Here is a 57,251-nt window from a genome sequence, read left to right as displayed (position 1 = left end):
TTTTATTAAAAATTTCTGATACTCAAGCCGTGGCAGCCTTTTCTATAGTTTTATATATTGATAGTTTTATTATAATGCTTATTATTGCTATGGGTGATGCAATGCAGCCTGTGCTTAGTTACAACTATGCTAAAAAAGATTTTTCAAGAATCAAAGCTATTGTAAAAGTGGTATTTTTTGCAGGGGGATTTTTATCTTTATTCTCTATAGTGCTTATATTGATATTTGGAGAAAATTTAATCACGCTTTTTACAAAAGAAAACAATCAAGAATTTAAAACTTTTGCTTATACAGCTTTGATGCTTTTTGCTTTTAATTATTTTTTTGCATGGTTTAATGTTCTAAGTGGTTCTTTTTTGACAGCTTTTAATAAGGCAAGCTTTTCTTTGGTTTTAAGTTTGGCGCAAAATTTATTTATACCTTTGTTTTTTCTTTTGCTTTTATCTTATTTTATAGGTTTAAATGGAGTATGGCTAAGTCCATTTTTTGCTGAATTTTGTGTTTTGATTTTAGCTTGTATTTTTCTTAAAAGAATTTTTAAAGATCTATCTTTATAGGAGATAGATCTTTTTTAAATTTTATCAAAGGAGCTTTTTTTATAATTTTTTAGAATTTATATCCTATACCAGTTAGGATAATTTGATAGGTTTCATCATAAAATCCTATATCGCTATTTCTTTTTTCTATGCCATAATTTGCAAAACCATAAAGTCCGTTATAACCCAAAAATTGATTTTTAACAACTTTTAGATTAAGCTTAACTATATTACCATCTTGTTTTTTGTGGAAGATAGGATCAGTTCCTGCTGCTTCATATTTACTAAGATTTAAATTTGGAGTGAAGATGTAATCATTAGCAAAAGCCAAATTTGTCCCTATGCTAAAACCATATCTTGAATAGCTTTGAGCTTTTCCGTCTGCATCATTGTAATCATAATTTAACCCTAGGTTTAATAAGCTATAATTATAGTTTAATTCAAATTCGTGATAATACCCCTCCCTTTTTAAAGAGCTTTGTGCGATAGTGTCTTTATCATATTTGTTTTTGCTAAATAAATATGAAGTGGTAAATTTCCCAAAATCACTTTCATAAAGTTGAGAGATTTTAAAACCATATCTATCAACATCAGTTTCTTCTCTATTTCCTGTTGCATAAGGATTTGCATAAGCTTTTTCTCTTAAAGAGGAAATCACAGAAAAAGAAGTGCTAAAACGCTCTAAATAAGCTCTTTCGTAGCCTAAAGCTATACCGCTGATATCTCTTCCATTGTAGTTTTTAATAAAAATTCTATCATTATCTATAAGATTACCATAGTAAAGTTCTACACCGATAAAAGGAATGAAAGAGGAGTTTGAATTATCAGCATTGTAACTGCTTAGATAATCGCTGTTTGCCAAGGTTGAAATATTACTTTTAATATCCCTTGCACCCACACCTATGCTTAAATTTCCACTAAAACCTTCTTGAAATTCTACAGCCGTAGCTGATTGGGTTAAAATGGAGGCTAAAACACAGGAAAATAAATATTTTTTCAAATGTTCTCCTTGAAATGTTTGTTGTTTGTAATTAAATTACATTTATAATTGTAACTAATATTACTTTAAATATTTATAAAAAAATTAAGTTTTATAATTTAAGTTTTTTTAGATAGAATTTTTAGAATTAATTTATACTTATAAGGAAATTTAGTGCAGCAAGAGTATTATGACTTGGATTTAGAACGAGCTATTTTAAGCAGTTGTATCATGAGTGAAGAAGCTTATGCTAGTATAGCAGGTGATATTAGCCCAAAAGATTTTAGTCTTAAAGCTCACCAAGATATTTTTAAAGCGGTTGTAGCTTGTAGTAATAACAAAGAGCCCATTTCTGTAAGTTTTTTAAGAAAACATAAAAAAATAGATGAGCAAATTTTAGCAGAAATTCTTGCCACTCCTTCTATGATAGATTTGCCTGCTTATGTAAATGAACTTCACGAAAAGTCCGTAAAAAGACAACTCTTGAGTTTTGCACATCTTTTGCCAACTCGTATCAATGAAGATCGTGCTGTAAGTGAAATCGCAGATGAAATTGGTAAAGAAATTTTTAGCATTACAAATCGTGTGAATTCTAGAGATATTAAAGATGTTGATATGGTAATATCAGAACTTTTTGAAGAATTTAAAAAGCAAAAAACTTTAGAAAATAAAGGTATTATAGGGCTTGATACAGGTTTTGAAGGTCTAAATAAAATGACAAAAGGTTTTAAAGGGGGTGAACTTATAATAATCGCTGCGCGCCCAGGTATGGGAAAGACAACTCTTTGTTTAAATTTCATTGACAAGATTTTAAGACAAAAAAAAGGCGTGGCTTTGTTTTCTCTTGAAATGCCTGCAACTCAAATCATGCAAAGAATGCTATCTTCCAAAACTTCCATTCCTTTGCAAAAAATTTTAACTGCAGATTTAAATGATGATGAATGGGAGCGTTTAGGAGATGCTTGTAATGATTATAGTCAAAAGAAATTATATATTTACGATAGTGGTTATGCAACTATTGCTGATGTAAGGGCTATTTTAAGGCGTTTAAAATCTCAAGATGAAAGTATAGGACTTTGTGTGATTGACTATATAGGGCTTATGATGAGTAATTCAAATTTTAATGATAGACATTTGCAAGTTAGTGAAATTTCAAGAGGACTTAAGCTTTTGGCTAGGGAGCTTGATATGCCTATTATCGCACTTTCACAACTTAATCGTGGCTTAGAGCAAAGGGCAAATAAGCGTCCTTTGATGAGTGATTTGCGAGAAAGTGGAGCTATAGAGCAAGATGCGGATGCTATTTTGTTTGTATATCGCGATGAGGTTTATAGAGAACAAGAAGAAAAAGAAAGAGAGAATAAAGCTAAAGCTGAAGGCAAAGCTTATCAAAGGCTTTTTATACCAAATCCTATGCAAGAAAATGCTGAAATTATTGTTGGAAAAAATAGAAATGGACCTGTTGGAACTATAGAAGTTGTATTTTTAAAAGAAAAATCTTGTTTTGTAGATAAACCTATAGGCTATGAAACTACTGAATTTACAGGCTAGCTTTAATAAAATAAGTTTTTAATATTTTAAAGTTATTTTTTACGACACAACCTGTCGCAAGGGTGTTTTATACTTTCTTTGTTATTTTAAAACAAGGAGAGAAAATGTTAAAACAAATCGCATTTGGTAGTATAGCTCTTACAGCTACAGGATATGGCATAAAAAAATTATACGAAAAATTATCCAAGCCAGAAAGAAAATTTGATACACATGCTATTGTTCCAAGCTGTAAGGATGTAATCAACACCGAAGAATATAAACTCAAAAGAGAGCTTGAAGTCGAACAAAAGAAAAATCAAATTCAAGAATTTCTTTGTGAATGCATGGAGTGTTATAGCGGCTTTTCAAAATATTTTAATTCTAAGGAATTTTTAGAATTTGAGCAAAATTTTACCTCTAAAAATAATCACAAAACAGAATTTCTTTTGTCGTCTTATAAAGATCAAATGATAAAAGTGATCGACTATGCTAAAAAATTTAAATGCTTGAGTGCTTTTTTGGAAACACAAAGCGAAAAAAATGACTTAGCGGTTGTAAAAATGATAAGTGAAAGTATGGAGAGAAAAATACAGAGATTTTATCTGCAAACAAAATTTCAAACTTTTCCTCAGTATATTTTTCCTTCTGTGTGGAGTTCTCCTATGTGGGATAAACAATGGGAATAATACTTAGAATTTTAAGCCTTATAGCTGGCTTTGTTACCATAGTGTTGATGTGTGGTTTGTATTTTATAGCGTTTATGGTTTTTGTTGGCATAGCGATACTTATTTTTCTTTCTATGCAACCTTATCCTTATAATATAATATTTTGTGCTATATATTTAATCACAATTTTAGCGCTAGTGCTATGGCGTAAAACTTAAAAATTTCACTTCCCCCTTGACTGGGGGGGGGATTTGATAAAATACAAAGTTAAAAATTTTAAAAACAAGGAGAAAATATGGCCTACAGATATGATAAAGATTTAGAATTCTTAAAAGAATTAAGCAGTCCAGAACTCGATGAGCTTGTAAAAATTTTAACCCATGATAAAGACGGGAAAGTTCGTTTTACTGAAGAGTTAACCAATAATGATCTTTATAAAAAACATTATCCAGATCATAAAGAATATATCGAACTCATTTTAGAAGAATTTCAAAAATTTGGAGGAAATAGTATTCTTAATATATTTCGAGGTGGTGGAGTTTTATAATGAAATTCTACGCGATGTTGTAAAAAAATTTGATGTAAAATTTGATGAAAATGAAAGTACAAACTCCATAGAAACATCACTTTTATGCAAATTAATAGAAGAAGAGTTAAAAAATTCTCAAGATGAAAATACATTAAGAGAACTTGTAAATATTTTCGAACTTGGCATTTCTAATATTAATAAACAAACAGTTGTAATGGGATTGCAATCTCTCATTAAAATAGGTGGATTTAAAAGCTATCAAATTGCAGTAATAGTTGCAAATCAAGTTATGAAAGTTTTACTAGGAAGAGGTTTATCTCTTGCGGCAAATGCAACACTTACAAGAGCTTTAAGTCTTTTTTCTGGTCCGGTAGGTTGGACAATTATGACCACATGGACTGCATTGGATTTAGCTAGCCCAGCCTATAGGGTTTACTATACCAGCAGTACTTCAAATTATAATTTTAAGACTAAAACACAATACAAAAAACTAAACACAAGGAAATGCATTAATGGAAAATATTTGCCAATTTATCATAGAAAATATTGATAAAAATTCATTAAATACAAAAAAAATAAAACTTGTTTTCAATATGCAAGAGCAAGAAATTACAACAATTTCGAAGATATTTAAGGTATCTTCGGAACACATTATTGCTTTTTATGATACCTCAACATCCTTTAATTATTTTAGCAAAACTACCGGAATATGTTTTACTGGCAAAGAAGTTATCTTTAAAAGAAAAGAAGATGAAGTTTTAATGAAAATCAACTATGAAGATTTCAAAGAGGCAAATAAATCCTTACCTGAAAAAACAACAACTCTTCAAGACATCAAATTTCCCATATCTTTTCATAATCTTGGAACATCTTATCTTTCATTTGATGATTTCAAAAAGAAAAACTACATAGAAGAAAATGATGAGCTTATAATAAATTTTTTACACATCTTAACTTCAAAAAATAACATAGAAAGTTTTAAAAATGAAAGTATGTTTCCACAAGCCTTAGAAAAAACAAACGAAAGTATTAAAGAAAACTATATAAAAGTTATCATTAAAATAATATTAGATCAATACGGTTTTTTAGATGAAAAAAGATCAATCAAAATTTTTGCTCTAATGAATAAAATTAATGTTGCTTCAGAAACAAGGTATAAAATACAAGATTTTTTACATAATAAACATTCTAGTTTTGAAGATTTGCTAAACATCATAAAACAAGAATCTAGATTTATGCAATTCAAATATATTTTAATTTCACTAATAAAAGACTTAATTGATATAGATTTTGAAGATAATAAAATTTATAATTTTTTGTATGAAAACAAAGACATTTTTAAAATCAAAGACCTTAAAGAAATCTATTGGATAAAAGAAATCATTAAAAAAGAATATCAAATAATATTAGACGATAATAAAGAAATTCAGCAAATTTTTAACTTTATATCCGAAACAGCTACAAAAAATAATATATCGTTAAACGGTTTATATCTTTCAGGAATGACAATTGGCATGTCTGTATCAATTATGGAGTTACTAGGATTTGGGGAATTAATAAAATTACCACTAATTGATTCTTCAAAAAAATATCACAATAAAAACAAACAACAATTACGTCTTTTTATTATTCAAGAAATTCTCAAAGAAAATCAAAAAACAATTACCCAAATTATTGATATCATCAATAATTTAATTGAGCAATGTAATACAAATACACAAAATTTACAAGAATTAATAAAATTATTAAAATTGGCTTCAAAAAATAATGAAACTTTTAAAGAAAGGGAAAAACTTTTATATTGCCCAGAAACGCTTTCATTGATAACAATAAATAATCATCTAAAAGAAGATGATATTCAATTTATAGAACAATACTATACCTATAATCAAAATACTCATGAGTATGAGCGCAATGACAATCTTTCTTCGTCAGATTTAGAAAAACTTTCAAATTTTTTTAAATTAAAAAATCTATAAGGATAATTTTATGGATAAAATACAAGAAAACACCAAAATAGAAAAGGCTATATTAGCCGAAAAACAACAAATCTTTTTAATACAAAATAAATTATCCGAAATTGAAAAAAATATCAAAGAACAATGTTTAACCATAGAACAGATTCAAAATAGTATCACAGAAAAAAATCAAAATTTGAGCAATATAGAATATAAGGAAAATCAATCAATCGATTCATTGGAAAATTTTTTTAACACTTATAGCAATTGGGAAACATATTGTCAAGAAATTGAAAAATATTTAAACTTAAAAAAAATAAACTCAAATGAAGATTCTTTAAAATTTTTGATCACTTATTCAAATTTATCAGATGTTAAAAAAAGAATTGAAGATGAATTTACCCATAGAAATGCAGAGTGCGATAAGTATGATTATTTAATAGCAATAACATGTGGAGCAATAGCTGGCATTATGGACATTTTTTTAGTTGGAAATCCTAAAGATAGCTATCTAGGAAAAAAGGTAGATAAGACGGTAGAAAAAATGACTCAAAAATTTGCACAATTATGTGGTTGGGATAAGCAAAAAGCATTAGACAAAAACAAAGATTTAACTAAAAGTGCTATAGCGTTTTTGGAAAACAAATTTAAAATTAATTATGATCAAACTACTACAAACGGAAGAAATGGAACAAATGGAAAAGTAGATAATTTAAGTATGAAAAATCATCATTTAAAAAGCATAGGTCACTCTCCAGATATTTTCGGGTTATTTGTATCTATAGTAAATCAATTTACCAATACTTCAACTTTTGTTAGCAACGGAAAAATCATAACCATAGATACAAATACTTTTGAATTACAAGGGGGAAATTTTATTGCTAAAATATTTTGTGGATTTTTTAATTGGTTTGGACATTTAGCATCTGATTGGTGTGGATCTAGTGGAGGAAAGGAAAGAGGTGCAGGCATTCCTATGCCTTTTTATAATTTATTTTTACTTTGTGATTTTGGAAATTTTGGACAACATAGACAAACACTAGCACAAATTGCAACCCAAGTTTTTGAACAAGGATATGATCTTAGGCATGGAGTTACTATGTCTATTCCTGTTATGATTAATGAAATGCTAATTCGTTTTATGTATATAATAAAAGCTAAATTTTACCACAAAAAAGAATGGAAAGAATGTATACCAAAAGATGACATACCTGAATTAAATAAAATGCTTTTAATAGGATCTGGTACTTTTTTATTAATTGATACTGGTGGTGCATGGATAAAAAGTAAAAATCCTATAACAAATCCGGTAGTTTTCCTTTCTGAAATCAATTTAATTAATGTTATAAGATTTAGCACTTTAATTCTTAAAGAAATTTATATATTATATAATAATGGAAAAATAGATAATAAAAAATTAGAAAAATATCTAGATGACACTTGTAAAATTTTATTAATTGAAGCTCATAATAAATCTAAGCCTTTTAAAGAAATCCTAAAATAAGGCAAAGCATGAACCACCTTTTAATCCTTTATAATCCCTACTATCAAGAAGATGTCATCAAGCAACATTTAAGTATTTTACAAGAAAAATCCCAAGTTGCCTTTGGCAAAATCAAATCAAAACTCAACGATCAAGAAAAGCAAAATTTCTTAGAAGAAATTTACCAAAGTACAAATGAAGAAAATTTCTTGCAACTTTTTTTAAGCGATTATGCTAATTTATTTGTCGCTAAGGTGGTAAAAATTTCTAAAAATGTCGATGAAAGTTTGATTCCTAGTTATTATAAAGAAAAAAATTTAGAAGTGGAAGACTTTTTTATCATCAGTGATTTAAGAGAATTAGTCAGGGAAGATTTTAGTCTTTTAAGAGATAAATTTTTAGCCAATTTCATCACCCCAAACGATCACACCTATGCCATTTATGGCAATAATTACACCTATCCTTTGCCTGTGAGATTAAAAGAAGAGTGTTTTTATTTTTTAGGAGATGAAAAGCATTATCTAAGCGTGTATAAAAGCAAAGAATACCTAGCCATGCAAGAAAATTTCATACGCTTTGTTTTTGGCAAAAGGATTTTTTATCTCTTGCACCCTGATAGCATAAGCAATATCATTCATGCAGAATTAGAGCTTTTACAAAGCGAAAACGATCTTTTAAATGATTTTACAAGCATTGTAGTCAAATACTCCAAAACCTTAGAATATGAAATTTACGCTTTTGCCAAAAAAGTTCTTTTAAAAGCTTGTATGAAAGATCTTAGCCTTTATGATTTAACTTATAATGTCCAAGGCAAATCTTTTATACTTAAAGATTTTTTTACCCAAAAACCCAATCTTGGAAGTATTAAATTTCTACTCAGACATGAAAATATCCAATATCATTTAGGAAAAAGTTTAACTCAATTTATCAATTATCCTTTTTCAAAAAGTCTTACTATCATTCAAGAAATCCGTAATGAAGCCGTTCATGCAAAAGCCCCAAGTTTAAATGAAGTCAAAAAACTTAGAAATGAAATTTTAGGCATAGAAGGCGTAAGTTTGTTAAAAAGAATTTTAACCCACAAGGAAATTTCATGAAAGAATACGACAAATTAAGCATACGCTTGGTGCAGATTTTATCAAAATTTAACAATGGGGAAAGTCTAAGCGCCCAAGAGCTTGCACAAGAGTTTAATGTCGATACAAGAACCATACAAAGGGATCTTAACGAAAGACTTACTTTTATGCCTATTAAAAAAGAAAATGGAAGATATGTTTTAGAAAGCTTTGCTTTGGAAAAATTAAGCTTTAAAGATATACAGAATTTCGCCACCTTAAGTGGCATTGCTGAGCTTTATCCAAAACTCGATCAAGGCTTTATAGTTGATCTTTTAAGCCATAGGGTAAATAAAGTTTTGATGGTAAAAAATGAAGGTTTTCAAAAGGTGGATTATGAGCTTTTTAAAGATCTTAGTGTGGCTATACTCAAACACAATGTATTAAATTTTTTCTATAAGGAAAAAGAACGCCAAATCAAACCTTACAAACTCGTAAATTACAAGGGAATTTGGTATCTTTTAGGGGATGAAAACGATAAATTAAAACATTTTAATTTAGATAAAATTTCAAAACTTCACACTAAAAATGAAAATTTTATCCCCGATGAAAAACTTGAGGAACAAATCCAAAATGATCCTAATATCTGGCTTGGAGAAAGCAAAGAAGTGATTTTAAAGCTTGATAAAAATGCTAAGGAATATTTTTTTAGAAAAGAAATACTAAGCAATTGTCAAATCATTGATGAAGATGAAACAAGCTATACTTTAAGCACTCAAGTTTCCTATGAAGATGAAATTTTACATTTGGTTAAACAGTGGATCCCCTATATAAAAATTCTAGCTCCTATAGAACTGAAAACACGGCTGGAGAATATTTTAAAAAGTTATTTAAACAATCTATCTAAATAAAATTTATTTTAAATCCATAACTGGTTGCGAAGGGGAGATTTGAACTCCCGACCTTCGGGTTATGAGCCCGACGAGCTAACCACTGCTCTACTTCGCGGCATATAAGATCTTTGAAATATAAAATAAGAAGTGGATGGGGTAAAGGGATTCGAACCCCTGAATGACAGGACCAAAACCTGTTGCCTTACCGCTTGGCGATACCCCAATAAATATTTTTTAAAAGTGTGATTATAATGAATTTTAATTTATTTGTCAAGCAATTTAAGTTATAATTTTAAAAATTTTGAGGAAATAAAAATGAAATTTGTTAGCGTAGAACAAGCGATTAAGGATTTACAAGCAGGAAAAATGCTTGTTATGGTAGATGCAGAAGATAGAGAAAATGAAGGCGATTTAATCTTTCCTGCGCAATTTAGCACTCAAGAAAAAGTAAATTTCATGATAAAAGAAGCTCGTGGTGTGGTTTGTGTAGCCTTAGATGAAACTTTGGCAAAAAAATTTGAACTTCCTTTAATGGTGCCTAAAAATACTTCAAACCACGAAACTGCTTTTACTATAACCGTAGATGCAAAAGATGCTACAACGGGAGTTAGCGCCTATGAAAGAAATATGACTATACAAATTTTTGCCGATGATAATGCTAAAGCGAGTGATTTTGTAAGACCAGGACATATCAATCCTTTAATCGCAAAAAAAGGTGGGGTTTTAGAACGCACAGGTCATACAGAAGGCACGGTTGATCTTTGTAAATTAGCAGGATTAAAAGGTGCTTGTGTGATTTGTGAAATTGTAAAAGATAATGGAGATATGGCAAGAAGAGAAGATCTAGAAATTTTTTGCCAAAAACATGATTTAAATATGATAGCCGTAAGCGATCTTATAGAATATCGCCTAAAACATGAAAGCCTTATTAAGCTTGAAGAAAAAAGTCAAAGTGTTTTAGCAGGCTTTAAAGCAGAAAAATTTATCTTTAGTGATCATAATCAAACCCAACACATAGCTTTTTGCTTTAAAGATATCAAAAAATGTGAAAATGTTAAATTTCATATCAGTGGTAGTGATTTTGAGCTTTTAACTTCAGATAAATTTTCAAAACTTTTAGAGCAAATCAAATTTCTTAGTGAAAATGGTGGCGTTATAGTTTTCATGCAAGGAGAAAAATCCAGTACTACTCAATACAAAAACTATGGTATAGGAGCACAGATTTTAAGATATTTTGGTATAGAAGAAATTAAACTTTTATCTCAAAGTTGTGATAAAGACTATATAGGCTTAGAAGGTTTTGGTTTAAATCTTAAAGCTTGTAATTTTAACTAAAAAGGAAAAAAATGACTTTAAAAGAACAAATTTTAAACGATATCAAAGAGGCAATGAAACAAAAAGATGATTTTAAAAGAGATAGTTTAAGAACTCTAAATGCAGCTTTTAAGCAAATAGAAGTGGATGAAAGAATAGAGTTGGATAATGAAAGAATTTATAAAATCATTGCAAGTGAAATCAAAAAACGCAAAGACGCAATCGAACTTTATCTTAAGGCAAATCGTGAAGATTTAGCACAAAAAGAACAAAATGAAATAAGTCTTTTTGAAATTTATCTGCCTAAACAACTAAGTGATGAGGAGTTAACTTTAGCCTTAAAACAACTTATAGAAGAATTGGGCGTAAGTTCACTAAAAGAACAAGGTTTGGTAATGAAAGAAGCTAAAATAAAATTAGGTGCGAGTGTTGATGGCAAAAGACTTAATTTAGCACTTAAAGAGCTTTTACAATAATTTTTTGGAGTGTTATTATGAAAGAGTTAAGCGGTTCGGCAATGATTTGCGAGGCTTTAAAAGAAGAAAATGTTAAAATTGTTTTTGGTTATCCTGGAGGCGCTGCGCTTAATATTTATGATGAAATTTACAATCAAAAGTATTTTAAACATATTTTAGTGCGTCATGAACAAGCGGCTTTGCATGCTGCTGATGCTTACGCAAGAATGAGCGGAGAAGTGGGTGTAGCTATAGTTACAAGCGGACCAGGTTTTACAAATACTATTACAGGTCTAGCTACGGCTTATAGCGATTCTATCCCTTTGGTGTTGATTTCAGGGCAGGTGGCAAATTCTCTTATTGGTACAGATGCTTTTCAAGAAATTGATGCAGTAGGCATTTCAAGACCTTGTGTAAAGCATAATTATTTAGTTACTTGTATAGAAGAGTTTCCACGCATTTTAAAAGAGGCTTTTTATATAGCAAGAAGTGGTAGACCTGGGCCTGTGCATATAGATGTGCCAAAAGACGTAAGTGCAACTTTGGGACTTTGGGAATACTCTAAAGAAATTTCCATGAAGACTTATAAGCCCGTTTATAAGGGTAACTCAAAGCAAATTAAAAAATTTGCAGAGCTTTTAAAAGAAGCAAAAAGACCTTTGTTTTACTTAGGTGGAGGTTGCATCAGTTCTAATGCAAGCGAGCAAATCAGAGAGCTTATAAAATTTACAAAAATTCCAGCAGTTGAAACTTTGATGGCGCTTGGAACTTTAAGAAGTGATGATGTTTTTAATCTTAAAATGGCAGGCATGCATGGAAGCTATGCTGCTAATATGGCTTTAAGTGAGTGTGATTTGCTTGTGAGTGTAGGAGCGAGATTTGATGATAGGATTACAGGAAAAACAAGTGAATTTGCTAAACATGCGACTATAGTTCATGTTGATATTGATCCTAGTTCTATTTCAAAGATTATCAATGCGCATTATCCTATAGTAGGAGATATTAAAGAAGTTCTTAAAGAGCTTTTAGAAGAGCTTAAAAAGGAAAATTTCAACACAACTTTTAAAGAATGGCACGAAACTTTAAAGCGTTATAATGAACTTTATCCGCTTTCTTATGAAGATAGCAATGAGATTTTAAAACCGCAATGGGTGATTGAAGAATGTGCGAAAATGGCTCCAGATGCAAGGATTATTACCGATGTGGGTCAGCATCAAATGTGGGTGGCACAGTTTTATCCTTTTAATTATCCAAGACAACTTGCAACAAGTGGAGGGCAAGGAACTATGGGATATTCTTTACCTGCTGCTTTGGGTGCAAAGCTTGCCGTGGGTGAAGAAGTGGTGATTAATTTCGTAGGTGATGGATCGGTTTTAATGAATATCCAAGAGCTTATGACTGCTTATGAGTATGGTATAAAAACTATAAATATTATTTTAAATAATGCCTTTTTAGGTATGGTAAGACAATGGCAAAGTATGTTTTATAAAGAGCATTTTTCACAAACTGATTTAAGCACTCAGCCTGATTTTATCAAAATTGCTCAAGGTTTTGGTTGTGAAGGTTATGAAATTTCAAGCAAAGAAGAATTCATTCAAGCTTTTAGCCAAGCTTTAAAAAGTGATAAAACCTCTCTTTTAAATGTAAAAATTGATCGCTTTGAAGATGTTTTACCTATGGTGCCTGCAGGAGGTGCGATTTATAATATGATTTTACCAAAGGCAAAGGATAGACAATGAGAAGGGTTTTATCAGTAATTGTTTTAAATGAGCATGGGGTTTTATCTCGTATAGTAGGACTTTTTTCAGGAAGAGGTTATAATATTGACTCGCTTACAGTAGCGCCTTTGGAAAATAAAGAATTTTCTCGTATTAATATAGTCACCTCAGGAAATGAAAGAACTTTTGAGCAGATAGTCAAACAACTTCATAAGCTCATTCCTACTTATAAAGTGATAGAAAGTGAAGAATTTATTGACAAAGAAATGGCTTTGGTGAAAATTCCTTTAAATGAAAATTTAGGTGGACTTGATGCCGTTTTGAAAGCTTATAATGGTACTATTGCAAATAGCAATGAGAATTTTTTGTTTTTAATGGTTGCTGATGATGCAAATCGCATTGATAATTTTTTAAAAACAATTAAAAAATACAATCCTAGTGATATAGTTCGCAGTGGATCTGTTTTGATGGAGATTAAATGAAATTAAGTGAAATAGCAGAATTTTTAAGCTTGGAATATAAAGGCGAGGATATAGAAATCAGTGCTTTAAATTCTTTATTGAAAGCAAATTTTACAGAGCTTACTTATTGTGATGGTGAGAAAAATACCAAAGATATACCTCACACAGGAGCTGCTGCTATTTTAGTATCTAAAGAATATGAAAATTTAGTACCTAAAGATACTAAAGCTTTGATTACTCAAAGTCCACATTTGAGTTTTGCTTTTTTAAGCAAGCTTTTTGCTAAACCTTTGATAAGCACAGCTAAAGAAAAAGTACAAAATATCGCAAAAAGCGCAAGAATCATGCCTAATGTTTATATAGGTGATAATGTAAATATCGGTGAAAATGTAATCATTATGGCAGGAGCTTATATAGGCGATAATGTCAGCATTGGTGATGAGAGTATTATTCATCCTAATGTAGTGATTTATAATGATACTAAAATCGGTAAAAAATGTCATCTGCTTGCTAATTGTGTAATAGGAAGTGACGGTTTTGGTTATGCGCACAATAAAAACGGCGAACATTATAAAATTTATCATAATGGCAACGTGGTTTTAGAAGATTTTGTAGAAGTGGGGGCTTGTACAACTATAGATAGAGCAGTTTTTGATAGTACTATTATCAAAGCAGGTACTAAGGTAGATAATCTAGTTCAAATCGGACATAATTGCAATATAGGTCAAAATTGTATCATTGTGGCACAAACTGGAATTTCAGGTTCAAGTGAGTTAGGACGCAATGTTATTATGGGTGGTCAAAGTGCAACGAGTGGACATTTAAAAATAGGCGATTTTAGCACTATAGCTGCAAGAGGCGGTGTGAGTAAAAATTTAGAAGGCGGGCGTGTTTATGGAGGTTTTCCTATCATGCTTCAAAAAGATTGGCTAAAACTTCAAGCTAAAATAGCAATAAATTTTAAAGAAAAATCACAAGATTAGCATCGCATCGCCATAAGAGTAAAAGCGATATTTTTCTTTTATGGCGAGTTCATAAAGTTTTAAACACTGTTCTCTACCGATAAAAGCTGAAACTAGCATGATAAGAGTAGATTTTGGTAAATGAAAATTGGTTAAAAGATGATTTTGTCTTATAGGTGGATTTTGCGGGTGTAAAAAAAGATCACAAAAACCATTTTTTGTTTTAGTTCTTGTATAATATTCTATGGTTCTTGTTACCGTTGTTCCTACGCCTAAAATAGCTTGTTTAGAATCTATAATTTCACATGCTTGCTGCGGAATATTAAAAAATTCGCTATGCATTTTATGCTCTTGTATATTTTCACATTCCACGCTTTTAAAGGTTCCAGCTCCTACATGCAAGGTTAAATGATAAATTTCGTGTTTTTTTCTTAAATTTTCAAGCATAGTCTCACTAAAATGTAAACTTGCAGTCGGAGCAGCCACTGCGCCTAAATTTTTTGCAAAGATACTTTGATAATCTTTCAAATCACTTTTTTCATCCTCCCTTTTAATATAAGGAGGCAAGGGTATATGTCCTATCTTGTCAAGCAGGTTGTAAAGATTTGAGGTGTCTAAGGTTTTATCATTTTGAAAAAATTGAACTTTTCGAAGACCATCATTTAAAAGTTCTACAACGCGTACTTTTAAATCCTCTTTAAAATATAAGATTTCATCTTTTTTAATGCGCCCTTTAATTTGAGCTAGAAAAAGCGGATTGTGAGAATTTAAAAAAGGTTGATGCAAGAAAAGCTCTATTTTTCCTCCGCTTGCTTTATTGCCATAAATTCTTGCTTTAATAACTTTGGTATCATTGAAAAAAATCGCGCAGTTGGGTAAAAAGTCTTGTAAATTTTTAAAAGTAGTATGAAAAATTTCTTTGTTTTTGCGATCAAAAACCAAAAGCCTAGCATCTTCTTTTGGATTTGTAGGATAGTTGGCTATGAGTTCATTAGCTAGAGTGTAATCATAGCTTGAAAGAAGTAAGTCTTTATTCATCACTTTCTTTATCTTTTGGAGCAGGATTTACCTTTTGAACAATTAAAATAGAAAGTCCATAAAGTCCGCAAAGTGGTCCTGCCATTAAAAATTGAGATAAAACATCAGGTGGAGTCATAAAGGCTGAAAAAACAAAAATAACTAAAACAGCTATGCGAAAATGGCGTTTTAAAAAACTATCATCTATAAGTCCGACTTTAGCAAAGAAAAAGGCAATTACAGGCATTTCAAAAGCTAAGCCAAAAGCCACAACAACTTTTGTAAAAAAATCTACATAAGTTCCTATGGTAATTACAGGATTAAAATCTTCATTTAAACCAAAATTAATCAAAAATTTAAAAGCCAAAGGCACTACAACAAAATAGCAAAAACAAGCCCCCAAGGCAAACATAATGCTCGCAAAGCTAACAAAAGGCACCACAAGGCGTTTTTCATTATCATAAAGTCCTGGAGCTACAAATTTCCAAAATTGCCAAAAAATTACAGGTAGAGAAAAGATAAAGGCTGCAAAAAAACTAACCTTCATTGCGGTAAATAAGGCTTCTTGTACTTCAATTATATTTACATGTTTGGCTACTTCTGGTAAAACAGCTATAAGTGGAGCTTTTAGAATATCTAAGATATAGCTTCGTAGAGCAAAACATACAATAAACATAACTACAATGCAAGCAACGCTTATAAAAAGGCGTTTTCTAAGTTCTATTAAATGAGGTCTTAATTCTTCAAACATTTATTTTTCCGTTTTTATCTTGTGTTTCTAATTTGCTAAGATTTGGTTTTTCTTCTGTATTTAAATTTTGTCCGCTAAGGTTATTTTTTACTTTATCATCTCTGCTATCAAAGGTTAAATCTACCTTTGTTTTATCTAAAATATCTCTCTTAAGGTCATCAAATTCTTCAAAGCTGAGTTTTTTGCGTATATTTTCATTAGTGCTTGAAAATTCATCTTTGTATTTCTTAGCTTCTTCTTTTAAGTCATTGATGCGTATTTCTTTTTCTATGCTTGATTTTGCATCATCTATGTTGCGTTTTACAGCCTTTAGAATTTTTGCTATTTGTACTATAGCTTCTGGAAGTTTATCAGGTCCTAAGACTAAAATCGCTACAACTAAAATAACTATAATTTCACCAAAACTCATTAATCATTACTCTTTGATTTGATATTTTAAATAAATATTTTACTTAAAAAACTTAAATTTAAGATGAGAGATATAAAGTAAGTTCATCGCTAATGAGAAAATTAGGATTAAAATATCTTTTATTTTTGTAAAAAAGTTTTTTTTCTTTTAATAATATATTTATTTTGTCTTTTTGCCATTGATTGAGTTTTGTTTCATCAATCCCTACTATACTTCTAAGTCCTAAAAATAGGTGCTCTAAATTCAAGTCTTTGGAACTTAGTTGCTCTATAGATCTAAAAGTGGGATTTTCTATGTAATTTTTTAAATTTTTTGCTGCATAAAAACGTTTATTTTCATAAAATCCTACCGCACTTAATCCACAAGCTAGGTAGTTTTTTCCTTGCCAATAAGCAAGATTATGTTTGCAAATTTGGGCTTTGGTTTTTGAAAAATTACTGATTTCATATTGAAAAAAGTCAAGCTCTAGAAGTTGTTTGATGAAAAATTTCATTAAATTAGGAGCATTTTTTTTGAAATGTTCTTTTTTAGCAAAGGCTGTGTTTGATTCTATGGTTAAATTATAAGCACTAAGGTGTGTGATTAAATCCTTGATTTGTTTTAAGTGTAAGAGTTCAAATTCAAGCATTTTTTTATTGTCTAATTTCGTATCATAAATAAGATCTAAATTGATATTTTTAAAACCTACTTTATTTGCGTTTTCTAATGTTTTGATAATCATTTCTTGATTGTGAATTCTTCCAAGAAAGTGAAGTTTTTTAGGATGAAAACTTTGAACTCCAAAAGAAATGCGATTAACTCCTAGATTTTTCATATTTTTAAGCCAATTTAATGTTGCTGAGTTGGGATTAGCTTCGCATGAAATTTCTACATTTTTATCTAGTAAGGGATATAAAATTTTAAAAATATCTTCATAATTATACGCATTAACACAACTTGGTGTTCCTCCGCCTATGAATAAGGTTTTAATTTGATTTGATTGAATGTTAAATTGTTTTAATTGAAAAATAATATCTTCTTTTAAAGCCTTAAAATAGGCTTTTTCATAATCATTTTTTTTCAAACTTGTAAAAGCGCAATAATTACATTTGCTTTCACAAAATGGAATATGGATATAAAAATGCATAAAAACCCTAAAATATTTTATTAAATTTTTAATGTATTTTAATAAAAATTTGATTTGATTTAGGTTAAAATTATATCCTTGAGATTTAAGGAACAATATTGTGGAAAACGAGAAAAATTATAGACCAAATGTTGCAGCTATTGTTTTATCAAGTTCTTATCCTTTTGAGTGTAAGATTTTTATAGCTAGAAGAAGTGATATGGATAATATTTGGCAATTTCCACAAGGAGGTATTGATAAAGGTGAAAGTGTCAAAAACGCTTTATTTAGAGAACTAAAAGAAGAAATAGGCACTGATGAGGTTGAAATCATTGCCGAGTATCCAGAATGGTTGAGTTATGATTTTCCGAGTAAAATTGTTAAAAAAATGTATCCTTATGATGGGCAGATTCAAAAATATTTTTTAGTGCGTTTAAAACACGGTGTTACAATCAATATTAATACCAAGCATCCCGAATTTGATGATTATCAATTTGTGAGTGTTAAACAAATTTTTGAAATGATTAATCATTTCAAAAAAAATATTTATGTTAAAGTGATCAAATATTTTGAAAAGAAAGGTTATATCTAAAATGCTTATAGTTCAAAAATATGGTGGAACAAGCGTTGGAACACTTGAGCGTATCGAAGCAGTAGCCAATAGGGTTATCCAAAGTGCGCAACAGGGTAATCAACTTGTTGTTGTAGTATCTGCAATGAGTGGGGTGACAAATACTCTTATTGAGCAAGCTGAATATTTTAGTAAAACTCCTAATGGTAAAGATATGGATATGCTTTTAAGCAGCGGAGAGCGTGTAACAAGCGCTTTACTTTCTATCGCCTTAAATGAAAAGGGTTGTCCTGCTATATCATTTTCTGGGAGAAAAGCAGGAATTATTACAGATAGTGTTTTTACAAAGGCAAGAATTCATCATATTGATACAAAAGCGATAAAATCAGAACTTCAAAATGGTAAAATAGTCGTTATAGCAGGTTTTCAAGGTGTAGATGAGGAAGGTAATGTAACTACCTTAGGGCGTGGTGGAAGCGATTTAAGTGCTGTGGCGGTAGCAGGTGCTTTAAATGCGGATTTGTGTGAAATTTATACTGATGTTGATGGGGTTTATACAACAGATCCAAGAATTGAACCAAAGGCAAAGAAATTGGATAAAATTTCTTATGAAGAAATGCTTGAACTTGCAAGTTTAGGTGCAAAAGTTTTGCAAAATCGCTCTGTAGAGCTTGCAAAAAAATTAAATGTTAATTTAGTAACTAGAAGTAGTTTTAACAATAACGAAGGAACAATGATAACAAAGGAAGATGGAATGGAACAAGCTTTAGTAAGTGGTATTGCTTTGGATAAAAATCAAGCAAGAGTGACTTTAAGAAATATAGAAGATAAGCCTGGAATCGCAGCTGAAATTTTTTCTGTTTTAGCAAATGAAAATATTAATGTAGATATGATTATACAAAATGTTGGAGTTGATGGTGCTACAAATTTGGGTTTTACGGTTCCTCAAAATGAACTTGAATTAGCCAAAAATGCTATGCAAAAAATTTTAAGCTCAAAAACAACTATAGAAAGTGATAGTGCTGTAGTAAAAGTTTCTATAGTCGGCGTAGGTATGAAATCACATTCAGGAGTGGCAAGTAAAGCTTTTAAAGCTTTAGCTGATGAGGGGATTAATATCGGTATGATTTCTACTAGTGAAATAAAAATTTCAATGATAGTTCATGAAAAATACGGAGAACTTGCAGTTAGAGCACTACATGAGTGCTACGGACTTGATAAATAAATGAGTGATTTTTTAAGTTTTACTCTTGAAAATATTCGCAATGGCGGAGCTTTTATGGCATGGTTGGAGTCGCGTCGTTTAGAATGGGCTCCTTTGATGGCTGCAAGACTTAAATATCTTTTAGAAGGACGCACTTTTGTATTAATGTGTGATGAACAAAGATCTTGGTATGAAGAGTATTTTTTAAAAAATATAAATTCAAAAGCCACTCGTCCCATGCTCCCTTTTGTGTCGTTAAATTCTTTATGTAAGAAGAAACTACAAAGTTCAGAAGATATAGCTTTACTTAATGACTTGCTTGACATTTCTTTTCCTAATGGTTATGTATATTTTTATATAGGAAGTGCTTCTGATAATAAATCTTTAATCGCTAAATCAAGAGATGATAGTTTATTGTGGCTTTTTGATGAGCAGTTACAAGATAGTTTTTATTTAAATTCTAAAGATAAAGACTTGGATATCAAGCTTATTAGTTTATATCAACTTTTTGATGTAAGTTTGGATGCAATATTATTTTCCAAGGTGCAATTAGGATAAATATTTTGTTTATTAGTAAGATTATTATCAGTGAAGATTTTTTAGGTATTAAGGAAGAAATGATTAATAATTTTGGTATTAAAAAATTAAGATTTTTTATACCACAAAATGAATTTTTACTTGATGATGCAAGAGCGGTTGAAAAAGAAAGCTATATCGCAGAAACTGAAGAAAAAATTATTGTTTTAATGGCGGATTCTTATAGGATAGAAGCACAAAATTTTTTACTTAAACTCCTTGAAGAACCTCCAAAAAATATTAAATTTCTTATTGTGATACCTTCTAAAAATTTACTTTTACCTACTATAAAATCACGTCTTATTTGTGAAAAAAGAAAAGTTGAAAAGGAAGTTAAAAAACTTGATTTAGATCTTAAAAGAATGGATTTAAGAATGCTTTTTGATTTTTTGCAAAAAAATGAAAATTTGGATAAAAATGAACTTATGGATCAAATCGCATTGCTTGCTAAAGAATGTGTGAAATATAAAGATTTTAACGCTGAAGAATTAGAGTTTTTTTATGAAAGTTATGAGCTTGCAAAATTAAATTCTAAAAGCGGGGTGCTTTTAGCTACTCTTTTATTAAATTACTATACAAAGAAATAAAATGAAATTTTTTAAAATCAATCCAAACACCGATTTTAATTTGCTTTGTTCTTTCATAAACCCTCATAAAATGGGACAAAAGATCATGAGTGAAAAAACAAAAATTCATTTTATTTTTATCAAAGATATTTCTACTCCTGCGGCAAATATTTTAAAACAAGATGCTTTAAGAGTAGGAGCTGAACTTATTACTCATAAAGAAGTAATTACTGCAAAAATCACTCATTCAAATGCGCTTTTAATGGCAAGTAAAGAGCAAATTCAAAAGCTTGTTGTCAAAGAAAAACTTCAAGATTTTGGACTTAAAAATTTGGCTCTTTTTTTGCAAAAAGATTTTTTAAAACAGAAAAAAGCCGAGCTTATGGCAGTGATTAATGTCAATGAAGACAGTTTTAATGCAAAAAGTCGTGTGAGTGAAGAAGACTTTGAAAAAAGGCTTAATGACTTTCTTGCTTTAAAGCCTGAATATATCGATATAGGTGCGGTAAGTTCAAGACCTGGGAGTGAGTATTGTGGCAAGGAAGAGGAATTTAAAAGACTGAAAAAAGTACTTGACTTAATTTATGAGAAAAATTATTACGAACAAGCAATTTTTAGTTTAGATAGTTTTGATGAATATTGTCTAGAATATGCTTTAAATAAGGGTTTTAAACTCATTAATGATATTACAAGTTTAAGAAATCTTAATCTAGCCAAACTTGCAAGTAAATATGGGGCAAAATATTGCTTAATGCACATGCAAAACAATCCAAATAACATGCAAGATAATCCTTTTTATGAAGATTTGCTTGATGAGATGACTTTGTTTTTTAAAGAAAAACTTGAGCTTTTAGAAAGTTTTGGAGTAAAAGAAAGTATTTTAGATGTAGGTATTGGTTTTGGAAAGAGTGCGGGGCATAATATGATTTTAATCAAACACTTAGAACATTTTTTGCAATTTAATAAACCTTTACTTATAGGTGCGAGTCGTAAAAGTGTGATTAATGCGTATTTTCAAAGCGAGATTAAAGATCGTTTAGCGGGAACTTTATATTTGCATTTAAAGGCTTTTGAAAATGGTGCTAGTATTATAAGAGTGCATGATTTATATGAGCATAAACAACTTTTTGCTTTAGCGCAGGCAATGGATAATATAGGAGTTTAGATGAAAAAAGAAGAGTATTTAGAAAAAGTTGCTTTAGCTAATTTGTGGATGAGGGCATATTATGAAAAAGATGAACCCTTGGCTAGCGATGAAGAATACGATGCTTTAATCAGAGAATTAAGAGTTTTTGAAGAACAAAATAAAGATGAAATTTCAAAAGACTCTCCAACGCAAAAAATAGCTCCTACTATACAAAGCGAGTTTAAAAAAATAGCTCATTTAAAGCGTATGTGGTCGATGGAAGATGTGTTTGATGAGAGTGAGCTTAGAGCTTGGGCAAAACGCGCAAAATGTGAAAAAAACTTTTTTATAGAGCCTAAATTTGATGGAGCGAGTTTAAATTTGCTTTATGAAAATGGTAAATTAGTAAGCGGCGCCACTAGGGGCGATGGCGAAGTGGGTGAGGATATAACGCTTAATGTTTTTGAGATAGAAAATATACCTAAAAATATAGCCTATAAAGAAAGGATAGAAATTCGTGGAGAAGTGGTGATTTTAAAAGATGATTTTGAGAAAATCAACGAAAAAAGAGCCCTTTTAAATCAAAGTTTATTTGCCAATCCACGCAATGCTGCAAGTGGGAGTTTAAGGCAGCTTGATACAAGCATCACTAAAGAAAGAAATTTGAAATTTTATCCTTGGGGAGTAGGGGAAAATACCTTAAATTTCACCAAACACAGCGAGGTGATGCAATTTATCAGAGAGCTTGGTTTTTTAAAGGATGATTTTGTAAGACTTTGCGCTAATTTAGACGAAGTTTTAAAAGCTTATGATGAGCTTTTAGTTCTAAGAGAAAAAAAACCTATGATGATGGATGGAATGGTGGTAAGAGTTGATGATCTTGCACTTTGTGAAGAATTAGGCTATACGGTAAAATTTCCAAAATTTATGGCAGCTTTTAAATTTCCTGCGCTTGAAAAAACCACGCGTTTAATAGGGGTAAATTTACAAGTAGGAAGAAGTGGAGTGATCACTCCTGTGGCGGTTTTAGAACCTGTAAATTTAGATGGGGTTGTAGTAAAATCAGCCACCCTTCATAATTTTGATGAAATTGCAAGACTTGATGTTAAAATCAATGATTTTGTAAGCGTGATAAGAAGTGGCGATGTTATCCCTAAAATCACTAAGGTTTTTAAAGAGCGTAGAGAAGGTTTAGAGATGGAAATTTCACGCCCTAAGCTTTGTCCTACTTGCCAAAGTGAGCTTTTGGATGAAGGAACTTTAATAAAATGTCAAAATATAGATTGTGAAGATAGACTTGTAAATTCTATCATTCATTTTGTTTCTAAAAAATGTCTTAATATCGACGGACTGGGAGAAAATATAGTAGAACTTTTATACAAGCACAAAAAAATCACTACGCTTGAGAGTATTTTTCATTTAAAATTTAATGATTTTGAAGGTTTGGAAGGCTTTAAAGAAAAGAAAATTAACAATCTTTTAAATGCCATAGAACAAGCAAGAGAATGTGAGCTTTTTCGTTTTATCACAGCTTTAGGAATAGAGCATATTGGCGAGGTTGCGGCTAAAAAATTAAGTTTAAGTTTTGGTAAAGAGTGGTACAAGCAAAGCTTTGAAGCTTATGCCAATTTAGAAGGTTTTGGAGAGCAAATGGCTTTAAGTCTTTGCGAATTTACGCGTGTTAATCGCACAAGAATTGATGAGTTTTACAAGCTTTTAAATTTGAAAATAGAAAAACTTGAAATCAAAAGCGATGGTGTGATTTTTGGTAAAACTTTTGTGATTACAGGCACTCTTTCACGCCCAAGAGATGAGTTTAAGGCTTTGATAGAAAAGCTTGGGGGTAAGGTAAGCGGCTCTGTTTCTAAAAAGACTGACTATGTGCTTTTTGGAGAAGAGGCAGGTTCTAAACTTAGCAAGGCTAAAGAGCTTGAAGTAAAATGTATAAATGAAAGTGCTTTTAATGAGCTTGTTAAAGAATAGTTCTTATATTTTAACGCTTTTAAGCCTTTTTGGCTTTTTGCTAACTTGGCAAAGGAGTGCTTTTTCTTTATTTTTTTTAATTCCTATTTTTTTAACACTTTTTTGGGAATTCTTTTTATTTTTAAAGCTTAGAAAAAATATTATAAAAGAAGCTACTTTGATTAAGGGAAGTTTGTTTTATCGTATTAGTATGGGGGATTTTTATCTTTATATTTTTAGCTTTTTTTTGGCGATTTTTGGACTTGTTTCTTTATTTTTAAATTTTTTAAATCTTGAAAAAATTGATTTTGTTTTTATATTTATAATTTTACCTTTATTGATGATATTTTTAAAAAAAGAATTGCATTTGCAATTTATAGATAATGCTTATAATGATTTTAGAATAGTTGTTATCGCTAGTTTTTTTACTGCTTTATTTTATGCATTTTATGGGCTTTTTTTTACTTACAATGAACTTTTAAATTTAGAACTTTTTTCTAGGAAAATCATTGCCTATAAGAGTGCTTCTTTTGTTTATTTTGATTTTTTATCTGAATTTTTACATTTTGTTTCAAATTTAAAATTTTTTATTTTTTCTTATTTTGGATATTTGGGGTTTAGGGCTTTAAATTTTATTTTTGATTTTTTTAATTTTTTTATGTTTTGTTCTCTTTTGGCTTTTGTTTTTAATTTTGTTTTGAAAATAAAGATAAAAATAATTGTTTTATTTTTATGTTTTATCATGGTTTTAGGAAATTATTTTTTAAAAGAGCAAAGAAATAATGCCTTAAAATCCGAACAAGAGCAAATACTTTTATGGATGAATAATTTTAATTTTTTAAAAGATAATAACTTAAGTTTAATTCAAAAAGAAAAAGATCTTTTTGAAAAAGATCTTAAAGATCTTAGAGAAATTTTTAAAAAAAATGCTTTTGAAATAGGTATTTGGTGGTTTTCTAAAGAAAAAGAAGACTTAGAAAAAAGAATAAATGAGAGTTTAAAATGAGATTTGATTTTTTTGTTTCAAAGCGTTTAAATATCAGTAGAAATAAAGCCTTAGAGCTTATAGAAAATGAAGAGATTTTACTTAATGGTAAGAGTTTTAAAGCTTCTTTTGATGTAAAAAATTTTTTAGAAAATTTAAAAAAAACGCAAGATTTAAATCCTGAAGATATACTTTTAGCCAATGAGTTAAAATTGGATCTTTTAAGTGAAATTTATGTTTCAAGAGCAGCTTTGAAATTAAAAAAATTTTTAGAAGAAAATGATATTGAAATAAAACATAAAAATTGTCTTGATATAGGATCTAGTACGGGCGGTTTTGTTCAAATTTTACTTGAAAATCAGGCTTTAAAAATCACTGCTCTTGATGTGGGTAGTAATCAACTCCATCCAAGTTTAAGAGCAAATGAAAAAATTATCTTGCATGAAAATACAGATCTTAGAGCCTTTAAAAGTGAAGAAAAATTTGAACTTGTTACTTGTGATGTGAGTTTTATTTCTCTTATTAATTTACTTTATTATGTCGATAATTTAGCTTTAAAGGAAATTATTTTACTTTTTAAACCTCAGTTTGAAGTGGGAAAAAATATCAAAAGAGATAAAAAAGGTGTTTTAAAAGATGACAAGGCAATCTTAAAAGCAAGAATGGATTTTGAAAAAGAATGTGCTAAGTTAGGTTGGCTTTTAAAAAATACGCAAAAATCAAGCATTAAAGGAAAGGAAGGTAATGTTGAATATTTTTACTACTATATCAAAAATTAATATTACTTCTTTAGCCATAGGTTGTTTTGATGGTATGCATTTAGGACATCTAAAACTTGTAAAATATTTAGATGAGAATGGGGCTTTGCTAGTTATTAATAAATTTAAAGGTCAATTTCTTTGTTCAAATCGTCAAAAAGAAGAAATTTCAGGAAAAAAAGTTATAGAAGTGGATTTTGAAAGTATAAAATCTTTAGATGGTAAAGATTTTTTAAGCTTTTTGAAAAAAGAATTTACCAGTTTAAAATTTATAGTCGTGGGTTATGATTTTTCTTTTGGGAAAAATAGGGCTTATAGTGCTAAAGATATTGAGTTTTTAAGTGGGATAAAAACTATAATAGTTGATGAATTTAGCATAGGTGGAATAGGTGTTCATGCAAGTTTAATTAAGGATTTTTTATCAAGAGCAAATTTGCAAAAAGCAAAAGAATTTTTAGGGAGAAATTATAGCATCAAAGGAAAGGTAATTAAAGGACAAGGCTTAGGTTCTAAAGAACTTTTTGCAACTATAAATTTAGATTGCGAAGGTTATTTTTTGCCTCAAAATGGTGTTTACGCTACTTTGTTAAAAAGTCAAAGAAAAACTTATAAAAGTGTGAGTTTTTTAGGTGTAAGATCAAGCGATGAAAATTTTGCTATAGAAAGTCATATTTTAGAAGAATTGGGTGAAAATTTCATGCAAGGAGAGTTTTTTGAACTCGAGTTTATATCTTTTCTAAGAGAGAATCAAAAATTTCAAGATCTAAAAAAACTTAAAAATCAAATTACTAAAGATATAGAACAGGCTAGAGAATTATTAAGGAAAAATGATGAAAGATGAACTTTTTAAACAAAACCCTAAAAAACAATTTGAATTTGATAAAAGCGTGGCTAGTGTTTTTGATGATATGATCAATCGTTCTGTACCATTTTATAGAGAAAATTTAGAACTTTGTGGCAATTTATTGGCTAAAATTTTACCTACAAATGCAAGTGTTTGCGATTTGGGCTGCTCAAGTGCTAATTTTTTGATTTTTTTGGCAAATCTAAGAAAGGATTTTAAACTTTTTGGCGTGGATAATTCTGCTTCCATGCTTGAAGTTGCAAAATCAAAAGCTAAAGCTTATGGGCTTGATATAAGTTTTTTTGAAGCTAATTTATGCGAATTTGATTTTTTTACTTGCGATGTTTTTGTAGCAAATTATACCATGCAGTTTATTCGTCCTCCTAAAAGACAAGAATTGCTTGATCAAATTTATAAAAATTTAAACTCTAAAGGCATTTTGATTATGAGTGAAAAAATCCTTTATGAAGATGCTTTTTTGTCTAAAAATATCATAGAACTTTATGCTGATTATAAAGAAAAACAAGGCTATTCTAAGTTTGAAATCGCAGCTAAAAGAGAAGCTTTGGAAAATGTTTTAATTCCTTATAGTCAAAAAGAAAATTTAAATATGCTAGAAAAGGCAGGTTTTAAGAAAATAGAAAGTATTTTTAAATGGGCAAATTTTGAAACTTTCATAGCTTTTAAGGATTAGAAATATTTTCATCTTCCCATTCATCTTTTGGGAAACCTATCTTATATGCATTAACACAATCTTGACTAATGATAGCTTTGTGTCTGCATTCTAAACTTCTTTTTTTTGCTTCCTCGGGGTGATTTTGATAATATTCTACACTTTTGGTTTGTTCGCATGCTGCAAAAAATATACCAATAAGGCTTAAAAAAAGAGTTATTTTCATGGTCATTTTTCCTGTGTCATATTAACATCATCGCTAAAGATAGAACTTTGATTGTTTTCTGTTGTTTTGGAAGGATAAATTTCAGAAGGTGTTTCTGCTATAGGTGGTATTATAATACTTTCATTATTTTCTGAACTTTGGTTAATATCTTTTGTGGTTTTTTCTTTTTTTAAATCATTTTGTTTTAAAGCTTCTAATATTTGATTATCAGATTTTTTCGGTGTGTTTGGACTGTATTTACCCTCTTCATTTGTTGATTTAACACCAACTTTTAATGCATTAATACAATCTTCGCTAAGAGTTCCGCTTTCTTTGCATTCTTTCGCTTTTTCTTTCGCTTTTTCTTTCGCTTTTTCTTTTGCTTTTTCTTTTGCTTTTTCTTTTGCTTCGCTAGGAAGATTTTTGTAGTAATTTTCTGTTTTACTATCACAAGCTGTTATATTAATAACTATTAAAATTGCAAGTAAAATACTTAGTCTTCGCATTTATCAATCTCCTAAAATTTTTAATATCTTAGCAAACTTGTATAAAGCAACGATAAATTATTTTTCTTCATTGTAAGAAAAAATAGGTAAAGACCATCGATATTTGATAGCTAAAAGCCTTGCAAAAACTCCTATAAAAAGAGTTAAAAGTGTGCAAACTAGGGCATTAAGCTCAAGCCAAATTATTAGAGAATAATAGATTGCTCCTGCAATTATGGCAATTCCTGCATAAATTTCTTTTTGAAACACCAAGGGGATTCTCATACATAAAATATCTCTTAAAATTCCACCAAAAACACCGGTAATTACAGCGGCAGCAACGGCTATGATAAAGCCATGGTTTTGATCTATAGCTATTTGAGCTCCAAGTATGCTAAAAACAACAAGTCCTATAGCATCAAGAGTTAGAAATAAAGTTTCAAGTTTGGTTACTACGCGCGGAATTTTTGTGGCTACAAGGGCGCAAAAACAGATTAAAATAATATATTCAGGATGTTTAACCCAAGTTAAAGGATAATGTCCTAAAAGCACATCTCGTATGCTTCCGCCTCCAATTGCTGTTACGAGAGCAATAAAAATAACTCCAAAAAGATCCATTTTGTGGCGTCCTGCAGCTAAAGCTCCTGTCATTCCTTCTGCGGAAATACCTATGATATAAAGAGTGGTTATCGTAAGAGCATTTATCTCCATAATTTATACCTTAAAATTTATCACAATTTATTTGATACTGTTTAATATTTTCATCATTTACTTCGTGGTTTGGTGCTTGATAGCATTCTTTAAATTTCGGAGTTTTAATAATTTTCACATAAAAACTTGGTATAGCAATACGGTTTTTAATGTATTGTGGTTCTTTATCGTAAAGTACTAAATTTAAAACTTCGATACTTTGAAATTCTAAAGCTAAATTTCTTTCTCTTTGTTCGATTTCATTCCAAATTTTATTATTTATTTGTGCATTTTGTGGGGTAATATTACTCATTAAAAATACTGAATTTTGAGCAGCTTTACTAAAGCTAAAAGAAGCATTAGGCGCAGTGTGTCCTCGTGTGTAACCACTGTTTTTATAATTACTCCAAGTAGTGCGGTATTTTTTAGGAATATTTGTATCATCTTCAAAGCGAGGGCGTTTTTTGATTTGTCTATCTTTCAAATTTGAAGCTTCTACCTTATAAGCAACAGCTTTTGTGCCTTTGAGTTTATAATCATAGCAATTTAGATAAAAAAACTTATCTAAGATTTGCGAGCAATTTATATTGTTAAAATAAGAAGAAAAATCAGCACTAGGCTTGTAAGGTTCTAAGGCAAAAATATTAAGAGATATAGTGAGTAAAAAGATGAAAATTTTCATTTAAGTTCCTTATCTTTACTTTTGCAAAGATGATTTAAAAAGCATTCTTTACATAAAGGTTTTTTAGCTTTACAGGTGTAACGTCCAAAAAGAACCATGGCTTGATGAAGATAGTTAAGATTATCTTTAAATGTGCGTGTTAAATCTTCTTCTGTAGCTTCTGGAGTTTTTGCTTTGCTAAGTCCTAAGCGGTGAGAAACTCTAAAAACATGAGTATCTACAGCCATGAAATTTGCTCCGCACCATTCTATTAAAACTACATGAGCGGTTTTTTGTCCTACGCCTGCTAAGGATTTTAAATTTTGTTCATCAAGGGGAATTTCTCCGTCAAAATTTTCACAAACTGCTTTTGCCATTTTTATAAGATTTTGTGCTTTATTATTAAAAAATGAACAAGTTTGTATATAGGTTTTAAGACTTGATAAATTTGCATTTGCAAGGGATTTAATATCAGGATAAGCTTTAAAAAGATCAGGAGTGATGAGATTAACTCTTTTATCAGTGCATTGGGCTGAAAGCATTACGCAGACTAAAAGCTCATATAAATTTGAAAATTTAAGCTCTGTTACAGGCTTGTCAAAATGTTTTAAAAAAAGTTCTTTGATTTCTAAATTTCTTTTCATTTTTTAATTTTAGTTAATTAGCTTTAAACCAAGTTTAGATATAATTGATTTTATATACATTTTATTAAAAAGGAAACCTAATGAAAAAATTTTCTTTAGTCGCAGCAACTTTGATTGCAGGTGTAGTTTTAAATGTAAATGCAGCTACAGTAGCTACTGTTAATGGCAAGAGCATTAGCGATACAGAAGTAAGTGAATTTTTTGCCCCTATGCTTAGAGGACAGGATTTTAAAACTTTGCCAGATAATCAAAAAAAAGCTCTTATTCAGCAATATATTATGCAAGATTTAATTTTGCAAGATGCTAAAAAACAAAATTTAGAAAAAGACCCTTTATACACAAAAGAACTTGATCGTGCAAAAGATGCAATACTTGTTAATGTTTATCAAGAGAAAATTTTAAATACTATTAAAATTGATGCGGCTAAAGTTAAAGCTTTTTATGATCAAAATAAAGACAAATATGTAAAACCTGCAAGAGTGCAAGCAAAACATATCTTAGTAGCGACAGAAAAAGAAGCTAAGGATATTATTAACGAACTTAAAGGTTTAAAAGGTAAAGAACTAGATGCTAAATTTAGCGAGCTTGCTAAAGAGAAATCAATTGATCCAGGTTCAAAAAACCAAGGTGGTGAGCTTGGTTGGTTTGATCAATCAACTATGGTAAAGCCTTTTACAGATGCTGCTTTCGCGCTTAAAAATGGTACTATTACTACAACTCCGGTAAAAACGAATTTTGGTTATCATGTAATCTTAAAAGAAAATTCGCAAGCTAAAGGTCAAATCAAATTTGATGAAGTAAAACAAGGTATTGAAAACGGACTTAAATTTGAAGAATTTAAAAAAGTTATCAATCAAAAAGGCCAAGATCTCTTAAATAGTGCTAAAGTGGAATATAAATAATGGGTGTTTTAGACATTGTAAAAGCAGGGGTGATTAGCGGAGATGAGCTTAATAAAATTTATGACTATGCTAAAGCAGAGGGTTTTGCTATCCCTGCTGTTAATGTTGTAGGAACTGATTCTATTAATGCAGTTTTAGAAGCTGCAAAAAAAGTTAACTCTCCAGTTATTATCCAGTTTTCAAATGGTGGGGCAAAATTTTATGCAGGGAAAAATTGTCCTAATGGAGAAGTTTTAGGTGCAATTAGTGGGGCTAAACATGTACATTTACTTGCTAAAGCTTATGGTGTACCTGTGATTTTACACACTGATCATGCTGCAAGAAAACTTTTGCCTTGGATTGATGGGCTTATTGAGGCAAATGCACAATATAAAAAAACCCATGGACAAGCTTTATTTAGTTCTCATATGCTTGATCTTAGCGAAGAAAGTTTAGAAGAAAATCTTAGCACTTGTGAAGTTTATCTTCAAAAACTTGATGCTTTAGGTGTCGCGCTTGAAATAGAATTAGGTTGTACAGGTGGCGAAGAAGATGGAGTGGATAATACAGGTATTGATAATTCCAAGCTTTATACCCAACCAGAAGATGTAGCTCTTGCATATGAAAGACTTGGAAAAATTAGTGATAAATTTTCAATCGCAGCAAGCTTTGGAAATGTACATGGAGTTTACAAGCCAGGAAATGTTAGCTTACAACCTGAAATTTTAAAAAATTCGCAAAAATTTGTAAAAGATAAATTTGCTTTAAATAGCGATAAGCCTATAAATTTTGTATTTCATGGCGGTAGCGGTAGTGAGCTAAAAGATATTAAAAATGCAGTAAGCTATGGCGTAATTAAGATGAATATTGACACAGATACTCAATGGGCTTTTTGGGATGGGGTGCGTGAATATGAACTTAAAAATAGGGCTTATTTGCAAGGACAAATTGGAAATCCAGAAGGTGATGACAAGCCAAATAAAAAATACTATGATCCGCGTGTTTGGTTAAGAAGCGGTGAAGAAAGCATGATAAAACGTCTTGAAATCGCTTTTGAAGATTTAAACTGTATAAACAAAAACTAAGCATTTTAAAAGCTTAGTTTTATTTTGTTTTAAAAATTTTTATCAAATTAAGTAACAATCTTTAAAATAAAATTTTTAATGAGGTATTGGTTTCATGGATATTAAATCAGATGAAATTTCAGAACTTGTTTTGCCTGAAGGCAAAGATGCAAGAGGTTCTTTGGTTTATTTTAAAATTATTTTTATTCCAGCTTTTCTTTATATTTTGATTTTATTGGGTTATTTTAATGTAATTGACTTTAAGGTCGAATTACATACGGTTATTATGACAGGTGTGATTTTTTTTACAGCATTGATTTTTGCTAGACATAGTGCTGAGTATGCGTATAGTATTTTTGAACAACAAAAAGATGAATTTAAACAGGCTTTAAAAAGACATATTATGAGGCATTTTCTTGCCATAGGGAAAGACACGAAATCAAATGCCAATTTTGATGACTTTGCTTATACATATATTAAGGGTGCAAGAAATGAGAATTTTGCTAGTATAGGTTCGGCAATTTTTCCAATGATGGGAATTTTAGGAACTTTTATCAGTATAGCTTTTTCAATGCCAAATTTTAGTTCTAGTGATACAGCCGCTTTAGAACAAGAAATTGCAGATTTGTTAAGTGGAGTGGGAACTGCTTTTTATGTTTCAATTTATGGAATTTTTCTTGCATTATGGTGGATGTTTTTTGAAAAATATGGTAAAAGCAAAATAGATCGTTTGCTAAATCGTCAAAAAAACGCTACAAGTGGATTTTTTTGGACAAAAGAAGAGCTTGATCAAAGATATTTAACTGAAAGTTTGCAACATTTTGAAAAAATTGGAGCAATTTTTAAACAAGTTAGTAATGATGATTTTTTTGCAGAGCTTGATCATGCTATTGATAGAAAATTTGGTATTTTCCAAGATATGCTAAATGTAGAAGAAAAGGCTATTAGATTAAGTAGTGAACATATCAAACAAACCATGGGTGAGCTTAGTAAAGCACAAAGAGATCAACGCGATCTTGGAAAGCTTTATAGTGAAATGTTAAATGGTATAGGTTTGCTCAATCAAAATTTAAAAGAAATCAATACAAGAATGTCAGAACAATATAATCGCTTGCTCGATATCAGTAGTGATAAAATTCATCATCTTGATAAGACACTAAGTGCATTCGATGAAAAAATAGAGCGTTTTGGTAAAAATTTTGAACTTTATGAAAAAGCAATGTTGGAAAGTCAAGAAAAGGTTTTTGAGGGATTTAAAGCAAGCTTGTTTGAAGGTATGCATAAATTTAAAGAAGTATATGAAGAAGAAAAAAGTATTGATGCTAAAATCAAAATGATGGATGAGCTTAAAAAAGAAATGAAAGCACTTGATGAAGAAACAAGTCAAATGATGAGCAAGCTTTCTGGGGATGAAAATCAGAATAAAGAAAATGAAACCAAACAAATAGAAGATTTTTCAGAGTCTAAGACTGAAGAAAATCAAGATGAAATTCAAGCAGAAATATCTAAGCAAGAAAGCAATGATGAGCTAAAAAATGAAGATAAAGAAAATAAATGAAAAATGAGTCAAAAGAAGATAGCAATTTTTGGATAGCTTATGCTGATTTAATGGCAGGATTGCTGTTTGTTTTTATTTTGCTAATAGGTGCTATTGTTGTAAAATATGTTTTAACTCAAAGTGATTTAAAAGAAATCAAAGATAATCTCAATAAACAAGAGGCACGCTTAGAGGAGAGTAAAGAAGAGCTTAGAAATAAAGAAGCCATAGTGTTTAAACTAAGTTCTGATTTAAACAATGCTTCTAGTGCTTTAAATCTTGCTAATTCTCAAAAAGCAGAATTAGAGGCTAATATTACAAATTACAAGCAGTTAAGTAAAGATTTAAACTCAACTTTAGATAATAAAGATAAGCAAATTTTGATTTTACTAGGTCAACTAGAGAAAAAAGATGAAGAGCTTAAAAATTTACAAGAAGATTTTCAAAAAGCTAAAGAAAAGGTGCAAAATCTTGGTTTGATTCGTGAAAATTTAAGCAAGGAATTACAAAGTAAGCTTGATAATAATATCACTATAGATGAAAAGACAGGATCTATTTCTTTGCCTGCTGAAGTACTTTTTGATAAAGATTCTTATGTGTTAAAAAATGAGGCAAAGGCAAGTTTGAGAAAAATCTTAAGCGAATATTTTGATGCTATTCTTGAAGATCCAAAAATTTTTTCTAACATTGAAAATATCATTATTGAAGGACATACTGATAGTGATGGATCTTATATTTATAATTTAGATTTGTCGCAAAAAAGAGCTTATGAGGTGATGAATTTTATCTATACTTTTTATAAGAGTGATAAGCTTCAAAAGCTTTTAATGGCAAGTGGACGTTCTTTTTCAGATCCCGTGTTTGTCAACGGAGTTGAAGATAAGGATAAGAGTCGTCGCATAGAAATAAAATTTAGCATTAAAAATGATAATGCTTTAAAAGATGTAGAAAAATTCTTTGAATTTCATTAAAACAATTAGTCCTATACAAAAAATCAATTTTAACGGATTTGAATTTTATATTAAAAGAGATGATTTATTAGGAGAAATTAATGGAAATAAAGCTAGGAAACTTGCTTTTTATATCCATCAAAGATATCCTAAAAATCAATCTTTTGTAAGTTATGGAGGAAGCCAAAGTAATGCTTTGGCGGCATTAAGTATTTTTGCTAAACAAAGATCATATAAGCTTGTTTTTGCTTGTGAAAAAATTTCTACTTTTCTTAAGAATAATCCTTGTGGAAACTATGCTTTAGCTTTAGAAAATGGTGTTGATTTTGTAGAAAATATCCATTCTTTATCTTTAAAGCAATTTGCTTTGTCTTTGTGTAAAAAAGATGATATTTTTATAGAACAAGGCATAGCTAATTTAGAAGCTCAATATGGCTATATGGAACTTGCTCAAGAAATTCAAATGCAAAGTCAAAGTTTAAAGCTTGATTTTGATATTTTTTTACCTTCGGGCACAGGCACTTCGGCAGCTTTTTTGGCAAAGTATTCTAAATTTAAAGTATTTACTTGCGCTTGTGTAGGTGATATTAAATATCTTAAAAAACAAATTTTAACATTAGATCCAAGCTATGATTTTTCAAATTTAGAATTTTTAACAAGTGATAAAAAATATCACTTTGCTAGACCGTATAAAGAATTTTATGAGCTTTATATGAATTTAAAGTTAAAGTGCAATATAGAATTTGACTTGTTGTATGATATTTTAGGATTAAGTATAGCATTAAAACAAGAGTGGAAAAAACCATTGCTTTATATACATCAAGGTGGAATTTTAGGAAATTCCACTATGCTAGAGAGATATAAATTTAAAAAACTAGTTTAAAATTCCATAGATAAAAATGATTAAAATAATCAAAGGCACTATATATTTTACATAATAAAACCAAATTCCAAACCATGAACTTTTAAGTGTATTGTTATTGCTAAGTTCTTTTAGACTTTCTTGTTTACCTAAAATCCAACCTACATAAATGCAGCAAAAAAATGCAGTTAAAACAAACAAAATATTTCCACTAATGAAATCAAAACTATCAAAAATGTTTTTTCCTTTGATGATAACAATATCACGCCAAGGCCCATAAGTTAGAATACAGGGAAGATTGCCAAGTATGAAGATAAACCCTAGAGTTAGGTTAATAGAAAGATTTTTAGAATATTTAAATTTTTCTTCTAATACGCTAATAATAACTTGATAAATTGGCAAGCTTGTGGTTAAAGCTGCAATCAAGAGTAAGATAAAAAATAAAATACACACAATGGTGCCAAAATGGATATGAGAAAATGCTATAGGTAAAGTTTCAAAAACCAAAGAAGGCCCGCTATCTGGAGCAAGTCCCGCTGAGAAAAGTGCTGGAAAAATCATAAAACCAGCCAAAACAGCTATGATAGTATTTAAAACCCCTGTATAAATAGCGGTTTTTGCCATATTTTCATTTTTATTAAGATGAGATGAAAGTGTTATCATTACCCCAAAACCTAGGGATAAAGCAAAAAAGACTTGTCCTAAAACATCGATTAAAAGTTTTGGTGATAAAATTTTACTAAAATCAGGTTCAAGATAAAATTTAACTCCAGCCATAGCTCCATCAAGGGTTAAATTGCGTCCTACAACAATAATAAGACAGATAAATAATAAAGGCATTAAAAATTTTACGGATTTTTCTATACCATCTATAATGCCTCTTTTTAAAATAATATAATTAATAATTACAAAAACAGTGGTAAAAATACCAACTCCTAAAGGATTGAAGGCTATTTTGTCGTTAAAAAACTGATGAGTAAATTCTTTGCTTACTACATTGGCAAGACTAAAATTCCCTAGGGTTAATTCCCAAATATAAACTAAAACCCATCCTCCAAGTACCATGTAGTAAGCCATTATGCCAAAGCTTCCTAAAAGTCCCATATATCCAATACTTTGCCATTTTTGTTTGAAAGCATCTACGCTATTTGTCATCGCTTTTCTGCCTATGATATTTTCAACTAAAATAACAGGAATGCCTATGATAATCATAGCTATACAAAAAACTAATACATAAGCACCGCCACCATTTTCTCCTACAAGATAGGGAAAACGCCAAGTTGCTCCAAATCCTATGGTTGCTCCAGCAACTGTTAGAATATAAGTTAGTGTGCTACTCCATGTTTGTCTTTGCATGATTATCCTTTCGAAAAAGAATTATTTTACCTAAAAATAACTTTAAAAACTTATAAGCTATCCATATAGCTTATATCGTAAGTATTTTTTAAGCGTTTGTGTATCGTTTCGTGCCAATTTTGAGATATGAGAGAGTTTAATTTTTCTAATTTATCTAATAAATTCGGATTTTGCTTAAGAATTTGATGCGGGGAGTAAAAAAGTTGATTGAGTTCAAATACACTAAGTGAAGTAGAATTTTTTTCTAAAATTTTAATATTTTCATACTTTCGTATTTGTCCAACTTGTAAAACTTTATAATACCATCCACTCAAACCCGTTTTAAAAATTTCATGTGTAAAATTTGAATTATTGTGAATTCTAGAAATTTTTACACAAGGTTTTCTAGGTTCACTTACTTGCAGTATTGCATTTGAAATTTGATGTACATCACCTATGCAAACATTTTGTTCGCAAAGCCCATCGATGCTCAAATTTTCACCTATTGAGCCAAAATTTAGCTTTTTATTAAGAAATCTTTCCCATATAGGATAGTTTTGACAAGAGTTGGCAAAAATAGCCTTATGGTAGCCTCCATGATGAATTTTATCAGCTATTTGATCATCTAAAATACCTAGAAAATCAATTTGTGTTTCTTCTAGGTAAGTATCTTTAATAAATGCGCTTTGGAAATTTTTATAGTTTTTAATTTTCCCTATTTGCAAACTTTGAATTTTCATGGTTCTAGTTTTTTTAATAAATCATCAGCACTGATAAAACCCGTGATTTTTAATTTTTCTTTTCCATTTTCAAAGAAAATTAAAACAGGTGGGCCAAAAACATTAAATTCTTTCATGGTTTTAATTTGTTCATTATTATTTTCGCTTACATCAACTTTGATAAGTTTGTAATTTTGCATTTTTTGTATGATTCTTTCATCGCTAAAGGTTAATTCATCTAAAAGTTTGCAATTTTCACACCAAGATGCAGTAAAATCAAGCATTATGGGCTTTGTATTTGTTTGTATTTCTTGCTTTAATTGTTCAAAATTGTTGATATAATCATAGCTTAAAGCAGGTTTTGAGGCAGATATAGTATTGAAATTTAAAGGATTTAAGAAATTTTTAGCCCCAAAAAGTCCCCCTAGGAAAATACTTAGAGAATAAGCTAAAATAAGAATTAAAATACTTTTTTTAATTTTAGAAATTATTGTAAAACTTTTTTCAAAAATTCCCATAAAAACACTAAAAAATACACCTAAAATTCCATAGGCAATTAAAATGTAATTTTCTTCAATAATTCTAGAAAGTATCCAAATAGCCATAGCCAACATAACAAAACCAAAGAAAATTTTTACTTTTTCCATCCAAAAACCAGGTTTAATAAAACCTAATCCTAAGCCTATGAAAAGCAAAGGTATACCCATGCCAAAACTCATGATAAAAAGCGCACTACCACCTAATAAAGCATTGCCTGTATTGGCTATATAAATTAAAGCACCTGCTAAAGGAGCTGCTACGCAAGGACCTACTATTAAAGCAGATAAAAATCCCATGATGGCTATACCTAAAACTCCTTTCCCTTTTTCGCTTTTTTTATGTATAAAGGTTTGAAATCTTAATGGCAATTCAAAACGAAAAGCTCCAAACATAGCAAAAGCAAAAGCTATGAAAATTAGAGCAAAAAGAATTAAAATAATAGGTTTTTGTAAAATTCCTTGAATACTTGCTCCTAGAAAACTTGCTATAACTCCAGCAATAGCATAGGCTAAAGACATGAAAAAAACATAGATAAGAGAGAGAAAAAAACTATATTTTTTTGAAAATTTAGCATTACTTTTTGCTACGATAAGAGAAGATAAAATCGGAATCATAGGTAAAATACAAGGTGTTAAGGAGAGTAAAAGTCCATAGCCAAAAAAACTTAGCAAAATCCAAAAAAAGTTATCTGTTGCTAAAAAATTTGCTATAGAGCTTTCTTCAGATTCAATTTTAGTTTTTTTATCTGTTTTTTGAGCTTTGTAAGGTTTTGAAATTTCAAAAGCATCTTTTTTAGAAATGAGATCAAAGTACCAAGTTTGAGGATTATAACACAAGCCTTGTTCAGAACAGCCTTGAAATTCGAGTTTGATTAAATTTGTGGTATTTTTTGCAAAGCGCTCTAGTAATAAATTTGGCAAAGCTAAATTTAATTTTTGATAATAAACATTTTCATTACCTCTTGTAGAACTTTGAGGTAGATTAATCAAAGAACTTATATCTTTTTCGTTTATATATAATTTAAGTTTATTAGAATAAAGATAAATATCTTTTCCAAGTTCAATATCAATTGAGATAGAGTTATTATAAGAGTTTAATTTTACATTAAAAGCTTCATTTAAAGATAATATAGAAGCAAAACATAAACAAAAACTTAATAAAATAATACCAAAAATACGCATAAATTTCCTAAAAACTTATTTTTTCCTTTATTTTTAGCTTCAATTATAATTTATTATGGTAAATTCACTTTAAATACTTTATAAAGGTTTGAAAATGCAAGAAAATAATTCTCCAAAAACGCAAGCGGTTGTTAAAAAGAATGAAATTTATGTTTCTGTTAAAAGAAAGAAAAGTATAATAGAAGTATGAAAAAGATTTAAAGAATTTGCAAATTGAGCTTTTGAAATTTCAAAATCATGTTAAAGCCAAGGGTTTAAAGGTTCTTATACTTATAGAAGGGCGTGATGCGGCTGGAAAAGGTGGGGCGATTAAATGTTTGATTGAGCATTTAAATCCGCGTGGTTGCCGCGTTGTGGCTCTTGAAAAACCTAGTGATGTGGAAAAAACACAGTGGTATTTTCAGCGTTATATAGCACATTTGCCCTCAGCCGGTGAGATTGTGATTTTTGACAGATCTTGGTATAATCGTGCAGGAGTAGAACCGGTTATGGGTTTTTGTACACCGCAACAACATAAAGATTTTTTAAGAGAAGTGCCTTTGTTTGAAAATATGATTTCAAATAGTGATATTATTTTTTTTAAATTTTATTTTTCAGTATCAAAAGACGAGCAAAAAAACGTTTTGAAAAACGCCGAAGCGATCCACTTAAACAATATAAATTATCTCCTGTGGATCAAAAATCGCAAGAATTATGGGATAAATATACTTTAGCTAAATACTCTATGCTTTTAGCATCTAATACTCCAACTTGTCCTTGGACTATTATTTCTTCTGATGATAAGAAAAAAGCAAGATTAAATTTATTGCGTTTTATACTTTCTAAGGTAGAATATCCAAATAAAAAAACTGGAGATTTTTCCAAAATTGATGCAAAATTAGTGCGTAGTGGAGAAGAAGAAATACGAAAAATGGAGGCGAATTTGGAAAAACTTGACAGTAAAAAAGCAGATGAGAAAATAAAAGATTTAGATTAAGGAAAAGAATGCAAAAGCTGGTTGAAAATTTAGCACTAAAGTACTATGATAAAGTAGTTGATTTAAGACATCAAATTCATATGCATCCTGAGCTTGAATTTGAAGAAGAAAATACAGCCCATTTAGTGTGTAAAATTTTAGATGAGTTTGGCATTAAATATCAAAAAAATATTGCAAAAACAGGAATTTTAGCTATTATAGAAGGAAAAAAGAAGAGTCAGAAAAAACCAAAATGTGTTCTTTTAAGAGCGGATATGGATGCTTTGCCTGTGCAAGAAAAAACTAATCTAAGCTATGCTTCAAAAATTGATGGTAAGATGCATGCATGTGGACATGATGGACATACAGCAGGGCTTTTGGGAGCTGCTTTGATATTAAATGAGCTTAAAGATGAATTTTGTGGCACGATTAAATTTATGTTTCAGCCCGCAGAAGAGGGAAGCGGTGGAGCTAAACCTATGATAGAATCAGGTGTATTGGAAAATCCTTATGTTGATGCAGTTTTTGGTTGTCATTTATGGGGGCCTTTGCTTGAAAATACTGCTCAAATTGTAAGTGGTGAAATGATGGCTGGAACGGATATTTTTGATTTGGAATTTATTGGCAGAGGAGGGCATGGAGCTCATCCGCACACTTGTATAGATCCTATAATTATGACAACGCAATTTGTAAATAATATACAAAGTGTTATTTCTAGACGTTTAGCCCCTTATGAAGCAGGGGTGATTACCGTAGGTCAAATTTGTGCAGGAACTACTTATAATGTTATTCCTACAAATGCTTATTTAAAAGGAACTGTGCGCTTTTTAAATGATAAAACGCAAGATATTTTAAAAAGTTCTTTAGAAGAAGTGGCTGCTGCTACAGCAAAATCCAATGGCGGAGATTATAAGCTTAAATATACTAAAGAATTTCCTCCATTGATTAATGATGAAAAAGCTGTTTTAATAGCAAGAAAAGCTTTTGCAAAGGTCTTAGGAGAAGAAAATATCATTGTTTCTTCTAAACCTGACATGGGGGCTGAAGATTTTGCTTTTTTAACACGAGAAAGAATGGGGGCTTATGTATTTGTTGGAATTTCAAAGGATTTAAATCATCCAGCTTTGCATCATAGTTCTACTTTTTGTTGGGATGATGAAAATTTAAAAGTTTTAATGCAGGGTGATGTGATGATGGCTTTAGAATTTTTAAATTTATAAAATAGAATTAAAAATTCACAAAAAATTCACAAAAAATGAGTAAAATTTAATCTTGATTTTTCTTTAGGATTTGTTATTATGAAAAAGAAGATTGTTTTAATCATTTTAATTGCAATACTTGGAAGTGTTGGGGCTTATTTTATTTTTTTTAATAATGATGAAAAAATCAGCTATTTAACTCAAAAAATACAAAAAAAAGATATATCTCAAACCATAGAGGCAGTAGGAAAGGTATATGCCAAAGATCAAGTCGATGTGGGTGCTCAAGTTAGTGGACAAATTATAAAACTTTATGTTGATGTGGGAACTCATGTAAAGCAAGGTGATTTGATCGCTCAAATTGATAAAGATAAACAACAAAACGATTTAGATATTACAAAAGCTCAGCTTGAAAGTGCTAAGGCTAATTTAGAGAGTAAAAAAGTTGCCCTTGAGATTGCGAATAAGCAATATCAAAGAGAGCAAAAACTTTATGCAGCTAAAGCAAGTTCTCTTGAAAATTTAGAAACTCAAAAAAATAATTATTATACTTTAAAAGCCAATGTTGCAGAGCTTAATGCTCAAGTAGTTCAGCTTGAAATCACTCTTAAAAATGCACAAAAAGATTTAGGTTATACAACCATTACTGCTCCTATGGATGGTGTTGTGATTAATGTAGCTGTAGATGAAGGACAAACAGTTAATGCTAATCAAAACACTCCTACTATAGTCCGTATAGCTAATTTAGACGAAATGGAAGTAAGAATGGAAATAGCAGAGGCTGATGTGAGTAAGATAAAAGTAGGAACAGAGCTTGATTTTTCTTTGCTTAATGATCCTCAAAAAACTTATCATGCTAAGATTGCAAGTATAGATCCAGCTGATACTGAAGTGAGTGATTCTAGTACAAGCTCAAGCTCATCAAGTTCGAGTTCTTCAAGCTCAAGCTCATCAAATGCTATTTATTATTACGCAAAATTTTATGTAGCCAATAAAGATGATTTTTTGCGTATTGGTATGAGTATACAAAATGAAATTGTCGTAGCAAGTGCAAAGGCTGTTTTAGCAGTGCCAACTTATGCAATTAAAAGCGATCCAAAAGGCTATTATGTTGAAATTTTGAAAAATCAAAAAGCTGTTAAAAAATATGTCAAACTTGGCATTAAAGATTCTATCAATACTCAAATTTTAGAAGGTGTAAATGAAGATGAAGAATTGATAGTAAGCTCAAGTGCTGATGGCTTAGCTCCTAAAATGAAGTTGAGATTTTAATGATTTTTCTTAAAAATATTTGCAAAAATATAGGCGAAAATGCCATTTTAAAAAATGTAAGTTTAAGTATAGAAAAAGGTGAATTTGTTGCTATTATAGGACAAAGTGGAAGTGGTAAAACTTCACTTTTGAATATCATAGGAACATTAGATACGCCAAGTAGTGGAACTTATGTTTTTGATGAGTATGAAGTCACTAAACTTAATAATGATGAAAAAGCAAGATTAAGGCGTGAAAAAATAGGCTTTATATTTCAAAGATACAATCTTTTAAGCTTGCTGAGTGCTAAAGAAAATGTTTCTTTACCTGCAGTTTATGCGGGAAAAAATTTACAAGAAAGAAGTCAAAATGCTAAAAAACTCTTAAATGATTTAGAATTAGCTCACAAGTTAGATTCTAAGCCAAACGAATTAAGCGGAGGGCAGCAACAACGCGTTTCTATAGCGAGAGCTTTAATCAATGGCGGAGAGCTTATTTTAGCTGATGAACCAACGGGAGCTTTGGATAGTAAAAGTGGTATTATGGTGCTTGAAATTTTACAAAAACTTAACACACAAGGTCATACTATAGTCTTAGTAACTCACGATCCAAAAATCGCAGCACAGGCTAAAAGGGTTATAGAGATTAAAGATGGAGAAATTTTAAGCGATACTAAAAAGGAAAAAGCTCAAGAAAAACTCACTTTAAAAACAATGTCTAAAGAGAAAAAAACATTTACTTTGCTTAAAAATCAAGCCTTTGAATGTTTTAAGATAGCTTATTCTTCCATACTTGCACACAAACTTCGTTCTATTTTAACTATGCTTGGAATCATCATAGGTATTGCTTCTGTAGTTTGTGTTGTAGCTTTAGGATTAGGCTCTCAAGCTAAAGTGCTTGAGTCTATTGCAAGACTTGGGACAAATACTATTGAAATTCGCCCTGGAAAAGGATTTGGGGATTTGCGTTCGGGTAAAACAAGGCTTAATTTTAGTGATTTAGAAACGCTAAGATCTTTAGAATATTTAGAAGCAGTTGATGCTCATTCAAATACTTCAGGAGTGGCAACTTATACCAATATTTCTTTAAGCGCAAGAGCTGAAGGAGTAGGGGTAAATAATTTTGCTATAGAAGGTTTAAGGATAGATGCGGGAAGAATTTTAAATAATGATGATGTAAAAAATAGTACTAATGTTGCTGTATTGGATTTTAATGCTAAAAAAAATCTTTTTCCTGATGAAAAAAGTGAAAATATTTTAGGTCGTGTGGTGCTTTTTAATTCTCAACCTTTTAAGATTATAGGAGTTTTGCAAAAAGATACAGACAAGCCTATAGAAGATAATGTAGTACGTCTTTATATACCCTATACAACACTGATGAATAAGCTTACAGGAGATAGAAATTTGCGTGAAATCATAGTTAAGGTTAAAGATGATGTGAGTTCAACTTTGGCTGAAAATGCTATTATAAGAATTTTAGAAATTAAACGCGGACAAAAGGATTTTTTTACTTTTAATTCTGACACTTTTAAGCAAGCTATTACAGCAAATAAACGCACTACAACCATACTTACCGCTTGTGTGGCTGTGATTGCTTTGATTGTTGGGGGTATAGGAGTGATGAATATCATGCTTGTTTCTGTAAGTGAAAGAACAAGAGAAATAGGCATACGCATGGCTATAGGGGCTAGAAGAGAAGATATTATGATGCAGTTTTTAATCGAAGCGGTTATGATTTGTACTATAGGGGCGATTTTAGGTGTAATTTTATCGATTTTTGTTATTTTTGCTTTTAATACTTTAAGTACGGATTTTCCTATGATTTTAAATGCCTATTCTGTATTTTTGGGACTTTTAAGTTCTATGCTTATTGGCGTGATTTTTGGTTTTTTCCCTGCAAGAAATGCAGCAAATTTAAATCCTATTAGTGCATTATCAAAGGAATAAAATGAAAATAATACTTAGCATTTTTTTAGCATTTTTCTTGAGCGCTTGTGGTGTAAAACTTAGCTTGCCTAAAGAAGTTGATTTAACTCAAGAACAAATGAAAGATTTAAATCTTACTTATGATTGGTATAGATCTTATGATAATGCAAAATTAAATGAATTTCTAAATTTTGTTTTATTGAATAATAGTGATATTAATATTGCTAGAAAAACTTTGCTTTCGGCTTTGGCTAGAGCTGATTTGATTGATTATGATTTATATCCGACTTTAAGTGGAAATTTGGGTTTTGGTGGAGATAAAGATTTAAATTCAGGCAAACAAAGTAAAAATTTCAATAATTCTTTAAATTTAAGCTATGAGCTTGATATTTATGGCAAATTAAGAGATAGTGCAAGTGCGAGTGAATTTAGTGCAAAAGCAAGTGCTTATGATCTTGAAAATTTAAAAATAAGTATGATCAATACAGCTTTAAATGATGTGTTTGAGCTGGCTTATTTTAACGATGTAGATAAATTGCTTCGAGCTTATCTTTCAAATTTAGAACAAATGAAAGGGCTTTATAATTATAAATACAAGCTTGGAAAAATAGAAGAATTAGATCTTTTAAACATAGAACAAAGCTTATTAAGAGCTAAACAAAATTTATTAGGCAATGATCAAAATCGTAATTTACTCATAAAAAATTTACAAGATTTATTGGCAAAGCAAGAAGGTTTTGCTTATATAGAGTATTTTAAAACTTTATCTTTAAATGATTTTAAAACCTTAAGTCCTGATTTTAATATACCTTTAAGAGCTTTAGCGTACCGTGCAGATGTGAGATCTAAACTCAATAGCTTAAAATCAGCCTTTGAGGATTATTCTTCTATGCAAAAATCTATTTTGCCTAGTATTTCTTTAGGTGGAGCATTAAGTGGGAGTGATAAAAAAATTGATGATAGTTTTAAATTTGAAATTTTAAGTGGTAATGTTAAGATTTCTTTACCTTTCTTAGATTATGGTAGGGTAAAGCAAAATATCAAAATTTCACAATTTACCTATGAGCAACTTTTAATTTCTTATGAGCAAGCCTTGCAAAGCGCGATGAATGAATTTGCATTGAATTATAAAGATTATCAAAGCGATACCTTGCTCTTGCAAAATTTGCAAAATATTAACATTAAACAAGAGCTTATCACTAAGGCGTATTATGAAAAATATATTTTAGGAAAAAGCGAATTAAAAGATTATTTGGATGCAAACAATACTTTAAATTCTACCCAGCAAGAATTTTTAAGAGCTAGATTTAATCTTTTAAAAACCATTAATTCTTACTATCAAATCACAGCTTTAAGTTTTAATGATAAAAACTTAGAATTTCCTAAGTATTAAATTTAATAATCGATGATATTTTTTAAATCCTCGAGTAACTTTTTAGCCATTAGCTCATAGCCTTTTATAGTAAGATGTACATCATTGAGCGAAAGCTTTTGTTCTATCCATTTGTTTTTTCCTCCACTATCTTGCATAAACTGATGCATATCAAAAATAAGAGTTTTTTCTTCTTTAGCAACTTCATATAATGCTTTGCGTATGGTAAAAAAATCAGGAGCAAGCTTGTAGTTTTTACCTTGTTTTTGAACTACAGTTGGTGGAGAGATTAGCATGATAACAGCGTTTTTATTGTAAGTTTTTAAAATACTAATCCATTTTTTTAAATTGTTTTTAAATTTTTGTTTTTCAAACCCTTTAAAGAGTGCATCATTAGAACCATAGGCAAGAATAATTAAATCATTGTGTAAAAGTTCTAGTTCTTTTTTTACAACTTCTTGATTCCAAGAGAGCCATAAATCACTTTTGGCACCATTGATTGCAATGGTATCTAAGAAAACATTATTATTTTTATTTGTGATGAAATATCCTCCTAGTTCAGCATCCTTTTGTAAGGCTGAAATTTGCAAAGGAAGATCAAGTTCTAGTTCTTTATAAGACCATTTGTTAATTTGTGTAGTTCTTAACTCATAGCTTCGATTTTTTGCATCTTTGATGCTAAAAGCATTGGTATTTTGCTTGGCCTTAAATAAAAATCCTATTTTGAATTTTTTTTTATCTAGGGTTGTATCAAGGTTGATTTTTGCGCCTTTAGTTTTTGCTTTGGCTATTATCCCACCTAGTGGAAAATTATGTCCAGCATTAGCAGGATTTCTTGAGTTTAAAATTTCAAAGTTTTTATAAGAATAAACAAGATTAAGATTTTGTTGATATTTAGGCTGTAAAGGATAGGCAAAACCTATAGAGTTAGAACGGATTAAATATCCTCTTATGACACGCGGAAAGAAATCAGCCGCCATATGAGAATCTCCATAAATTCTAATTCCTATGTTTTGATTTTTTTCTAATTTTTTTTCTAGATTTTTAAGATCTTTTTTTAATACATAACTTGTTAAAGCAGAGTGATTTTTGTTTTGATTGAGTATGGAATCTATTGTGTCATTTGTATTTAAATTTTGTGCATAAGAGCTAGTAAAAATAATAAAAAACAATAAGATAATTTTAAATTTATTTACTAGCATTTTCTTCCTTAAGTTTTATGTGTTCTAATAAAAGTTTAGACATTTCTCTTGCGCCACTTGGAGTAAAATGAACCCCATCATCTGTTCTTACTTTTATACTTCTATTGTTTTCATCTTTTATATAAGCTGAGTATTGATCATTGACGCTAAAAAATAGCTTAGTGTTGATAAAAATTTCTTTATTTTTAAGAATTTCATCGCTGTAAATTTTGTTAAGTATTTGTATTTTTTTGTTTAGTTCCTCTCTTTTTACAGGAGGGATTTCAAACCAAAAAACTTTGGCTTTATGTTTTTTAGCGATCTTAATGATTTCATCTACACGACTTGTGTAAATATCTATCCAAGAAGGGGAGCCAAAACGATGATAACTTCCTCCTTTTTTAATATCCCAAGGATCATTAGCACCAAGAAGAACAACAAGATATTTAATATTTGAGTTTTTAACAAAAGCTTCATTGGTTGCTTTTGACCAATCAAAATAGGATTTATAAGAAAGGCCTGTATTTTGTTTGCTAAGATCGGTTACCTTAAGATTTAAATTTCTTAAATCTCTATTTAAGGCTATTGCAACACCTTGCATTAAAGAATCTCCGATAAATAAAAACTCATCTCCATTTTGTAGTTCTAATTTGGTATTGTCGATAAAACTAATATTTGCATCTTGGATTAAGGTTGGATTTGTTTCTTTATGAGAAGTGTTTTCATCATTTTCTAAAGTGTTTAGAACTTTATCTATTTTACTTAAGTTTTCATCTATTGATTTATTTTCTTGATTTGTAGTTTCTTCATTAGTTTGAGGCAAGGGTTCGTTGCTTAAAATTGCACGAATTTGTTCTAATTTAATTTTGAAGCCATTGGCTTCTTTTAAAAGATCATTATGAGGATAGAATGCAAAGTGATATTTTTGTTCTATATAAGAGCTAATACTCTGATTCATAACTACAACAACCAAGCCAAGCACTATAATCAAAATAAAGAAAAATCTAACTACACTCATCTAAAAACTCGAATAAATAAAATCAGGAATTCCATCTGGCATAAAAGCAAAAACCAAAAGTAAAATAAAAGCTATAATAAAAGGTTTTAGCAAAAATGGAGTAAGATTTAAAATCTTAATGCAATATTCTTTAAAATTAATAAATAAAGGATAGATCATAAAAAGAACCCCAAAAGCAACCAACATATAGATATCGTTATAAGATGGAATTTGGAAGAAATTATAATAACAAGCTTTAAAATATTCTATTGCATCTTCTAGATTTTTGCTATAATAAAAGAAAATCCAAGTAAAACATACAAATTGAAAGGTTAAAAATCTTCCTAAAGCTGGAATTTTTTGTAAACTAAATTTGCTTAAAGTTAGCAAATGTATAAAAACTATGCCAATACCATGCAACAAACCCCAAACAATAAAAGCAAGTGTATTGCCATGCCACATACCTGAAAGTATAAAAGCGATGAGTATATTAGCTACAGTGCGTGGTATTCCTTTTCTATTGCCCCCTAAAGGTATATAGATATAATCTCTTATAAAAGTTGAAAGACTGATATGCCATCTAGCCCAAAAATCTTTTAGGTTTTTTGCAAGATAAGGCATGTTAAAGTTAGGCGGAAGGGTAAAACCTAACATTAAAGCAAAAGCACAAACTAAATCAACATATCCGCTAAAATCACAGTATATTTGAATTGCATAGGCGTAAATTGCACTTAAAAGTTGTATGAAATTATAAGATTGTGGAAAGTCTAAAATACTTTTAGCATAAATTCCAAGGTAATTGGCTATTAAAACTTTTTTAACTATACCAAAAACAAGCAAGATGATGATTAAATTTGCATGTTTAAATTCGCGTTTTTGATAGGCCTGCTCAAAGAAAAAAGAACTTCGCATAATAGGCCCTGAAAGTAATGTTGGAAAAAATGATAAGAAGGTTGCTAAATTTAAAAAACTTTCTAAACGGCGTTTTTGATAAACTTCTACAAGATAGGTGATAGAAGTAAAGGTATAAAAACTAATTCCTATTGGTAATACTAAATCAATATTTAAAAATTCTAAACCGAAAAAATTTAATATCTCATCAACACTTCCTTTGATGCTAGGAAAGTATTTAAAAAAACATAAATTTAAAATAATAAAAGCCATGCAAGTAGCGAAAATATAACGCTTGCGACGCACAAAAATTAGCAAGGCAAAATAGTGTATAAAAAAGGTATATATAAATAAAACCAAGGCGAAATAAGGATTGATTAAAATATAAATAATATAAGAGAAAATTAAAATTAAAATATTTTGTATTTTGTAATCATTTTTAAAAGTCCAATAAATAGCAAAAAAAGCTATCATTAAAATACTAAATTCTAGAGAAAAATAAGTCATACCTTCAATCCAAAGCGAGATTTGCCCATAGTAGGGCAAAGATTATTTTTTTCTGCTTAATGCAATATTTTTGATGTATTGATCAGCTAAATAAAGTCCATTTCCGTGTTCTCCGATTAACTTAATCTTGTCAACTATACCGCGGAAAAGTGCTTCTTCTTCGTGTTGTTCGCTTACATACCACTGTAAGAAATTAAAAGTAGAATAGTCTTTATGTGTTAGCATGTGTTCAACTAAAGTATTGATTGATTTTGTGATAAATTGCTCATGTTCATAGGTTTTTTCAAAAACATCAAGTAAAGATTTGAAATTTTGTTCAGGCTGTTTTACTTCTTGAAGCTCTACATGAGAATCTGTTTCATTAAGATAAGTGATAAGCTTTTTAGCATGATCGCTTTCTTCGCTTGCATGTGCAAACAAGAAGGCTCCAGCTCCATCAAGACTGTTTTCATAGCACCAAGAACTCATACTAAGATATAAGTTTGCTGCATACATTTCTTTGTTTATTTGTTCATTGAGTAATTTTACAACTTCTTTAGAAAGCATTCTTATCTCCTTATTAAAATTTAAAATGTTTTATAATGATATATTATTTTTTTAAAAACAAGCTAAATTTTTTGATAGTTAAAAATTATATTTAAGAAAAATACAAAATAAAAAATGTTTCCAAAATGTTTCCAAGTTTTTTTAAACTTCCATTGCTTTTTTAAAGTTAAGGAGAAAAAATGAAAAAAATTCTATCTTTAAGTGTGGCAAGTCTTGCACTTTGTGGTGCTTTAAATGCAGCAGATTTAAAAATCGCAGGTTCATCGACTGTGTATCCTTTTACTTCTTTTGTAGCTGAAGAGTATGCAGCGATTCACAATACAAAAACTCCTATTGTAGAGAGTTTAGGAACAGGGGGTGGATTTAAAGTATTTTGCGAGGGCATAACTGACATTTCTAATGCTTCAAGAGCGATGAAATTTAGCGAATTTGAAACTTGCAAAAAAGCGGGAGTTACTGATATAGTAGGGATTATGGTAGGTTATGATGGTATAGTTTTAGCGCAAAATAAAGCCAACGCACCTTTAAATATCACTAAAAAAGAACTTTTCTTAGCATTAGCAAAAGAAATTCCACAAAATGGAAAACTTATACCAAATCCTTATACAAACTGGAATCAAATCAATAAAAATTTACCTAATCGTAAAATCAGCGTTTATGGTCCTCCATCAAGCTCAGGCACAAGAGATACTGTAGAAGAACTTGTAATGAGTGATATTTCTAAAAAAATTCCTGAATACAAAGGCGAGTATAAAACCATACGCCAAGATGGAGCTTATATTCCAAGTGGTGAAAATGATAATCTAATCGTTTCAAAACTTACTATCGATAAAGATGCTTTTGGGCTTTTTGGTTATGGATTTTTAGTAAGCAATGTGGATAAAATCAATGCAGCAGATATTGATGGTGTAAAAGCAGATGAAAAAAATATTGCTGATGGAAAATACGATCTTGCAAGAAGTTTATTTATCTATATCAATGCAAAGAAAAATCCTAAAGAAGCCTTTGATTTTGCAAAAATTTATATGAGTGATGATTTGGCAAAAAGTGGTGGAGAGCTTGAAAAAATAGGACTTGTTCCTTTGAGTGATGATAAATTAAAAGCTTCTCAAAAACACGTAGAAGATAGAAAAATTTTAAATGATGAGCTTGTAAAAGCTGGAAAAGTTTTTTAAGGAAAAACTTTGTTAAAAGAAAAAATAATCAAATTTGCACTTTTTTTATGTGCTTTTGTAAGCGTGATAGTAAGTTTTGCTATCATGCTTACAATTTTAATTGAAGCTTTAAAATTCTTTCAAAAAGAAAGCGTTGTTACCTTTTTATTCTCAAGTCAGTGGGCAGCTGATGCAGCTTTTATGAATGCAGATGGCACGAGTAAACAAGGTGTTTTTGGGGCGCTATCGCTTTTTTGGGGAACTTTTTATATTTCATTGATTGCTATGCTAACGGCTTTACCTTTAGGGGTTATGTGTGCTATATATTTAGGTGTTTTTGCTGGCAAAAAATCTAAAAATTACTTAAAACCTATTTTAGAAATCATTGCAGGGATTCCTACTGTTGTTTTTGGATTTTTTGCGGCTATAGTTGTAGCGCCTTTTATAGTGTGGTTTTTTTCTTTATTTGGCATACAAGCAAGCTTTCAAAGTGCTTTAGGTGCAGGTTTTATCATGGGGATCATGATAGTACCTATAGTGGCTTCTTTATCTCAAGATTGCATTGAAGCAGTAAGCGAGAAAAGGATTAATGGCGCTTATGCTTTAGGTATGACAAAAAAAGAAGTGGTTTTTGCCGTGATTTTACCTGAGGCTATTCCTGGTATAGTTGCAGCTTGTCTTTTAGGACTTTCAAGAGCCTTAGGCGAAACTATGATAGTGGTGATGGCAGCTTCTTTGCGTCCAAATTTAACTTTAAATTTTTTAGAAGATATGACAACGGTAACGGTAAAAATCGTAGAAGCTTTAAGTGGAGATCAAGCTTTTGATAGTTCTTTGGCTTTAAGTGCTTTTTCTTTAGGTTTGGTGCTTTTTGTCATCACTTTAATCATCAATATGTTTAGCGTTTATCTTATCAATCGCTTTCACAAAAGGAAAAATTTATGAAAAAACTTTTTAAAAAAAGACAAAAAGCTTCAAAGTCTTTTAAAAGACTTTGTAAAATGGGGCTTTATATTAATTTAATTTTTCTTTGTATCTTTTTAGGAAGTGTGGCTTATCTTGGATTTCCTGCTTTTAAGCAAACCTATATTTTTGTAGAGGCTAATAGAAATTCTCCTGCTTATGATCTTTTATCTCGTGCTGAGCAAAGAAAGATAAGAACAGGGCAAATCACTGAAAAATCTTGGCTTTTGGCAAATTCAGAAGTAGATCAATATATGAAGCAAAAATATAATCGCCTTAGTGAAAAACAAAGAACTTTAGTCGATGATCTTATGCAAAAAGGCGAGATAGAGCTTAAATTTAATAGCAATTTCTTTTTAAATGGAGACTCAAAATCTCCTGAAAATTCAGGAATTTTATCTTCAGTTGTAGGGACTTTGCTTGTTATGCTTGTTTGTATGGTTGTGAGTGTTCCTATAGGCGTTGCAGCGGCAATTTACTTAGAAGAATTTGCACCACAAAATATCCTTACGCATTTTATAGAAGTGTGTATTAACAACCTTGCAAGTATTCCTAGTATCTTGTTTGGACTTTTAGGACTTGGAGTGTTTATCAATCTTTTTGGAATGCCTCGTTCAAGTGCTTTAGTGGGTGGGCTTACTTTGGCGATCATGAGTTTGCCTATTATCATTGTTTCAACTAAGGCAGCTTTAAAAAGTGTGGATATCAATATGAAAAATGCTGCTTATGCCTTAGGTATGACAAAGGTTCAAATGGTAAAAGGCATTATGCTACCTTTAGCTATGCCTATGATTTTAACAGGTTCTATTTTGACTTTAGCAGGGGCTATAGGCGAGACTGCACCTTTGATGATTATCGGTATGATAGCATTTATCCCTGATGTAGCTAGTTCGATTTTTGATCCAACTAGCGTTTTACCTGCTCAAATTTACTCATGGTCGGCTATGCCAGAGCGTGCATTTTTAGAAAGAACAGCAGCGGGTATTATTGTGCTTTTAGGACTTTTAGTTATGTTAAATCTTAGTGCAATATTATTAAGAAAATATTTTCAAGGAAAATTAAAGTGATAGCAAAAACAACAAATTTAAATTTATTTTATGGAAAAAAACAAGCTTTATTTGATATCAATATGCAAATCGAGCAAAATAAAATCACTGCACTCATCGGTGCTTCAGGATGTGGAAAATCTACCTTTTTGCGCTGTTTTAACAGAATGAATGATAAAATCGCAAAAATCGATGGTTTGGTAGAAATTGAAGGAAAAGATGTAAAAAATCAAGATGTAGTAGCCTTGCGTAAAAATGTAGGCATGGTTTTTCAACAACCTAATGTTTTTGTAAAAAGCATTTATGAAAACATCTCTTATGCACCAAAACTTCATGGTATGATTAAAAACAAAGATGAAGAAGAAGCTTTGGTGGTGGATTGCTTGCAAAAAGTGGGGCTTTTTGAAGAGGTTAAAGATAAATTAAAGCAAAATGCCCTAGCTCTTTCAGGCGGACAACAACAACGTCTTTGTATCGCAAGAGCTTTAGCGATCAAACCTAAACTTTTGCTTTTAGATGAGCCAACTTCTGCACTTGATCCTATTAGTTCAGGCGTGATTGAAGAGCTTTTGAAAGAATTAAGCCATAATCTTTCTATGATCATGGTTACGCATAATATGCAACAAGGCAAACGCGTAGCTGATTATACGGCATTTTTTCACCTAGGTGAGCTTATAGAATTTGGAGAAAGCAAGGAATTTTTTGAAAATCCAAAACAAGAAAAAACCAAGGCTTACTTAAGCGGTGCTTTTGGGTGAGATTTATTTTTTGGAAATTTGATGATATAATTAATTAAAAATTTCCAAAAAAAGGTTTAATATGATTATAAACCAAATTTATTCTATAGATTCTTGTGATGATGTAGAATTAAATATCAAAAGGGGAAGTAAATTAGAATTTAGATTGACTTATGATGATAGTAAAGAAATAGAAGCTATTGTTTGTATTATTCCAGGTGGTGCTGAAGATATGAATAACTATATTTATGTCGATGATTACTTGGCTAGAAATTATAATGTTGCTATTATTAATATTAACTATCATTGCATAGGAAATAGACCTCATTTGGGTTCTAGTTTTTATTTAGATGATATAGATAAAATTATTTTGGATACTAGCTTAAAAACTATCAATTTAAACCATATAAATGTTTTTGATATAAATTCTTATGAAAATCTAAATAATGCTTTTATAAGAATAGATCAAGAAATTCAAAAATTAAAATTAAATCAAAAACTAAATCAAAACTATAAATTAAGAACGCATGTAAGCTTTTTACCATCTAAAAATGAATATCAAAATTTTGGTATAATGCAAGCTATGGATATTTTAAATGCTATTTTTTATATAAAAGAAAATTCTCCATTTAAACTAATGAGGGGGGGGGTATTAGAACGATTTTGTTTGGAAATTCATATGGCGGATATTTAGCAAATTTATGTGCAAAAATAGCTCCTTGGAGTATTGATTTTATATTAGATAATTCTTCTTTTGTTAATTTGTTTGGAAATATTTTTAGACTTATAGGTTTTGGAAAAGAAATCGATTTTACTAGATATCATGGAACATATGATGATACTTTATTTAAAAATATATTTTTATATTTAAGTGATAAAACTTATTGGAATAATAATAAATTTTCAAAAAATTATTTTTCAAATGCTAGAAAAATCATAAGAGAACCATTAAACAAAGAACATCTAATAATACAAAGCTTATACCCAAATCCAAAATATATTGTATATCATAGTATTTTTGATGAAAGATCTCCTTTTAAAAATAAGGAAAATTTTGTACATATTTTAAAAGAATTAAATTTTAAAGTAGAATTTTTTGCTATTTCACAAGTTGATAATAAGTTTATTAAAAATTTAAATCATGGAATGGGATTGAGCACAAAATTATTTTTTAAAAAACATTTATTGCAAATATTAAAAGAACCTTTGCAAGATAAAATTTGCAAGAAGGAAGTCTCATATAAATGTGATGAGCTAGTGTATACTTTCAAAGAAGAAAATCATCAAATTATTTTAAATATAACAAATTGAGTATATTAAATATTTATATTTAAAAAAGTAATTTTTAAGTAGAATTGTTTTTTAAAAGAAATATTTAAAAAAAGAGATAAGATAATATCATGGCAAAAAAACAACTCTCCTTAACAAGACTTAGTTTTCCTATATTTTGGGATTTGCTTTCTAAGTATTTAACTGTGATTATCAATACCGCTATGGTGTCGCATTATTCTAATTTTCTTGTTGGTGCTATGGGCGCTGGAAATCAAATTTTAGATCTTTTTATCACTATTTTTTCATTTTTAAGTGTGGGTTGTAGTGTGCTGATCGCACAAGCAATTGGTGCAAAAGATCATGTTTTAGCAAGAAAAGTGATTCATCAAAGTTTGTTCTTAAATGCACTTTTAGGCTTTGTATGCGGTGTGCTTATTTTATGGCATGGGGAGTATTTGCTTTATCTTTTAAAAATTCCACAAGAATTGCTCAAAGATAGTGAAATTTACTTACATATGCTTGCAATTTGTTTGTTTTTTGATGCCATAGGTATTGTTTTAGCTGCTATTGTAAGGGTTTATAATATGGCTTATTGGGTCATGTTTATAGGTTTTTTGATGGATATAGTGGTGATTTGTGGAAATTATTATGTTTTGCATTATACAAAATCAGAACTTTTTGGAATAGGGCTTAGTAATATTTTTGCTCGCATTGTTGCTATAGTTGCTTTGTTTGCGATACTTTTTTATAAACTTAAAATTCATCTTAAAATCAAAGAAATGATAAAACTTGAAAAAGAAGTTTTAAAAAAGGTTTTAAATATAGGAGGATTTTCAGCAGGGGAAAATCTTTTGTGGATAGTTCAATATACTATAGCTTTTGCTTTTGTAGCAAGCTTAGGTGAGGCGAGTTTGAGTGTGCAAACGATTTATTTTCAAATTTCAATGCTTATTATGCTTATAGGACAAGCTATAAGCATAGCTAATGAAATTATAGTAGGTAAATTAATCGGTGCTAGATATGAAAATATCGCTTATAAACATACTTGGCGTGCTTTATATTTTAGTGTAATAGCGAGTGCTTTAGTGGCACTTTTAAACTATCTTTGTCAAGATTTTACTATGCAAATTTTAGGACTTAAAGAAGAGCTAAAAAATTTAATGATACCTTTATTTGCCCTTTCAATCTTTCTTGAAATTTCACGCACTTTTAATATAGTCATGGTCAATTCTTTGCGTGCAAGTGGCGATGCTAAGTTTCCATTTTTTAGCGGACTTGTTTTTATGATGGGAGTATCTTTACCTGTGGGTTATGTGCTTTGTTTTCATTTTAATCTTGGAATTTTAGGGGTTTGGATAGGATTTTGTGCGGATGAATTTTTACGTGGAATGGTAAATTCATACAGATGGAAAAGCAAAAAATGGCAAGGCAAAGCTCTAGTTTAAAATCATTTATTTATAAAGATGAGTGCTATTTTTATTCTAAAAAACGCATAAAAACTTTAAGATTAAGGCTCAATGAAAGGGGTGAATTTGTTCTTAGTATTCCTTATTTTTGCACCTTTAAAAACGTTTATGAGTTTTTAGATAAATCAAGTTCTTGGATGAATGAGGCAAAAAAAAGATTTGAAAAAAAAGCCTTAAAAGATGATGAGTTAATCTTTTTAGCTAAAAAATATAAAATTATTTTTGATGAAAATGCCAAAAAAATTTATTTTGATAAAGATAAAATAATTTGTCAAAATAAAGCAAAATTAGATTTATTTTTAAGACAAAATGCTAAAAAGATTTTTACTTTTTATCTTAAAAAATGGAGTCAAAAAACAGGTTTATTTTACACGCATTTAAGCATTAAAAATATGAAAACGCGTTGGGGTTCATGTAATCACAATAAAGCTTATGTTAATTTAAATTTAAAACTCATTCAAAAGAGTTTAAAGGCTATTGAATATGTGATTTTGCATGAAATATGCCACTTAAAATTCCCCAATCATAGCAAAGAATTTTACGATTTTATTGAGTATTTTATGAGTGATTTTAGGCAAAGAGAGAAAGAATTTTTAAGTTAAAAATGTTATATTTATAGTTTATTTTTCAAAAAAGGCATAATATGACTTTGGATTTTGATTTTATTTATAATGCGGATAATGATATTTTTGAATATTTATTGCGTTTTTATGCGAAAAATTATAACTACACCCTTAGTAAAGAAGAAAATACTTATCATTTTTCTATCGATGCAGATGAAGAAAATTTAAAGACTTTTTGTGATTCTTTGAATTTCATGAGTCATAGCGTTTTTTTGAAAAAATTTGATGTAAAAGCGGGGCAGGGTTTTAGCCCTTGTATACCAGAAGATAAAGAATTTTCGAAATTTTCTTATATTACTTATTTAAATTCTAATGCTTATCAAGAAA

60 protein-coding genes, 2 tRNA genes and 1 pseudogene (2 of these 63 cut by a window edge) are annotated in these 57,251 nt (G+C 29.8%); 44 read left to right on the top strand and 19 right to left on the bottom strand.

All coding sequences use genetic code 11. The features are described 5' to 3' along the window. On the top strand, window positions 1–557 hold the 3' portion of the coding sequence (locus FBF15_RS05340) for an MATE family efflux transporter (RefSeq protein ID WP_038816585.1). The gene continues 772 nt to the left of window position 1, outside the view; 557 of the gene's 1,329 nt are visible here — the last part of the coding sequence; the start codon falls outside the window, past its left edge; the stop codon is at window positions 555–557. A 49-nt stretch (window positions 558–606) separates the two neighbouring features. Here FBF15_RS05340 and FBF15_RS05335 read toward each other — a convergent pair whose 3' ends face one another. Further along, window positions 607–1,536 carry a DUF2860 family protein gene (locus tag FBF15_RS05335; protein WP_039332344.1) on the bottom strand — a complete coding sequence of 310 codons (930 nt, stop codon included), beginning with the start codon at window positions 1,534–1,536 and terminating at the stop codon, window positions 607–609. Between the two features lie 153 nt (window positions 1,537–1,689). On the opposite strand from FBF15_RS05335, the gene FBF15_RS05330 reads away from it, so the two are divergent. The 9 genes from FBF15_RS05330 (at window position 1,690) to FBF15_RS05295 (ending at window position 9,646) form a co-directional block, all read left to right on the top strand. After that, entirely contained in the window at window positions 1,690–3,066 is a 1,377-nt protein-coding gene (locus tag FBF15_RS05330) for a replicative DNA helicase (RefSeq protein WP_038816583.1), read from the top strand. 62 nt (window positions 3,067–3,128) lie between these two features. Continuing rightward, window positions 3,129–3,731 (top strand): hypothetical protein, encoded by a 603-nt coding sequence (locus FBF15_RS05325; RefSeq protein WP_072233194.1) that lies wholly within the window; start codon window positions 3,129–3,131, stop codon window positions 3,729–3,731. Beyond that, window positions 3,722–3,928, top strand: a complete 207-nt coding sequence (locus tag FBF15_RS05320; protein ID WP_038816581.1) for a hypothetical protein — start codon at window positions 3,722–3,724, stop codon at window positions 3,926–3,928. Before FBF15_RS05325 ends, FBF15_RS05320 begins: the two co-directional genes overlap by 10 nt. Window positions 3,929–4,005: 77 nt before the next feature. Next, window positions 4,006–4,257: a DUF3944 domain-containing protein gene (locus FBF15_RS09685; RefSeq protein WP_214283247.1), complete on the top strand. Its 252-nt coding sequence runs from the start codon at window positions 4,006–4,008 to the stop codon at window positions 4,255–4,257. Further along, complete coding sequence (locus FBF15_RS09680) at window positions 4,244–4,789, top strand: hypothetical protein (RefSeq protein WP_223212449.1); 546 nt, start codon at window positions 4,244–4,246, stop codon at window positions 4,787–4,789. Before FBF15_RS09685 ends, FBF15_RS09680 begins: the two co-directional genes overlap by 14 nt. After that, window positions 4,752–6,218, top strand: a complete 1,467-nt coding sequence (locus FBF15_RS05310; RefSeq protein ID WP_002896194.1) for a hypothetical protein — start codon at window positions 4,752–4,754, stop codon at window positions 6,216–6,218. Before FBF15_RS09680 ends, FBF15_RS05310 begins: the two co-directional genes overlap by 38 nt. A gap of 10 nt (window positions 6,219–6,228) precedes the next feature. Beyond that, entirely contained in the window at window positions 6,229–7,701 is a 1,473-nt protein-coding gene (locus FBF15_RS05305) for a hypothetical protein (RefSeq protein WP_038816745.1), read from the top strand. 8 nt (window positions 7,702–7,709) lie between these two features. Next, window positions 7,710–8,777 (top strand): HP0729 family protein, encoded by a 1,068-nt coding sequence (locus FBF15_RS05300; RefSeq protein ID WP_052774578.1) that lies wholly within the window; start codon window positions 7,710–7,712, stop codon window positions 8,775–8,777. After that, window positions 8,774–9,646, top strand: a complete 873-nt coding sequence (locus tag FBF15_RS05295; protein WP_038816743.1) for a YafY family protein — start codon at window positions 8,774–8,776, stop codon at window positions 9,644–9,646. The genes FBF15_RS05300 and FBF15_RS05295 overlap by 4 nt, the downstream gene beginning before the upstream one ends. A gap of 21 nt (window positions 9,647–9,667) precedes the next feature. On the opposite strand, the gene FBF15_RS05290 is transcribed toward FBF15_RS05295, so the two are convergent. Both FBF15_RS05290 and FBF15_RS05285 read right to left on the bottom strand, forming a co-directional pair. Further along, a tRNA-Met gene (locus tag FBF15_RS05290) sits at window positions 9,668–9,743 on the bottom strand. Between the two features lie 33 nt (window positions 9,744–9,776). Then, a tRNA-Gln gene (locus tag FBF15_RS05285) sits at window positions 9,777–9,851 on the bottom strand. Window positions 9,852–9,943: 92 nt separating this feature from the next. Here FBF15_RS05285 and FBF15_RS05280 point away from each other — a divergent pair. From FBF15_RS05280 to lpxD, 5 genes are read left to right on the top strand one after another with little or no spacing between them, the layout of a single operon-like run. Further along, a complete protein-coding gene (locus FBF15_RS05280; RefSeq protein ID WP_002852104.1) occupies window positions 9,944–10,963 on the top strand; it encodes a bifunctional 3,4-dihydroxy-2-butanone 4-phosphate synthase/GTP cyclohydrolase II in 1,020 nt (339 codons plus the stop codon). Between the two features lie 11 nt (window positions 10,964–10,974). Further along, window positions 10,975–11,418, top strand: coding sequence for a GatB/YqeY domain-containing protein (locus FBF15_RS05275; RefSeq protein ID WP_002852081.1), 444 nt, complete (start codon window positions 10,975–10,977; stop codon window positions 11,416–11,418). A gap of 17 nt (window positions 11,419–11,435) precedes the next feature. Continuing rightward, a complete protein-coding gene (locus FBF15_RS05270; RefSeq protein ID WP_002867695.1) occupies window positions 11,436–13,136 on the top strand; it encodes an acetolactate synthase large subunit in 1,701 nt (566 codons plus the stop codon). Beyond that, the gene (gene ilvN / locus FBF15_RS05265) at window positions 13,133–13,597 is read left to right on the top strand and encodes an acetolactate synthase small subunit (RefSeq protein ID WP_002852211.1); all 465 of its coding nucleotides are present in this window, start codon (window positions 13,133–13,135) and stop codon (window positions 13,595–13,597) included. Before FBF15_RS05270 ends, ilvN begins: the two co-directional genes overlap by 4 nt. Continuing rightward, a complete protein-coding gene (gene lpxD, locus FBF15_RS05260; RefSeq protein ID WP_002852180.1) occupies window positions 13,594–14,559 on the top strand; it encodes a UDP-3-O-(3-hydroxymyristoyl)glucosamine N-acyltransferase in 966 nt (321 codons plus the stop codon). Before ilvN ends, lpxD begins: the two co-directional genes overlap by 4 nt. Here lpxD and queA read toward each other — a convergent pair. The 4 genes from queA to hemW are packed head-to-tail and all read right to left on the bottom strand — an operon-like array spanning window position 14,548 to window position 17,841. Then, window positions 14,548–15,576 carry a tRNA preQ1(34) S-adenosylmethionine ribosyltransferase-isomerase QueA gene (gene queA / locus FBF15_RS05255; protein WP_002852279.1) on the bottom strand — a complete coding sequence of 343 codons (1,029 nt, stop codon included), beginning with the start codon at window positions 15,574–15,576 and terminating at the stop codon, window positions 14,548–14,550. The genes lpxD and queA overlap by 12 nt on opposite strands. Then, window positions 15,569–16,306, bottom strand: a complete 738-nt coding sequence (gene tatC / locus FBF15_RS05250) for a twin-arginine translocase subunit TatC (protein WP_165434597.1) — start codon at window positions 16,304–16,306, stop codon at window positions 15,569–15,571. The genes queA and tatC overlap by 8 nt, the downstream gene beginning before the upstream one ends. Further along, on the bottom strand, window positions 16,299–16,715 hold the full coding sequence (gene tatB, locus FBF15_RS05245) for a Sec-independent protein translocase protein TatB (RefSeq protein ID WP_002852097.1): 417 nt from the start codon (window positions 16,713–16,715) through the stop codon (window positions 16,299–16,301). The genes tatC and tatB overlap by 8 nt, the downstream gene beginning before the upstream one ends. 58 nt (window positions 16,716–16,773) lie before the next feature. Further along, window positions 16,774–17,841 carry a radical SAM family heme chaperone HemW gene (hemW, locus tag FBF15_RS05240; protein ID WP_038816740.1) on the bottom strand — a complete coding sequence of 356 codons (1,068 nt, stop codon included), beginning with the start codon at window positions 17,839–17,841 and terminating at the stop codon, window positions 16,774–16,776. A 100-nt stretch (window positions 17,842–17,941) separates the two neighbouring features. Here hemW and FBF15_RS05235 point away from each other — a divergent pair, with 100 nt between their 5' ends. The 10 genes from FBF15_RS05235 to cmoA are packed head-to-tail and all read left to right on the top strand — an operon-like array spanning window position 17,942 to window position 27,106. Then, window positions 17,942–18,412: an RNA pyrophosphohydrolase gene (locus tag FBF15_RS05235; RefSeq protein ID WP_014516726.1), complete on the top strand. Its 471-nt coding sequence runs from the start codon at window positions 17,942–17,944 to the stop codon at window positions 18,410–18,412. Window position 18,413: 1 nt separating this feature from the next. Then, the gene (locus FBF15_RS05230) at window positions 18,414–19,616 is read left to right on the top strand and encodes an aspartate kinase (protein ID WP_002852266.1); all 1,203 of its coding nucleotides are present in this window, start codon (window positions 18,414–18,416) and stop codon (window positions 19,614–19,616) included. Beyond that, window positions 19,617–20,153 (top strand): HobA family DNA replication regulator, encoded by a 537-nt coding sequence (locus FBF15_RS05225; protein WP_165434596.1) that lies wholly within the window; start codon window positions 19,617–19,619, stop codon window positions 20,151–20,153. A 5-nt stretch (window positions 20,154–20,158) separates the two neighbouring features. After that, window positions 20,159–20,758 (top strand): DNA polymerase III subunit delta', encoded by a 600-nt coding sequence (locus FBF15_RS05220; protein WP_002852167.1) that lies wholly within the window; start codon window positions 20,159–20,161, stop codon window positions 20,756–20,758. Between the two features lies 1 nt (window position 20,759). Then, window positions 20,760–21,902, top strand: coding sequence for a dihydropteroate synthase (folP, locus tag FBF15_RS05215; RefSeq protein WP_002867700.1), 1,143 nt, complete (start codon window positions 20,760–20,762; stop codon window positions 21,900–21,902). Further along, complete coding sequence (gene ligA / locus FBF15_RS05210) at window positions 21,903–23,846, top strand: NAD-dependent DNA ligase LigA (protein WP_002908256.1); 1,944 nt, start codon at window positions 21,903–21,905, stop codon at window positions 23,844–23,846. It begins immediately after the preceding gene. Beyond that, window positions 23,827–24,831, top strand: coding sequence for a membrane protein (locus FBF15_RS05205; protein WP_011049741.1), 1,005 nt, complete (start codon window positions 23,827–23,829; stop codon window positions 24,829–24,831). Before ligA ends, FBF15_RS05205 begins: the two co-directional genes overlap by 20 nt. Further along, window positions 24,828–25,589: a TlyA family RNA methyltransferase gene (locus FBF15_RS05200; RefSeq protein WP_002854799.1), complete on the top strand. Its 762-nt coding sequence runs from the start codon at window positions 24,828–24,830 to the stop codon at window positions 25,587–25,589. Before FBF15_RS05205 ends, FBF15_RS05200 begins: the two co-directional genes overlap by 4 nt. Beyond that, entirely contained in the window at window positions 25,555–26,409 is an 855-nt protein-coding gene (locus tag FBF15_RS05195) for a bifunctional riboflavin kinase/FAD synthetase (RefSeq protein WP_002873780.1), read from the top strand. The genes FBF15_RS05200 and FBF15_RS05195 overlap by 35 nt, the downstream gene beginning before the upstream one ends. Continuing rightward, entirely contained in the window at window positions 26,396–27,106 is a 711-nt protein-coding gene (gene cmoA / locus FBF15_RS05190; RefSeq protein ID WP_072233193.1) for a carboxy-S-adenosyl-L-methionine synthase CmoA, read from the top strand. The genes FBF15_RS05195 and cmoA overlap by 14 nt, the downstream gene beginning before the upstream one ends. Here the strand turns inward: cmoA and FBF15_RS05185 are convergent. The 5 genes from FBF15_RS05185 to nth are packed head-to-tail and all read right to left on the bottom strand — an operon-like array spanning window position 27,096 to window position 29,770. Next, complete coding sequence (locus FBF15_RS05185; protein WP_002859102.1) at window positions 27,096–27,317, bottom strand: EexN family lipoprotein; 222 nt, start codon at window positions 27,315–27,317, stop codon at window positions 27,096–27,098. The two genes, cmoA and FBF15_RS05185, sit on opposite strands and share 11 nt — an antisense overlap. After that, entirely contained in the window at window positions 27,314–27,796 is a 483-nt protein-coding gene (locus FBF15_RS05180) for a hypothetical protein (RefSeq protein ID WP_165434595.1), read from the bottom strand. The genes FBF15_RS05185 and FBF15_RS05180 overlap by 4 nt, the downstream gene beginning before the upstream one ends. A gap of 57 nt (window positions 27,797–27,853) precedes the next feature. Then, complete coding sequence (locus FBF15_RS05175) at window positions 27,854–28,486, bottom strand: trimeric intracellular cation channel family protein (RefSeq protein ID WP_165434594.1); 633 nt, start codon at window positions 28,484–28,486, stop codon at window positions 27,854–27,856. A gap of 10 nt (window positions 28,487–28,496) precedes the next feature. Continuing rightward, window positions 28,497–29,147: a DNA/RNA non-specific endonuclease gene (locus tag FBF15_RS05170; RefSeq protein WP_002852117.1), complete on the bottom strand. Its 651-nt coding sequence runs from the start codon at window positions 29,145–29,147 to the stop codon at window positions 28,497–28,499. Beyond that, entirely contained in the window at window positions 29,144–29,770 is a 627-nt protein-coding gene (nth, locus tag FBF15_RS05165) for an endonuclease III (RefSeq protein WP_002852225.1), read from the bottom strand. The genes FBF15_RS05170 and nth overlap by 4 nt, the downstream gene beginning before the upstream one ends. Before the next feature lie 80 nt (window positions 29,771–29,850). Between nth and peb4 the strand changes: the two genes are divergently transcribed. The 5 genes from peb4 (at window position 29,851) to FBF15_RS05140 (ending at window position 35,085) form a co-directional block, all read left to right on the top strand. Continuing rightward, window positions 29,851–30,672 (top strand): peptidylprolyl isomerase PEB4, encoded by an 822-nt coding sequence (gene peb4 / locus FBF15_RS05160; RefSeq protein ID WP_002852119.1) that lies wholly within the window; start codon window positions 29,851–29,853, stop codon window positions 30,670–30,672. After that, window positions 30,672–31,736 carry a class II fructose-bisphosphate aldolase gene (fbaA, locus tag FBF15_RS05155; RefSeq protein ID WP_002852272.1) on the top strand — a complete coding sequence of 355 codons (1,065 nt, stop codon included), beginning with the start codon at window positions 30,672–30,674 and terminating at the stop codon, window positions 31,734–31,736. The genes peb4 and fbaA overlap by 1 nt, the downstream gene beginning before the upstream one ends. A 94-nt stretch (window positions 31,737–31,830) precedes the next feature. Next, complete coding sequence (locus FBF15_RS05150; protein ID WP_002852205.1) at window positions 31,831–33,273, top strand: MotA/TolQ/ExbB proton channel family protein; 1,443 nt, start codon at window positions 31,831–31,833, stop codon at window positions 33,271–33,273. Then, window positions 33,270–34,223, top strand: a complete 954-nt coding sequence (locus tag FBF15_RS05145; RefSeq protein ID WP_002852313.1) for an OmpA family protein — start codon at window positions 33,270–33,272, stop codon at window positions 34,221–34,223. The genes FBF15_RS05150 and FBF15_RS05145 overlap by 4 nt, the downstream gene beginning before the upstream one ends. Next, window positions 34,210–35,085 (top strand): 1-aminocyclopropane-1-carboxylate deaminase/D-cysteine desulfhydrase, encoded by an 876-nt coding sequence (locus FBF15_RS05140; RefSeq protein WP_002859104.1) that lies wholly within the window; start codon window positions 34,210–34,212, stop codon window positions 35,083–35,085. The genes FBF15_RS05145 and FBF15_RS05140 overlap by 14 nt, the downstream gene beginning before the upstream one ends. On the opposite strand, the gene FBF15_RS05135 is transcribed toward FBF15_RS05140, so the two are convergent. From FBF15_RS05135 to FBF15_RS05125, 3 genes are read right to left on the bottom strand one after another with little or no spacing between them, the layout of a single operon-like run. Continuing rightward, window positions 35,077–36,420: a sodium-dependent transporter gene (locus FBF15_RS05135; RefSeq protein ID WP_002908265.1), complete on the bottom strand. Its 1,344-nt coding sequence runs from the start codon at window positions 36,418–36,420 to the stop codon at window positions 35,077–35,079. The two genes, FBF15_RS05140 and FBF15_RS05135, sit on opposite strands and share 9 nt — an antisense overlap. A 50-nt stretch (window positions 36,421–36,470) precedes the next feature. Continuing rightward, window positions 36,471–37,139: an MOSC domain-containing protein gene (locus FBF15_RS05130; protein WP_052803893.1), complete on the bottom strand. Its 669-nt coding sequence runs from the start codon at window positions 37,137–37,139 to the stop codon at window positions 36,471–36,473. Further along, complete coding sequence (locus FBF15_RS05125; protein ID WP_165434593.1) at window positions 37,136–38,839, bottom strand: protein-disulfide reductase DsbD; 1,704 nt, start codon at window positions 38,837–38,839, stop codon at window positions 37,136–37,138. Before FBF15_RS05125 ends, FBF15_RS05130 begins: the two co-directional genes overlap by 4 nt. A gap of 94 nt (window positions 38,840–38,933) precedes the next feature. Between FBF15_RS05125 and ppk2 the strand changes: the two are divergent. The 5 genes and pseudogenes from ppk2 (at window position 38,934) to FBF15_RS05100 (ending at window position 45,562) form a co-directional block, all read left to right on the top strand. After that, window positions 38,934–39,815, top strand: a pseudogene (ppk2, locus tag FBF15_RS05120) (polyphosphate kinase 2). Between the two features lie 8 nt (window positions 39,816–39,823). Then, window positions 39,824–41,014 carry a M20 family metallopeptidase gene (locus tag FBF15_RS05115; RefSeq protein WP_002852326.1) on the top strand — a complete coding sequence of 397 codons (1,191 nt, stop codon included), beginning with the start codon at window positions 39,824–39,826 and terminating at the stop codon, window positions 41,012–41,014. A 78-nt stretch (window positions 41,015–41,092) separates the two neighbouring features. Continuing rightward, window positions 41,093–42,265: an efflux RND transporter periplasmic adaptor subunit gene (locus FBF15_RS05110; protein ID WP_165434592.1), complete on the top strand. Its 1,173-nt coding sequence runs from the start codon at window positions 41,093–41,095 to the stop codon at window positions 42,263–42,265. Further along, window positions 42,265–44,190 carry an ABC transporter permease gene (locus FBF15_RS05105; protein WP_165434591.1) on the top strand — a complete coding sequence of 642 codons (1,926 nt, stop codon included), beginning with the start codon at window positions 42,265–42,267 and terminating at the stop codon, window positions 44,188–44,190. Before FBF15_RS05110 ends, FBF15_RS05105 begins: the two co-directional genes overlap by 1 nt. A 1-nt stretch (window position 44,191) precedes the next feature. Next, window positions 44,192–45,562, top strand: a complete 1,371-nt coding sequence (locus FBF15_RS05100; RefSeq protein ID WP_165434590.1) for a TolC family protein — start codon at window positions 44,192–44,194, stop codon at window positions 45,560–45,562. Between the two features lie 2 nt (window positions 45,563–45,564). Here FBF15_RS05100 and FBF15_RS05095 read toward each other — a convergent pair whose 3' ends face one another. The 4 genes from FBF15_RS05095 to ctf are packed head-to-tail and all read right to left on the bottom strand — an operon-like array spanning window position 45,565 to window position 49,663. Next, window positions 45,565–46,743 (bottom strand): SGNH/GDSL hydrolase family protein, encoded by a 1,179-nt coding sequence (locus FBF15_RS05095; RefSeq protein WP_038816612.1) that lies wholly within the window; start codon window positions 46,741–46,743, stop codon window positions 45,565–45,567. After that, the gene (locus tag FBF15_RS05090; protein WP_002908275.1) at window positions 46,730–47,740 is read right to left on the bottom strand and encodes a DUF459 domain-containing protein; all 1,011 of its coding nucleotides are present in this window, start codon (window positions 47,738–47,740) and stop codon (window positions 46,730–46,732) included. The genes FBF15_RS05095 and FBF15_RS05090 overlap by 14 nt, the downstream gene beginning before the upstream one ends. Then, the gene (locus FBF15_RS05085; RefSeq protein WP_002868907.1) at window positions 47,741–49,117 is read right to left on the bottom strand and encodes an MBOAT family protein; all 1,377 of its coding nucleotides are present in this window, start codon (window positions 49,115–49,117) and stop codon (window positions 47,741–47,743) included. A 42-nt stretch (window positions 49,118–49,159) separates the two neighbouring features. Further along, window positions 49,160–49,663 (bottom strand): non-heme ferritin, encoded by a 504-nt coding sequence (gene ctf, locus FBF15_RS05080; RefSeq protein WP_002852256.1) that lies wholly within the window; start codon window positions 49,661–49,663, stop codon window positions 49,160–49,162. Window positions 49,664–49,842: 179 nt separating this feature from the next. Here ctf and FBF15_RS05075 point away from each other — a divergent pair, with 179 nt between their 5' ends. The 9 genes from FBF15_RS05075 to FBF15_RS05035 form a co-directional block, all read left to right on the top strand. After that, on the top strand, window positions 49,843–50,838 hold the full coding sequence (locus FBF15_RS05075; protein ID WP_052800569.1) for a substrate-binding domain-containing protein: 996 nt from the start codon (window positions 49,843–49,845) through the stop codon (window positions 50,836–50,838). Window positions 50,839–50,847: 9 nt separating this feature from the next. Next, complete coding sequence (gene pstC, locus FBF15_RS05070) at window positions 50,848–51,762, top strand: phosphate ABC transporter permease subunit PstC (RefSeq protein ID WP_002776292.1); 915 nt, start codon at window positions 50,848–50,850, stop codon at window positions 51,760–51,762. Then, entirely contained in the window at window positions 51,759–52,847 is a 1,089-nt protein-coding gene (pstA, locus tag FBF15_RS05065) for a phosphate ABC transporter permease PstA (RefSeq protein WP_002790067.1), read from the top strand. Before pstC ends, pstA begins: the two co-directional genes overlap by 4 nt. Beyond that, complete coding sequence (pstB, locus tag FBF15_RS05060; RefSeq protein ID WP_002776307.1) at window positions 52,844–53,584, top strand: phosphate ABC transporter ATP-binding protein PstB; 741 nt, start codon at window positions 52,844–52,846, stop codon at window positions 53,582–53,584. The genes pstA and pstB overlap by 4 nt, the downstream gene beginning before the upstream one ends. Before the next feature lie 61 nt (window positions 53,585–53,645). Next, entirely contained in the window at window positions 53,646–54,257 is a 612-nt protein-coding gene (locus tag FBF15_RS09890) for a DUF2920 family protein (protein WP_014517200.1), read from the top strand. Beyond that, window positions 54,227–54,874 (top strand): DUF2920 family protein, encoded by a 648-nt coding sequence (locus tag FBF15_RS09885; RefSeq protein WP_002870228.1) that lies wholly within the window; start codon window positions 54,227–54,229, stop codon window positions 54,872–54,874. Before FBF15_RS09890 ends, FBF15_RS09885 begins: the two co-directional genes overlap by 31 nt. Window positions 54,875–54,963: 89 nt before the next feature. After that, window positions 54,964–56,280, top strand: a complete 1,317-nt coding sequence (locus FBF15_RS05045) for an MATE family efflux transporter (RefSeq protein ID WP_038401152.1) — start codon at window positions 54,964–54,966, stop codon at window positions 56,278–56,280. Further along, on the top strand, window positions 56,256–56,903 hold the full coding sequence (locus FBF15_RS05040) for a M48 family metallopeptidase (protein WP_165434607.1): 648 nt from the start codon (window positions 56,256–56,258) through the stop codon (window positions 56,901–56,903). The genes FBF15_RS05045 and FBF15_RS05040 overlap by 25 nt, the downstream gene beginning before the upstream one ends. 41 nt (window positions 56,904–56,944) lie before the next feature. Further along, window positions 56,945–57,251: the 5' end (the start) of a hypothetical protein gene (locus FBF15_RS05035; protein WP_002898531.1), read on the top strand. 1,214 nt of this gene lie beyond the right edge of the window; 307 of the gene's 1,521 nt are visible here — the first part of the coding sequence; it begins with the start codon at window positions 56,945–56,947; the stop codon falls past the right edge of the window.

The organism is Campylobacter sp. CFSAN093233 (assembly GCF_011068165.1).
Lineage (GTDB): Bacteria > Campylobacterota > Campylobacteria > Campylobacterales > Campylobacteraceae > Campylobacter_D > Campylobacter_D jejuni.
Note: the sequence above shows the minus strand (reverse complement) of the source record. Positions and strands in the feature narration are given on the sequence as shown.

Excerpts from the sequence above, each read along its gene's own strand:
- tatB (WP_002852097.1), bottom strand. The coding sequence starts at position 16,715 with ATGAGTTTTGGTGAAATTATAGTTATTTTAGTTGTAGCGATTTTAGTC.
- FBF15_RS05145 (WP_002852313.1), top strand. The coding sequence starts at position 33,270 with ATGAAAAATGAGTCAAAAGAAGATAGCAATTTTTGGATAGCTTATGCT.
- FBF15_RS05320 (WP_038816581.1), top strand. The coding sequence starts at position 3,722 with ATGGGAATAATACTTAGAATTTTAAGCCTTATAGCTGGCTTTGTTACC.
- FBF15_RS05040 (WP_165434607.1), top strand. The coding sequence starts at position 56,256 with ATGGCAAGGCAAAGCTCTAGTTTAAAATCATTTATTTATAAAGATGAG.
- FBF15_RS05270 (WP_002867695.1), top strand. The coding sequence starts at position 11,436 with ATGAAAGAGTTAAGCGGTTCGGCAATGATTTGCGAGGCTTTAAAAGAA.
- FBF15_RS05275 (WP_002852081.1), top strand. The coding sequence starts at position 10,975 with ATGACTTTAAAAGAACAAATTTTAAACGATATCAAAGAGGCAATGAAA.
- FBF15_RS05075 (WP_052800569.1), top strand. The coding sequence starts at position 49,843 with ATGAAAAAAATTCTATCTTTAAGTGTGGCAAGTCTTGCACTTTGTGGT.
- folP (WP_002867700.1), top strand. The coding sequence starts at position 20,760 with ATGAAATTTTTTAAAATCAATCCAAACACCGATTTTAATTTGCTTTGT.
- FBF15_RS05045 (WP_038401152.1), top strand. The coding sequence starts at position 54,964 with ATGGCAAAAAAACAACTCTCCTTAACAAGACTTAGTTTTCCTATATTT.
- nth (WP_002852225.1), bottom strand. The coding sequence starts at position 29,770 with ATGAAAAGAAATTTAGAAATCAAAGAACTTTTTTTAAAACATTTTGAC.
- FBF15_RS05305 (WP_038816745.1), top strand. The coding sequence starts at position 6,229 with ATGGATAAAATACAAGAAAACACCAAAATAGAAAAGGCTATATTAGCC.
- ctf (WP_002852256.1), bottom strand. The coding sequence starts at position 49,663 with ATGCTTTCTAAAGAAGTTGTAAAATTACTCAATGAACAAATAAACAAA.
- FBF15_RS05175 (WP_165434594.1), bottom strand. The coding sequence starts at position 28,486 with ATGGAGATAAATGCTCTTACGATAACCACTCTTTATATCATAGGTATT.
- FBF15_RS09890 (WP_014517200.1), top strand. The coding sequence starts at position 53,646 with ATGATTATAAACCAAATTTATTCTATAGATTCTTGTGATGATGTAGAA.
- queA (WP_002852279.1), bottom strand. The coding sequence starts at position 15,576 with ATGAATAAAGACTTACTTCTTTCAAGCTATGATTACACTCTAGCTAAT.
- FBF15_RS05170 (WP_002852117.1), bottom strand. The coding sequence starts at position 29,147 with ATGAAAATTTTCATCTTTTTACTCACTATATCTCTTAATATTTTTGCC.
- FBF15_RS05125 (WP_165434593.1), bottom strand. The coding sequence starts at position 38,839 with ATGCGTATTTTTGGTATTATTTTATTAAGTTTTTGTTTATGTTTTGCT.
- peb4 (WP_002852119.1), top strand. The coding sequence starts at position 29,851 with ATGAAAAAATTTTCTTTAGTCGCAGCAACTTTGATTGCAGGTGTAGTT.
- FBF15_RS05280 (WP_002852104.1), top strand. The coding sequence starts at position 9,944 with ATGAAATTTGTTAGCGTAGAACAAGCGATTAAGGATTTACAAGCAGGA.
- FBF15_RS05130 (WP_052803893.1), bottom strand. The coding sequence starts at position 37,139 with ATGAAAATTCAAAGTTTGCAAATAGGGAAAATTAAAAACTATAAAAAT.
- hemW (WP_038816740.1), bottom strand. The coding sequence starts at position 17,841 with ATGCATTTTTATATCCATATTCCATTTTGTGAAAGCAAATGTAATTAT.
- FBF15_RS05090 (WP_002908275.1), bottom strand. The coding sequence starts at position 47,740 with ATGAGTGTAGTTAGATTTTTCTTTATTTTGATTATAGTGCTTGGCTTG.
- FBF15_RS05105 (WP_165434591.1), top strand. The coding sequence starts at position 42,265 with ATGATTTTTCTTAAAAATATTTGCAAAAATATAGGCGAAAATGCCATT.
- ligA (WP_002908256.1), top strand. The coding sequence starts at position 21,903 with ATGAAAAAAGAAGAGTATTTAGAAAAAGTTGCTTTAGCTAATTTGTGG.
- FBF15_RS05085 (WP_002868907.1), bottom strand. The coding sequence starts at position 49,117 with ATGACTTATTTTTCTCTAGAATTTAGTATTTTAATGATAGCTTTTTTT.
- FBF15_RS05115 (WP_002852326.1), top strand. The coding sequence starts at position 39,824 with ATGCAAAAGCTGGTTGAAAATTTAGCACTAAAGTACTATGATAAAGTA.
- FBF15_RS05310 (WP_002896194.1), top strand. The coding sequence starts at position 4,752 with ATGGAAAATATTTGCCAATTTATCATAGAAAATATTGATAAAAATTCA.
- FBF15_RS05135 (WP_002908265.1), bottom strand. The coding sequence starts at position 36,420 with ATGCAAAGACAAACATGGAGTAGCACACTAACTTATATTCTAACAGTT.
- FBF15_RS05110 (WP_165434592.1), top strand. The coding sequence starts at position 41,093 with ATGAAAAAGAAGATTGTTTTAATCATTTTAATTGCAATACTTGGAAGT.
- FBF15_RS05150 (WP_002852205.1), top strand. The coding sequence starts at position 31,831 with ATGGATATTAAATCAGATGAAATTTCAGAACTTGTTTTGCCTGAAGGC.
- fbaA (WP_002852272.1), top strand. The coding sequence starts at position 30,672 with ATGGGTGTTTTAGACATTGTAAAAGCAGGGGTGATTAGCGGAGATGAG.
- FBF15_RS05100 (WP_165434590.1), top strand. The coding sequence starts at position 44,192 with ATGAAAATAATACTTAGCATTTTTTTAGCATTTTTCTTGAGCGCTTGT.
- FBF15_RS05230 (WP_002852266.1), top strand. The coding sequence starts at position 18,414 with ATGCTTATAGTTCAAAAATATGGTGGAACAAGCGTTGGAACACTTGAG.
- FBF15_RS05205 (WP_011049741.1), top strand. The coding sequence starts at position 23,827 with ATGAGCTTGTTAAAGAATAGTTCTTATATTTTAACGCTTTTAAGCCTT.
- tatC (WP_165434597.1), bottom strand. The coding sequence starts at position 16,306 with ATGTTTGAAGAATTAAGACCTCATTTAATAGAACTTAGAAAACGCCTT.
- pstA (WP_002790067.1), top strand. The coding sequence starts at position 51,759 with ATGAAAAAACTTTTTAAAAAAAGACAAAAAGCTTCAAAGTCTTTTAAA.
- cmoA (WP_072233193.1), top strand. The coding sequence starts at position 26,396 with ATGATGAAAGATGAACTTTTTAAACAAAACCCTAAAAAACAATTTGAA.
- FBF15_RS09685 (WP_214283247.1), top strand. The coding sequence starts at position 4,006 with ATGGCCTACAGATATGATAAAGATTTAGAATTCTTAAAAGAATTAAGC.
- FBF15_RS05180 (WP_165434595.1), bottom strand. The coding sequence starts at position 27,796 with ATGCGAAGACTAAGTATTTTACTTGCAATTTTAATAGTTATTAATATA.
- FBF15_RS05195 (WP_002873780.1), top strand. The coding sequence starts at position 25,555 with ATGTTGAATATTTTTACTACTATATCAAAAATTAATATTACTTCTTTA.
- lpxD (WP_002852180.1), top strand. The coding sequence starts at position 13,594 with ATGAAATTAAGTGAAATAGCAGAATTTTTAAGCTTGGAATATAAAGGC.
- FBF15_RS05225 (WP_165434596.1), top strand. The coding sequence starts at position 19,617 with ATGAGTGATTTTTTAAGTTTTACTCTTGAAAATATTCGCAATGGCGGA.
- ilvN (WP_002852211.1), top strand. The coding sequence starts at position 13,133 with ATGAGAAGGGTTTTATCAGTAATTGTTTTAAATGAGCATGGGGTTTTA.
- FBF15_RS05300 (WP_052774578.1), top strand. The coding sequence starts at position 7,710 with ATGAACCACCTTTTAATCCTTTATAATCCCTACTATCAAGAAGATGTC.
- FBF15_RS05095 (WP_038816612.1), bottom strand. The coding sequence starts at position 46,743 with ATGCTAGTAAATAAATTTAAAATTATCTTATTGTTTTTTATTATTTTT.
- FBF15_RS05295 (WP_038816743.1), top strand. The coding sequence starts at position 8,774 with ATGAAAGAATACGACAAATTAAGCATACGCTTGGTGCAGATTTTATCA.
- FBF15_RS05200 (WP_002854799.1), top strand. The coding sequence starts at position 24,828 with ATGAGATTTGATTTTTTTGTTTCAAAGCGTTTAAATATCAGTAGAAAT.
- FBF15_RS05185 (WP_002859102.1), bottom strand. The coding sequence starts at position 27,317 with ATGACCATGAAAATAACTCTTTTTTTAAGCCTTATTGGTATATTTTTT.